The organism is Streptomyces sp. NPDC046866 (assembly GCF_040704625.1).
Taxonomy (GTDB): Bacteria; Actinomycetota; Actinomycetes; order Streptomycetales; family Streptomycetaceae; genus Streptomyces.
In genome coordinates, this window is sequence record NZ_JBEYXN010000002.1 from 167361 (window position 1) to 223129 (window position 55769).

At 74.7% G+C, this 55769-nt stretch carries 51 protein-coding genes and 1 pseudogene (2 of these 52 cut by a window edge); 25 read left to right on the plus strand and 27 right to left on the minus strand.

Translation table 11 applies throughout. The annotated features are described in order from the left end of the window. From AB0953_RS04075 to AB0953_RS04095, 5 genes are all read left to right on the plus strand, one after another. Nucleotides 1-513 carry the 3' portion of a methyltransferase gene (locus tag AB0953_RS04075; RefSeq protein WP_366857819.1) on the plus strand. The gene continues 699 nt to the left of window position 1, outside the view, so only the last 513 of its 1212 coding nucleotides appear in the window; its start codon lies off the left edge, out of view; it ends in the stop codon at nucleotides 511-513. 28 nt (nucleotides 514-541) lie between these two features. Beyond that, complete coding sequence (locus AB0953_RS04080; protein WP_366857820.1) at nucleotides 542-1315, plus strand: MerR family transcriptional regulator; 774 nt, start codon at nucleotides 542-544, stop codon at nucleotides 1313-1315. A gap of 244 nt (nucleotides 1316-1559) precedes the next feature. Beyond that, nucleotides 1560-2117: a DUF6230 family protein gene (locus AB0953_RS04085; protein ID WP_366858165.1), complete on the plus strand. Its 558-nt coding sequence runs from the start codon at nucleotides 1560-1562 to the stop codon at nucleotides 2115-2117. Continuing rightward, entirely contained in the window at nucleotides 2108-2560 is a 453-nt protein-coding gene (locus AB0953_RS04090; RefSeq protein ID WP_366857821.1) for a DUF6114 domain-containing protein, read from the plus strand. Before AB0953_RS04085 ends, AB0953_RS04090 begins: the two co-directional genes overlap by 10 nt. After that, nucleotides 2557-3219 (plus strand): hypothetical protein, encoded by a 663-nt coding sequence (locus AB0953_RS04095; protein WP_366857822.1) that lies wholly within the window; start codon nucleotides 2557-2559, stop codon nucleotides 3217-3219. Before AB0953_RS04090 ends, AB0953_RS04095 begins: the two co-directional genes overlap by 4 nt. Before the next feature lie 79 nt (nucleotides 3220-3298). Here AB0953_RS04095 and AB0953_RS04100 read toward each other — a convergent pair whose 3' ends face one another. The 6 genes from AB0953_RS04100 to AB0953_RS04125 all read right to left on the minus strand — a co-directional run bounded on the left by AB0953_RS04100 (nucleotide 3299) and on the right by AB0953_RS04125 (nucleotide 9954). Next, complete coding sequence (locus AB0953_RS04100) at nucleotides 3299-4732, minus strand: NAD(P)/FAD-dependent oxidoreductase (protein ID WP_366857823.1); 1434 nt, start codon at nucleotides 4730-4732, stop codon at nucleotides 3299-3301. A 79-nt stretch (nucleotides 4733-4811) separates the two neighbouring features. Then, entirely contained in the window at nucleotides 4812-5183 is a 372-nt protein-coding gene (locus tag AB0953_RS04105; protein ID WP_366857824.1) for a thioredoxin domain-containing protein, read from the minus strand. A 155-nt stretch (nucleotides 5184-5338) separates the two neighbouring features. Further along, on the minus strand, nucleotides 5339-6778 hold the full coding sequence (locus AB0953_RS04110; RefSeq protein WP_366857825.1) for an aldehyde dehydrogenase family protein: 1440 nt from the start codon (nucleotides 6776-6778) through the stop codon (nucleotides 5339-5341). Between the two features lie 168 nt (nucleotides 6779-6946). Further along, on the minus strand, nucleotides 6947-8146 hold the full coding sequence (locus AB0953_RS04115) for a thiolase family protein (RefSeq protein WP_366857826.1): 1200 nt from the start codon (nucleotides 8144-8146) through the stop codon (nucleotides 6947-6949). Between the two features lie 153 nt (nucleotides 8147-8299). After that, nucleotides 8300-9349, minus strand: a complete 1050-nt coding sequence (locus AB0953_RS04120) for a LacI family DNA-binding transcriptional regulator (RefSeq protein WP_366857827.1) — start codon at nucleotides 9347-9349, stop codon at nucleotides 8300-8302. Between the two features lie 170 nt (nucleotides 9350-9519). Further along, on the minus strand, nucleotides 9520-9954 hold the full coding sequence (locus AB0953_RS04125) for a VOC family protein (RefSeq protein WP_366857829.1): 435 nt from the start codon (nucleotides 9952-9954) through the stop codon (nucleotides 9520-9522). A 157-nt stretch (nucleotides 9955-10111) separates the two neighbouring features. On the opposite strand from AB0953_RS04125, the gene AB0953_RS04130 reads away from it, so the two are divergent. Both AB0953_RS04130 and AB0953_RS04135 read left to right on the plus strand, forming a co-directional pair. Further along, the gene (locus tag AB0953_RS04130) at nucleotides 10112-10780 is read left to right on the plus strand and encodes an O-methyltransferase (protein ID WP_366857830.1); all 669 of its coding nucleotides are present in this window, start codon (nucleotides 10112-10114) and stop codon (nucleotides 10778-10780) included. A 59-nt stretch (nucleotides 10781-10839) separates the two neighbouring features. Then, the gene (locus tag AB0953_RS04135; RefSeq protein ID WP_366857831.1) at nucleotides 10840-11304 is read left to right on the plus strand and encodes a type II toxin-antitoxin system PemK/MazF family toxin; all 465 of its coding nucleotides are present in this window, start codon (nucleotides 10840-10842) and stop codon (nucleotides 11302-11304) included. Between the two features lie 45 nt (nucleotides 11305-11349). On the opposite strand, the gene AB0953_RS04140 is transcribed toward AB0953_RS04135, so the two are convergent. Together AB0953_RS04140 and AB0953_RS04145 are read right to left on the minus strand one after the other, a co-directional pair. Next, a complete protein-coding gene (locus AB0953_RS04140; protein WP_366857832.1) occupies nucleotides 11350-12210 on the minus strand; it encodes a potassium channel family protein in 861 nt (286 codons plus the stop codon). 252 nt (nucleotides 12211-12462) lie between these two features. Next, on the minus strand, nucleotides 12463-13305 hold the full coding sequence (locus AB0953_RS04145; RefSeq protein ID WP_366857833.1) for a TIGR02452 family protein: 843 nt from the start codon (nucleotides 13303-13305) through the stop codon (nucleotides 12463-12465). 157 nt (nucleotides 13306-13462) lie between these two features. Here AB0953_RS04145 and egtA point away from each other — a divergent pair, with 157 nt between their 5' ends. The 4 genes from egtA to egtD are packed head-to-tail and all read left to right on the plus strand — an operon-like array spanning nucleotide 13463 to nucleotide 17967. Then, a complete protein-coding gene (gene egtA / locus AB0953_RS04150; protein WP_366857835.1) occupies nucleotides 13463-14821 on the plus strand; it encodes an ergothioneine biosynthesis glutamate--cysteine ligase EgtA in 1359 nt (452 codons plus the stop codon). After that, entirely contained in the window at nucleotides 14818-16218 is a 1401-nt protein-coding gene (gene egtB, locus AB0953_RS04155; RefSeq protein WP_366857836.1) for an ergothioneine biosynthesis protein EgtB, read from the plus strand. The genes egtA and egtB overlap by 4 nt, the downstream gene beginning before the upstream one ends. After that, nucleotides 16218-16979: an ergothioneine biosynthesis protein EgtC gene (egtC, locus tag AB0953_RS04160; RefSeq protein WP_366857837.1), complete on the plus strand. Its 762-nt coding sequence runs from the start codon at nucleotides 16218-16220 to the stop codon at nucleotides 16977-16979. The genes egtB and egtC overlap by 1 nt, the downstream gene beginning before the upstream one ends. Then, entirely contained in the window at nucleotides 16972-17967 is a 996-nt protein-coding gene (egtD, locus tag AB0953_RS04165; RefSeq protein ID WP_366857838.1) for an L-histidine N(alpha)-methyltransferase, read from the plus strand. The genes egtC and egtD overlap by 8 nt, the downstream gene beginning before the upstream one ends. 185 nt (nucleotides 17968-18152) lie before the next feature. On the opposite strand, the pseudogene AB0953_RS04170 reads toward egtD, so the two are convergent. From AB0953_RS04170 to AB0953_RS04180, 3 genes and pseudogenes are all read right to left on the minus strand, one after another. Beyond that, nucleotides 18153-18734 (minus strand): annotated as a pseudogene (locus tag AB0953_RS04170) (lysophospholipid acyltransferase family protein); the annotation flags it as partial. Next, nucleotides 18731-19540 carry a GNAT family N-acyltransferase gene (locus tag AB0953_RS04175; protein ID WP_366857839.1) on the minus strand — a complete coding sequence of 270 codons (810 nt, stop codon included), beginning with the start codon at nucleotides 19538-19540 and terminating at the stop codon, nucleotides 18731-18733. The pseudogene AB0953_RS04170 and the gene AB0953_RS04175, both read right to left, overlap by 4 nt. A 157-nt stretch (nucleotides 19541-19697) precedes the next feature. Further along, entirely contained in the window at nucleotides 19698-20954 is a 1257-nt protein-coding gene (locus AB0953_RS04180; RefSeq protein WP_366858166.1) for an extracellular solute-binding protein, read from the minus strand. Nucleotides 20955-21123: 169 nt separating this feature from the next. On the opposite strand from AB0953_RS04180, the gene AB0953_RS04185 reads away from it, so the two are divergent. Continuing rightward, nucleotides 21124-21339, plus strand: coding sequence for a dodecin (locus AB0953_RS04185; protein ID WP_361915025.1), 216 nt, complete (start codon nucleotides 21124-21126; stop codon nucleotides 21337-21339). A gap of 27 nt (nucleotides 21340-21366) precedes the next feature. Here AB0953_RS04185 and AB0953_RS04190 read toward each other — a convergent pair whose 3' ends face one another. Beyond that, nucleotides 21367-21861: a hypothetical protein gene (locus AB0953_RS04190; protein ID WP_366857840.1), complete on the minus strand. Its 495-nt coding sequence runs from the start codon at nucleotides 21859-21861 to the stop codon at nucleotides 21367-21369. 218 nt (nucleotides 21862-22079) lie between these two features. On the opposite strand from AB0953_RS04190, the gene AB0953_RS04195 reads away from it, so the two are divergent. Beyond that, nucleotides 22080-23105, plus strand: coding sequence for an MsnO8 family LLM class oxidoreductase (locus AB0953_RS04195; RefSeq protein ID WP_366857841.1), 1026 nt, complete (start codon nucleotides 22080-22082; stop codon nucleotides 23103-23105). Between the two features lie 27 nt (nucleotides 23106-23132). Further along, nucleotides 23133-25613: an excinuclease ABC subunit UvrA gene (locus tag AB0953_RS04200; RefSeq protein WP_366857842.1), complete on the plus strand. Its 2481-nt coding sequence runs from the start codon at nucleotides 23133-23135 to the stop codon at nucleotides 25611-25613. Nucleotides 25614-25954: 341 nt separating this feature from the next. Here AB0953_RS04200 and AB0953_RS04205 read toward each other — a convergent pair whose 3' ends face one another. The 4 genes from AB0953_RS04205 to AB0953_RS04220 form a co-directional block, all read right to left on the minus strand. Beyond that, on the minus strand, nucleotides 25955-26605 hold the full coding sequence (locus AB0953_RS04205) for a hypothetical protein (protein ID WP_366857843.1): 651 nt from the start codon (nucleotides 26603-26605) through the stop codon (nucleotides 25955-25957). 101 nt (nucleotides 26606-26706) lie between these two features. Continuing rightward, nucleotides 26707-27462: a succinate dehydrogenase/fumarate reductase iron-sulfur subunit gene (locus AB0953_RS04210; RefSeq protein ID WP_366857844.1), complete on the minus strand. Its 756-nt coding sequence runs from the start codon at nucleotides 27460-27462 to the stop codon at nucleotides 26707-26709. After that, the gene (locus AB0953_RS04215; protein ID WP_366857845.1) at nucleotides 27459-29420 is read right to left on the minus strand and encodes a fumarate reductase/succinate dehydrogenase flavoprotein subunit; all 1962 of its coding nucleotides are present in this window, start codon (nucleotides 29418-29420) and stop codon (nucleotides 27459-27461) included. Before AB0953_RS04215 ends, AB0953_RS04210 begins: the two co-directional genes overlap by 4 nt. A 2-nt stretch (nucleotides 29421-29422) precedes the next feature. Then, nucleotides 29423-30127: a succinate dehydrogenase gene (locus tag AB0953_RS04220; protein WP_366857846.1), complete on the minus strand. Its 705-nt coding sequence runs from the start codon at nucleotides 30125-30127 to the stop codon at nucleotides 29423-29425. Between the two features lie 95 nt (nucleotides 30128-30222). Here AB0953_RS04220 and AB0953_RS04225 point away from each other — a divergent pair, with 95 nt between their 5' ends. Then, the gene (locus tag AB0953_RS04225) at nucleotides 30223-31101 is read left to right on the plus strand and encodes a LysR substrate-binding domain-containing protein (protein WP_366857847.1); all 879 of its coding nucleotides are present in this window, start codon (nucleotides 30223-30225) and stop codon (nucleotides 31099-31101) included. A gap of 34 nt (nucleotides 31102-31135) precedes the next feature. On the opposite strand, the gene AB0953_RS04230 is transcribed toward AB0953_RS04225, so the two are convergent. Continuing rightward, a complete protein-coding gene (locus AB0953_RS04230) occupies nucleotides 31136-31780 on the minus strand; it encodes a TetR family transcriptional regulator (protein WP_366857848.1) in 645 nt (214 codons plus the stop codon). Between the two features lie 106 nt (nucleotides 31781-31886). Here AB0953_RS04230 and AB0953_RS04235 point away from each other — a divergent pair, with 106 nt between their 5' ends. After that, nucleotides 31887-33002 carry an FAD-dependent monooxygenase gene (locus AB0953_RS04235; protein WP_366857849.1) on the plus strand — a complete coding sequence of 372 codons (1116 nt, stop codon included), beginning with the start codon at nucleotides 31887-31889 and terminating at the stop codon, nucleotides 33000-33002. 93 nt (nucleotides 33003-33095) lie between these two features. On the opposite strand, the gene AB0953_RS04240 is transcribed toward AB0953_RS04235, so the two are convergent. Further along, nucleotides 33096-35228 carry an EAL domain-containing protein gene (locus tag AB0953_RS04240; RefSeq protein ID WP_366858167.1) on the minus strand — a complete coding sequence of 711 codons (2133 nt, stop codon included), beginning with the start codon at nucleotides 35226-35228 and terminating at the stop codon, nucleotides 33096-33098. A 137-nt stretch (nucleotides 35229-35365) separates the two neighbouring features. Then, complete coding sequence (locus AB0953_RS04245; RefSeq protein ID WP_366858168.1) at nucleotides 35366-36196, minus strand: SAM-dependent methyltransferase; 831 nt, start codon at nucleotides 36194-36196, stop codon at nucleotides 35366-35368. A gap of 921 nt (nucleotides 36197-37117) precedes the next feature. Here AB0953_RS04245 and AB0953_RS04250 point away from each other — a divergent pair. The 3 genes from AB0953_RS04250 to AB0953_RS04260 all read left to right on the plus strand — a co-directional run bounded on the left by AB0953_RS04250 (nucleotide 37118) and on the right by AB0953_RS04260 (nucleotide 38896). After that, nucleotides 37118-37255 carry a hypothetical protein gene (locus tag AB0953_RS04250; protein ID WP_366857850.1) on the plus strand — a complete coding sequence of 46 codons (138 nt, stop codon included), beginning with the start codon at nucleotides 37118-37120 and terminating at the stop codon, nucleotides 37253-37255. 57 nt (nucleotides 37256-37312) lie between these two features. Further along, entirely contained in the window at nucleotides 37313-38083 is a 771-nt protein-coding gene (locus AB0953_RS04255; protein ID WP_366857851.1) for a hypothetical protein, read from the plus strand. 201 nt (nucleotides 38084-38284) lie between these two features. Beyond that, on the plus strand, nucleotides 38285-38896 hold the full coding sequence (locus tag AB0953_RS04260; RefSeq protein WP_366857852.1) for a hypothetical protein: 612 nt from the start codon (nucleotides 38285-38287) through the stop codon (nucleotides 38894-38896). Between the two features lie 136 nt (nucleotides 38897-39032). Here the strand turns inward: AB0953_RS04260 and AB0953_RS04265 are convergent, their stop codons facing one another. Continuing rightward, complete coding sequence (locus tag AB0953_RS04265) at nucleotides 39033-39392, minus strand: hypothetical protein (RefSeq protein ID WP_366857853.1); 360 nt, start codon at nucleotides 39390-39392, stop codon at nucleotides 39033-39035. Between the two features lie 833 nt (nucleotides 39393-40225). Between AB0953_RS04265 and AB0953_RS04270 the strand changes: the two genes are divergently transcribed. After that, nucleotides 40226-40927, plus strand: coding sequence for a class F sortase (locus AB0953_RS04270; RefSeq protein WP_366857854.1), 702 nt, complete (start codon nucleotides 40226-40228; stop codon nucleotides 40925-40927). Nucleotides 40928-41015: 88 nt separating this feature from the next. On the opposite strand, the gene AB0953_RS04275 is transcribed toward AB0953_RS04270, so the two are convergent. Both AB0953_RS04275 and lysX read right to left on the minus strand, forming a co-directional pair. Then, nucleotides 41016-41897: a polysaccharide deacetylase family protein gene (locus tag AB0953_RS04275; protein ID WP_366857855.1), complete on the minus strand. Its 882-nt coding sequence runs from the start codon at nucleotides 41895-41897 to the stop codon at nucleotides 41016-41018. Nucleotides 41898-41975: 78 nt separating this feature from the next. Beyond that, complete coding sequence (lysX, locus tag AB0953_RS04280; protein WP_366857856.1) at nucleotides 41976-45302, minus strand: bifunctional lysylphosphatidylglycerol synthetase/lysine--tRNA ligase LysX; 3327 nt, start codon at nucleotides 45300-45302, stop codon at nucleotides 41976-41978. A gap of 735 nt (nucleotides 45303-46037) precedes the next feature. Between lysX and AB0953_RS04285 the strand changes: the two genes are divergently transcribed. Both AB0953_RS04285 and AB0953_RS04290 read left to right on the plus strand, forming a co-directional pair. Continuing rightward, nucleotides 46038-46577, plus strand: coding sequence for a sigma-70 family RNA polymerase sigma factor (locus tag AB0953_RS04285; protein ID WP_366857857.1), 540 nt, complete (start codon nucleotides 46038-46040; stop codon nucleotides 46575-46577). A gap of 225 nt (nucleotides 46578-46802) precedes the next feature. Continuing rightward, nucleotides 46803-47267: a hypothetical protein gene (locus AB0953_RS04290; protein ID WP_366858169.1), complete on the plus strand. Its 465-nt coding sequence runs from the start codon at nucleotides 46803-46805 to the stop codon at nucleotides 47265-47267. 74 nt (nucleotides 47268-47341) lie between these two features. On the opposite strand, the gene AB0953_RS04295 is transcribed toward AB0953_RS04290, so the two are convergent. The 4 genes from AB0953_RS04295 to AB0953_RS04310 all read right to left on the minus strand — a co-directional run bounded on the left by AB0953_RS04295 (nucleotide 47342) and on the right by AB0953_RS04310 (nucleotide 52289). Further along, nucleotides 47342-47746 (minus strand): hypothetical protein, encoded by a 405-nt coding sequence (locus AB0953_RS04295; protein WP_366857858.1) that lies wholly within the window; start codon nucleotides 47744-47746, stop codon nucleotides 47342-47344. A 26-nt stretch (nucleotides 47747-47772) separates the two neighbouring features. Then, nucleotides 47773-48633, minus strand: coding sequence for a DNA-formamidopyrimidine glycosylase family protein (locus AB0953_RS04300; RefSeq protein WP_366857859.1), 861 nt, complete (start codon nucleotides 48631-48633; stop codon nucleotides 47773-47775). A 214-nt stretch (nucleotides 48634-48847) separates the two neighbouring features. Further along, nucleotides 48848-50911 (minus strand): SpoIIE family protein phosphatase, encoded by a 2064-nt coding sequence (locus AB0953_RS04305; protein ID WP_366857861.1) that lies wholly within the window; start codon nucleotides 50909-50911, stop codon nucleotides 48848-48850. Nucleotides 50912-50918: 7 nt separating this feature from the next. Continuing rightward, nucleotides 50919-52289, minus strand: a complete 1371-nt coding sequence (locus tag AB0953_RS04310) for a DUF6777 domain-containing protein (protein WP_366857862.1) — start codon at nucleotides 52287-52289, stop codon at nucleotides 50919-50921. A gap of 195 nt (nucleotides 52290-52484) precedes the next feature. Between AB0953_RS04310 and AB0953_RS04315 the strand changes: the two genes are divergently transcribed. From AB0953_RS04315 to AB0953_RS04325, 3 genes are all read left to right on the plus strand, one after another. Continuing rightward, the gene (locus AB0953_RS04315; protein WP_366857863.1) at nucleotides 52485-53351 is read left to right on the plus strand and encodes a YndJ family protein; all 867 of its coding nucleotides are present in this window, start codon (nucleotides 52485-52487) and stop codon (nucleotides 53349-53351) included. Further along, complete coding sequence (locus AB0953_RS04320) at nucleotides 53348-53881, plus strand: DUF1990 domain-containing protein (protein ID WP_366857864.1); 534 nt, start codon at nucleotides 53348-53350, stop codon at nucleotides 53879-53881. Before AB0953_RS04315 ends, AB0953_RS04320 begins: the two co-directional genes overlap by 4 nt. Nucleotides 53882-53979: 98 nt before the next feature. Beyond that, nucleotides 53980-55440, plus strand: a complete 1461-nt coding sequence (locus tag AB0953_RS04325) for a lipase maturation factor family protein (protein WP_366857865.1) — start codon at nucleotides 53980-53982, stop codon at nucleotides 55438-55440. Here AB0953_RS04325 and AB0953_RS04330 read toward each other — a convergent pair. Next, on the minus strand, nucleotides 55426-55769 hold the end of the coding sequence (locus AB0953_RS04330) for an NAD-dependent epimerase/dehydratase family protein (RefSeq protein WP_366857866.1). Its footprint extends 643 nt past the window's final position; 344 of the gene's 987 nt are visible here — the last part of the coding sequence; its start codon lies beyond the right edge, outside the window; its stop codon occupies nucleotides 55426-55428. The genes AB0953_RS04325 and AB0953_RS04330 overlap by 15 nt on opposite strands.

The window sequence follows — 55769 nt, forward strand, 5'->3', positions numbered from 1 at the left end:
GACGTCGGCACCCGCTTCTTCCTCCAGAGCATCCCGAACAACACGGCCGGGGCCCGCGTCGTGGACCTCGGCTGCGGCAACGGCATCGTCGGCACGGCGGTCGCCGTGGCGGACCCGGACGCGGAGGTCGTGTTCGCGGACGAGTCCTACCAGGCGGTCGCCTCCGCGCGGGCCACGTACGAGGCGAACGTCCGCGGCGGCCGCCGAGACCGGGCCGAGTTCCTCGTCGGCGACGGGCTCGCGATGCTGCCCGCCGGCTCGGTGGACCTCGTCCTGAGCAACCCGCCCTTCCACTCCCACCATGCGACGACGGACGCGACGGCGCTGCGGATGTTCGCGCAGGCGCGGCGGGCGCTGCGGCCCGGGGGCGAGCTGTGGATCGTCGCCAACCGCCACCTCGGCTACCACACGCACCTGCGCCGCCTCTTCGGCAACAGTGAAGTCGCCGCGAGCGAACCGCGGTTCGTGGTGTTGCGGGCCGTCAAGCGGGAGAAGCGCGCGCGGCCCATGTGACCTGCCGGTACGTCCTACACTCGGCCGCGTGAGCAGCCTGGTGCACGAAGACGCGGCGGACGACGGCACGAGCGGCGGCGCCGGCCGCTACCGCCGCGAGGACCTGGCCCGCGCGGCCGGCGTCAAGGTGCGCAACCTGCGCTACTACCAGGAGCGGGGGCTGCTGCCGCCGCCGCGCCGCGAGGGCCGGATCGCCTGGTACTCCGAGGACCACCTGACCCGGCTGCGCCTGATCAGCGACCTGCTCGGGCGCGGCTACACCGTCAACGGCATCGGCGAGCTGCTGCACGCCTGGGAGGCGGGCGGCGGCCTGTCCCAACTGCTGGGGATGGAGCGGGAGATGACCCGCGACTGGGTCCGGGAGGAGCCGGTCACCATGAGCCTGGCCGAGCTCGGCGAGCTCTTCGGCCCGGCGGCCACGGCCGAGGACACCCGGCGGGCGGAGCGGCTCGGGTACGTACGCATCGAGGGCGACCGCGTCACGCACCGCAGCCGGCGGCTGCTGGAGGCGACGCTGACCCTGGTGCGCCAGGGCGTGCCGCTCGCGGAGATCCTGGACGCGGGGGACTTCCTCCAGGTCCAGGCGGGCGCGCTCGCCGACCGGTTCGTCGGGCTGTTCCGGCGGCATGTGATCGGGGCGGACGGGCTGGGGCGGCTTTCGGCCACGCAACTGGATCACATCGGCGCGGCCGCGGCGGCGCTGCGGCCCGTGGCGCGCGAGGTCGTGGCCGCGGAATTCGCCAAGGCGATGGCCCTGCGCATGGAGGCGGAGGTCGCCGAACTGCTGCGGTCACAGCAGTGACCGACCGGTAGGAGTCGACCGAAAGGGCACGCTCGAACAACCTTGCCAACCGTCATTGGCACTCTTACATTCAACTCGTCGGTAACAACGGTGCACAGCCGAAATAAGGGACGATCTCATGACGGACTCCCCTTACTCCCACTTATCGGATGTATCCGGCCCACCCGGCAGAGACGCCGCCCCCGCTGCCGACGGCACCGACGCCGCCGGCAGCGGCCGGGTCCGCTGGCGTCGCTTCGCCGTCCTGACCCTCCCCGCCGTGGCCGTGACCGCAGGCCTCGGCATCGCCCTCGCACAGGGCGCGCTCGCCGCCTCCTTCGCCGTGTCGGGGCAGCAGTTCAAGGTGTCGGCCGACAGCCTGGAGGGCGAGGGCTTCGCCCAGTACGGCAGCGTCGACGTCAACGCCCGCCAGGAGCTGATCCCGGTGGCGGTCACCGCCATCAGGGAGGCCAAGCTCCACCACCTGTGCCAGTCGGTGGTGACCTCGCTGCCGGTGGTCGGTGACATCTCGCTCAACCTCACCGCCGGCAGGAACGCCCCCGTCGAGGCGAGCAACCTCTTCGTCGACGCCACCCAGCTCTCCGGCAACGCCGTCTTCACCAACATCGAGATCGGCCGCGACGCCTCCACCCTCGACAAGGGCCCGGCCGAAGCCGTCGGCATGCAGGACCTGTTCGCCCAGCAGGCCGACACCGTCAGCATCACCGATCTCCAGCAGACGGCCTGGGCCACCAACGCGGGCACCTTCAAGCTCTCCGGCCTCAGCATGAACATCAGCAAGGGCAAGAAGGAATGCTTCTGAGGCGCTGGCGGCGGTGGCGGCGCAGCAGGCCGTTCTGGGGCGGGCTCTTCGCCGTCCTCGCCGGGGCGGAGATCTGCGCCCTGCCCCTGGCACCGCTGAAGGTCATGCTCCAGCAGGGCGTGGCGGGCATCCCGTCCGTCCTCATGGGGCTGGTCATGATCGTGCTCGGCCTCACCGCCTGGTTCGCCCCCGCACAGCGCGGCCTCGCCGGTGTGCTGACCACGCTGATCGCGACCGCCGCCCTGGTGCTGTCCAACCTCGGCGGCTTCCTGATCGGCACCCTGCTCGGGATCCTCGGCGGCGGCCTGGTGTTCGCCTGGCAGCCGGATGCCGCCCGGTCCCCGTCCCCGTCTCCGTCCGGCTCCCCCGCCCCGACCTCCACCCCCACGCCCGCGCCGTCCCCCTCTCCCCCGCACCCCGATCCCCAAGGAGCACAGCCATGAGCAGAAGGCGCACCGCGCTCGCCCTCGGGTTGGCAGCCGCCGGAGTGCTGTCCGCGGCCTCGGCCACTGCGACCGCCTCCCCCGCGGCCGCACCCGCACCGCTGGCCGGGTCGACCACCGTCACCCCGGCCGGGCACGCCTTCAAGGCCGCCCTCAGCGGCAAGGCCACGCTGAAGGCCGGTTCGGTGACGGTGACCTGCACGGTTTCGGTCTCCACCGGCGCCGTCCCGGCGGCTCCCGGCAACCAGAACGCCGCCGGTCCCGTCTCCTCGCCGATCACCCCGCCGACGTACACCTCGTGCACGTCCAGCATGCCGGGCGTCACCCCGACGGTCACCACCAGCGGTTCCTGGTCGGTCTCCATGCAGGACGGCTCCCCGGTCACCGCCACCATGACGGTGCCGACCGGCGGGCTCGTCGTGCACACCACCGGCCTGGCCACCTGTACGGTCACCGCCGCGCCCGCAGGCCCGGCGAACGTCACCGCCGGCTGGGTCAACGGCGCCCCGCCGAGCCTGACCTTCACCAACGCCTCCGTGCCGGTGACGGTCACGGGCGGCTTCGGCTGCCCGACGAGCGCGACCTCGTCCGTCTTCAACGCCGTCTACAAGGTCACCGACACGACCGACCCGGCGCAGCAGATCACCGTCGGCCCCTGACGCCGGCCCCCGCCGACCGGCCCGCGCGATCGCGCGCCGGTCGGGCCCGCCGCGCCCGGGCCACGCCGGGCCCGGCGGGCTACCCCCGGTACGCCTCCAGCAGCCGCAGCCAGATCTCGCTGATCGTCGGGAACGCGGGGACCGCGTGCCACAGCCGGCCGATCGGGACCTCCCCGGCGACGGCGATCGTGGCCGCGTGCACCAGCTCGGCCGCGCCCGGTCCGACGAAGGTGGCGCCGAGCAGCACCTCCCGGTCCAGGTCGACGACCATCCGGGCCCGCCCCCGGTAGCCGTCGGCGTACAGGCCCGCGCCGGAGACCTTGCCCAGGTCGAAGTCGACCGCGCGGACCCGGTGCCCGGCCCGCTCCGCCTCGGCCAGGGTCGGGCCCACCGCCGCCGCCTCGGGGTCGGTGAACACGGCCTGCGGAAGGGCCCGTACGTCGGCGGTCGCCGCGTGCGCACCCCACGGGCCGGTGTCCGCCGCCGCCGCGGTGCCGGCCGCACGGGCGGCGATGGCGGCGCCCGCGATCCGGGCCTGGTACTTGCCCTGGTGGGTCAGCAGGGCCCGGTGGTTGACGTCGCCGACCGCGTACAGCCACTCGTGCGCCTCGCTGCGGCAGCTGTCGTCCACCTCGATCCAGTCGCCCGGCATCAGCCCGACCGTGTCCAGTCCGAGGTCCTCGGTGCGCGGCGCCCGGCCGGTCGCCATCAGCAGTTCGTCGCCCTCGACGATCTCGCCGCCCTCCAGCACCACCCGTACCGGGCCGCTGCCCCCGTCCCGTACGACCGCCTCGGCCGAGACGCCCGTACGCACCACCGCCCCGGCCTCCCGCAGCGCCTCGGCGACCAGCTCCCCCGCGAACGGCTCCATCCGCGGCAGCAGCCGGGGGCCGCGGGCCAGCACGGTGACCCGGGAGCCGAGGGCCTGCCAGGCCGTGGCCATCTCGGCGGCCACCACGGAGCCGCCCACGATCAGCAGCCGGCCCGGCGCCTGCCGTGCGGAGGTTGCCTCCCGGCTGGTCCAGGGCCGGGCCCCGGCGATCCCGGGCAGCGGGGGGATCACGGCGCGCGAGCCGGTGGCGACGACGACCGCGTGCCGGGCGGCCAGGACGTGGTGCTCGCCCTCGGGGCCGGTGACGACGACCCGGCGCGGCCCGTCGAGCCGGCCGTGGCCGCGGAGGAGGTGGGCGCCGACGGACTCCAGCCAGTCGGCCTGGCCGTCGTCCTTCCAGTGGCCCGTCCAGTAGTCGCGGTGCGTGAAGACCGCCGCGGTGTCCAGCGGGCCGCCGACGGCCCCCGCGAGCCCGGGCACCCGGCGGCCGTCCGCCCGCGCCAGCGCCGGGCGCAGCAGGGCCTTGCTGGGGATGCAGGCCCAGTACGAGCACTCCCCGCCGACGAGCTCGCTCTCGACGAGGGCCGTGCTGAGCCCGGCGGCGCAGGTGCGGTCCACGACGTTCTCGCCGGCCGGGCCGCCGCCGAGGACCACGACGTCGTACTCCACCGCTTCCGACATGCGCGCCCTCCAGGGCCAGGGGTAGACCGGGCGAGGCCCGGCTGCTCAGGGGCTCCCCGGGGCTCGTGTCCCCGTCACCTTAGCCACGGTCCTGCTGCGCCGCATCGATCTTCGCGCGGACCTCGTCCATGTCGAGCGCGCGCGCCTGGCCGATGAGGTCGGTCAGGGCCGCCTCGGGCAGCGCGCCGGGCTGGGCGAAGATCGCCACCTGGTCCCGGACGATCATCAGCGTCGGGATCGACGTGATCTGGAAGGCGGCGGCGAGCTCCTGCTGGGCCTCCGTGTCGACCTTGGCGAAGAGCAGGTCGGGGTGGGCCTCGGAGGCCTTCTCGTACACCGGGGCGAACTGCAGGCACGGTCGGCACCAGCCCGCCCAGAAGTCGATCAGCACGAACGGGTTCTCGCTGACCGTCTGGTCGAAGTTCTCTTTGGTGAGCTCGACAGTAGCCACGGTTCGGACCTCCTGGTTGCCTGCCTCGTATGGTCTCTGAACGATCGACCGGCCGCCGGCATTCCGCCACCGGGGCCGGCGGGGCGGTCGGGCAGGGCACCCGGGGCCGGCCTGGCCGGGCTGGGGCTGCCTTCGGGCAGCCCGGGCGGCGTCGGCTAGAACGGGTGTCCGGGGGGTGCGGACCGCAGCGTGGTCCAGCGCAGCTCCGTGAAGGCGTCCAGGTTCGCCTCCCCGCCGAACCGCGCCCCGGTACCGGACGCGCCGACTCCGCCGAAGGGGGCCACCGGCTCGTCGTTCACCGTCTGGTCGTTGACGTGCACGATCCCGGTCGGTATCCGCTCGGCCAGCTCCAGTGCGCGCGCGGCGTCCCGGGTCACGATCCCGAGGGAGAGGCCGTACGGGCCGGCCGCGGCCAGCGCCACCGCCTCCTCCTCCGTCGCGAAGGACCGTACGGGCGCCACGGGGCCGAACACCTCCTCCGTGTAGGCCGGCGTGTCGTCGTCGACGCCGGCGAGGACGGTCGGCCGGTAGAACAGCCCGTCGTGGGTGCCGCCGGCGACGAGCTTGGCCCCCTGCGCGGTGCTGGCCGCGACCAGCTCATGGACCCGGTCGCGCTGCGCGGCGTCGATCAGCGGGCCCAGGTGGACCCGGTCGCGGTACGGGTCCCCCACCGCCAGCGACTCGGCGCGGGCGGCCAGCCGCTCCACGTACTCGTCGTACAGCGAGGCGTGCACCAGGTGCCGGCCGGCGGTCATGCAGATCTGCCCCTGGTGGAAGAAGGAGCCCCACGAGGCCTGTGCGACGGCGGCCTCGACGTCGGCGTCGCGCAGGACGACGAGGGCGGAGTTCCCGCCCAACTCCAGGTGCAGCCGCTTGAGGTGGCGCCCGCCCAGCTCGGCGACGGCCCGGCCGGCGGCCGTGGACCCGGTGAACGACACGACGCGCACCAGCGGATCGGCGACCACCGCCGCCCCCGTGCCGGCCGCGCCGGGCAGCACGTGCAGCAGCCCGTCCGGCAGGCCGGCCGCCGCGAACACCGCGGCCGGCGCCAGCCCGCCGCACACCGCGGTCCGCGGGTCCGGCTTGAGCAGCACCGCGTTGCCGAGGGCCAGGGCCGGTGCGACCGAGCGGATCGCCAGGATGAGCGGGGCGTTGAACGGGGCCACGACGCCGACGACCCCGGCCGGAACCCGGCGGGTGAAGGAGAGCCGGGGCGCCTCGCTCGGCAGCACCTGGCCGGCGGGACGGGAGGCCAGCGCGGCGGCCTCGTAGCACTCCTGGGCGGCGACGTGCAGTTCGAAGTCGGCCTTGCCGGGGATCGAGCCGGACTCCCGCACCAGCCATGCGCGCAGCTCCGCGGCGTGGGCGGCGAACAGGTCGCCGGCGCGGCGCAGCACGGCGGCGCGCTCCGTGTGGCCGGCCCGCGCCCAGTCCTGCTGGGCGGCGCGGGCGCGTGCGGCGGCCTCGGCCACATCGGCGGGTGCGGCGAGGTCGAGGGTGGCGAGGGTGCGGCCGGTGGCGGGTTCGACGACGGGCGCGGTACCGCCGGTGAGGGTCGGTCCGTCCTGCCGGAGCGTCGGGTCGAGGAGCGGCATGGCGCGGGGCCTCCGGGAGGGGGATGGGCGGGCAGGGGGGCGGCAGCACGCGCCATCGTGCCAGACCGGAGGCACCAACTCTGTCGTGTTATTGGGCAGTTGGCGGGCCATACTGACCGGAAACGATCGCCGCGACGGCCTGGGCCGTCGCGGCGGAGGGTGCGGCCGTCAGCGCTCCAGCACCAGCGCGATCCCCTGCCCGACGCCGATGCACAGCGCGGCCATGCCGGTGCCCGAGCCCGCGGCGGCGAGCTGGTGCGCGACCGCGCCGGCGAGCCGGGCGCCGGAGGCGCCGAGCGGGTGCCCGATCGCGATGGCCCCGCCGCGCGGGTTGACGACCGCCGGGTCCAGCTCCGGCCAGGCGGCCAGGCAGCCCAGCGCCTGCGCCGCGAAGGCCTCGTTCAACTCCATGACGTCCAGGCCGGCCAGGGTCGTGCCCGCCTTGGCGAGCGCCCGCTGCACGGCCTCGACCGGACCCAGCCCGAACAGCTGCGGTTCGATGCCGGTGACCGCGGAGGCGCTGATCCGCGCCAGCGGCTCCCGCCCGGTGGCCGCCAGCCCCGCCTCGTCGGTCAGCAGCAGGGCCGCCGCGCCGTCGTTGAGGGGCGAGGCGTTGGCGGCGGTGACCGTACCGGTGCCGTCCGTCCGGAACGCCGGCTTCAGGCGGGCCAGCGCCTCGGGGGTGGAGCCCTCCCGGATGGACTCGTCGCGTGCCAGCTCGACGCCCGGGTAGGACACGACCTCGTCGTCGTACAGGCCGGCCGCCCAGGCGGCCGCCGCCTTGCGGTGGCTGTCCAGGGCGAAGAGGTCCTGCGCCTCGCGGGTGATGCCGTGCTTCTCGGCGATGAGCTCGGCGCCCTCGCCGAGCGAGACGGTCCAGTCGCCGGGCATGCGCGGGTTCGTCATCCGCCAGCCCAGCGCGGTGGACCACATCTGCTGGTGCGTGGCGGGGAAGGGGCGCTCCGGCTTCTGCACGACCCAGGGGGCCCTGGTCATGGACTCCACGCCACCCGCGATGGCGATGGAGGAATCGCCGAGCGCGATGGACCGGGCGGCCTGGATGACCGCCTCCAGGCCGGAGCCGCACAGCCGGTTGACGGTCACACCGGGGACGGTCACGGGCAGGCCGGCGAGCAGCACGGCCATGCGGGCCACGTCGCGGTTGTCCTCGCCGGCCCCGTTGGCGTCGCCGAAGACGACGTCGTCGATGCGGGCGGGGTCGAGGGAAGGCGTACGGTCCACGAGCGAGCGCACCACGTGCGCGGCGAGGTCGTCGGGGCGGACCCCGGCGAAGGCTCCGCCGAACTTGCCGATCGGGGTGCGGACGGCGTCGACGACGTACACGTCGCGGACGGTGCGGATGCTCATCGCGTCTCTCCTGGGCGGATCCGTACGGGCGGCGCCGCGGCCGGTGCCGCCGTCGGCACCGGGTACGACGCCGGGCGCGCCCGGTGGGGCGCGCCCGCAGTCTCCGCCCGCCGGTCACCGCCTGTCAACGCCCGCCCGGCGGGGGCGGGGAGATCAGGTGGACTCGCGCCGGACGGCGGCGGCGGCCACCGGCCCGCGGCTCTCGGTGATCTCGGACGGCTCCCGCACCGCCCGGTCCACCAGCTCCGCCAGGTGCTCGCCGGTCGGCAGCTCGGTCCGCACGGTGCTCAGCCGGGGCCGCAGCAGCCTTCCGACCAGCAGGTCGTCCGCGCCGATGACGGCGACGTCCTCGGGGATCCGCAGGCCCTCGTCCAGGAGGGCGCGCATGAGCAGCATCGCGTACTCGTCGTTGTACGCGAACACCGCTCCCAGGCCGAGGGAGCGCCACCGGGCGGCGAGCGCCGCGGCGGACTCCTCGGTGTAGGCCATCGGGAGCGGCTCGGTGCGGGCCCCGGGGACGGAGCGGGCGCCCTCCAGACGCGGCCCGGCGAACAGCCCGAGCCCCTCCTCCTGCGGGACGACGACACCGATCCGCCGGTGGCCCCGCTCGACCAGGTGCTGCGCCGCCCGGACGCCGACCTCGGCCTGGTCCATCACCAGGGCGTGGGCCCCGGGGACGCGGGTCGGCCCGACCGTGACCACCGCGCGGGCTCCGGCCCGTCTGAGGGTGTCGACGTCGCGCTCGGCGAGGGCGGTCTCCCCGAAGGAGATCACGGCGACGGGCCGCAGCTCGGCCCAGGCCCGGGCGGCCTCGTCGCCGCTGAGGCCGAGGCTGGCGTACTGCACGACGGTGTAGTCGAGGCGGCGCAGCGCCCGCTGGAGCTCGTCGAGGAAGCCGCTGTGCAGCGGCCCGATCGGCACGTGCGCGGTGGGCAGGAGCACGATCCGGGTGTGGCCGGCCCGCAGGCTCCGGGCGGCGGCGTGCGGGACGTACCCCAGCTCCTCGGCGGCCCGACGGACCTTGCGGCGGGTCGGCTCGCTGATGCGGACGGCTTCCGCGTTGTTCAGCACGTACGACACGGTCGCCCGCGAGACCCCGGCCAGGCGGGCCACGTCGGCGCTGGTCGGCGGGGCGGGGGGCTTCGGCGGCGCGGAGGAGGAGGCGGCGGCCGGAGTCGGAGGGGAAGCCGGAGACTGAGACATCGCCGTGGCATCCTTCCAGACCACGGCCCCCCGGAGGCGGGCGGTTGGCCGGAACCCGATGCCGGTGATCACCCCGGTCCCCGGAGCCCCGTGGGGCTCGGCGGCGCCCCGGCAACCGCCGCACGGGGCGGTCCCTTTCGGCGTGATCGCGGCGGCGCAGGCCGCAAGGGTCAGTCGAGGCAGAACTCGTTGCCCTCGACGTCCTGCATCACGAGGCACGACTCGTCGAAGCCGTCGGCACGCAGCAGCCGCACGCGCACGGCACCGAGCCCGGCCAGCCGTGCGCCCTCGGCCTCGAGTGCGGCGAGGCGCTCCTCCCCCTCGAGCCCGGTGGCGACCCGCACGTCGAGGTGCACCCGGTTCTTGACGGTCTTGCCCTCGGGGACCCGGAGGAAGAGCAGTCGGGGGCCCACACCCGAGGGATCGACGCAGGCGAAGGACGCACCCTGCCGCTCGGGGGGCAGCGAGCGGTCGTAATCACCCCACGTGGCGAACCCCTTGGGCGGCGGCGGTACGACGTACCCCAGCACCTCACACCAGAAACGGGCGACGCGCTCGGGTTCTGCACAGTCGAAGGTGACCTGGAATTCCTTGATCGATGCCATCGGCCCACCGTAGCAGGGGGTCACGGCCGCCCATCTGGCCTTTTTCCCGCGGGGGTTGGCCGAGCGGCGGGCGACTGTTGCGGACCCCTCGCCTCATGTACGTTCCTTCAGGGAACCGGTAAGCAGGTACGCCGCCGACACCCCGAAGGGCCCCGCCATGACCGATCCGCAGGACACCTGGACCGCCGTGGACGGCTACTTCGACGGGCTGCTCGTCCGGGAGGACGACGCGCTCGTGCGCGCCGCCGCCGATTCCGAAGCCGCGGGGCTCCCTCCGCACCAGGTGGCCCCGAACCAGGGGAAGCTGCTGCACCTGCTCGCCCGGATCCGCAGAGCCCGGCGCATCCTGGAGATCGGCACCCTCGGCGGGTACAGCACCATCTGGCTTGGCCGGGCCCTTCCGGCGGACGGGCGGCTGGTCACGCTGGAGGCCGACCCGCACTGCGCCGGCGTGGCCGCGGCGAACGTCGCCCGGGCCGGCCTGGAGCAGCTCGTCGACATCCGGTGCGGCAAGGCGCTCGACCTCCTCCCGCAGCTCGCCGGCGAGGAGCCGTTCGACCTGGTCTTCATCGACGCCGACAAGCCGTCCAACCCGGACTACCTCCGCTGGGCCCTCGAGCTCACCCGGCCCGGCAGCGTCATCATCGGCGACAACGTGGTCCGCGAGGGGGCGGTCACCGACGCGGCGAGCAGCGACCCGCGCGTGCAGGGCGTCCGCCGCTTCACCGAACTCATCGCCGAGCACCCGCGATTGACGGCCACCGCCCTCCAGACCGTCGGCGGCAAGGGGTACGACGGCCTCGTCCTGGCCCTGGTCACGGGCTGAGCGCCGCCCCGCCGCACGCTCGCGCCGACCGGCGAGCGGCGCCCGCTAACCTCTCCCGGATGACGGCACCTTCACCGCACGGCTCCCCGTACCTCGAGCAGCCTGGCCGCGCCGGGGCCACCGCCACGGCCGAGGCCGACCCGCGGGCCATCGGCCCGGTCCGCACGTCCTACTCCCCCGACCCCGACGGGGATCCCGACCCCGGCGAGATCGTGTGGACCTGGGTCCCGTACGAGGAGAACGACGGCCGCGGCAAGGACCGCCCCGTGCTGGTCGTCGCCCGGGAGCCGGGCCGGCCGACGCTTCTGGCCGTACAGCTGTCCAGCAAGCGGCACGACGACGACCGGGAGTGGGTGCCGATCGGCACCGGAGCGTGGGACGGCGCCGGACGCGAGTCCTGGGTGGATCTGGACCGGGTGCTGCGGGTCCACGAGGGCGGGATGCGGCGCGAGGCGTGCGCGCTGGACCGCGGACGCTTCGACCTGGTCGTCGACCGCCTCCGGCAGCGCTACGGCTGGCGGTAGCCGGTCACCTGACCCCGACCCGCACCACCTCCGGCCTCAGTGCACTCAGCGCGGCCGGTCGTCGCCGGGGCGGTCCCGGCGCGGCGGATCCGGACCGGATCCGGCAAGCCGCTGGGTGAGGGCCTCCACCTGCCCGCGGAGGGCCGCGATCTCGGCGGTCAGGGAGTCGAGTGAGGCTTCGGCGGGGCGGGCGGCGGGCTTCCGTGCCTGCTCGTCGGGAGCGGCGGCCGGCCCACCGTCCTCATCGGACCCGAAGAAGCTGGCCAGGATGCCGGCGAGGATGCCCAGGACGCCGATTCCGGTGACCATGATGCCGAAGCCCGCCCACCGCCCGGCGGAGGTCTGCGGGGCGATGTCGCCGTAGCCGACCGTGGTCAGTGTCACCACGCCCCACCACAGGGCGTCACCGAACGTCGCGAACTCCGGATTGACCGGCCGTTCGGCGTGGTAGGCGACCACCGCGGCGGCCAGCACCACGCCGGCCGCGACCACGGAAACCCGTTGCAGCCGTGCCAGCAGGCGCCGCGCCCCCCTGGTCACCAGGAGCAGCCGGGCCAGTCGTGCCACGCGCAGGACGACGACGAACCCTCCCGCCTGCGCGCCGGGCAGCAGGAACCAGGGGGCCGTGGCGATGACGACGAAGAGGTCGAAACGGCCGAGCGCCGAGCTCGTGTACCGGTCGAGGTGGCGTACGTGCACCACGTAGTCGGCGAGGAACACCAACCAGGCGGCGACATTGACGGCGGTGCTGAACCATGCGCCGGGCTGGGGAACGACAACGAGCGGAAGGACCGCCGCCGCGATCACCGGCAGCCGCATCCGCGCCTCGAACCGCTCGAGCCGGCCGCTGTCATCCCCGGCCCCCGGCCCACCCGGGCCGGACCGACCATCAGGAGCGACGCGCATGCTCCGATCCTGGCCACCCGTCCCGCTCCCGGCCAGTCGGCAGCGTGCATCCGGGGCGCACCGGCGCGGGCACCCGGCCCGAGCCGCTGCGTGGCTGAGGAGGGTCGCGCCGCTGTCGCAGGGATGGCGCGCCGTTCAGGCAGTGGTCGAGGAGTGCGTGCGGTGATGATGTCGGAGTACGGCGCGTTCGGGCCGGTCCGGCCCGCGACTGCCTTCGCGCCGCCGCGTCCCCAACCTCCCAGGGCAATACAGCTAGCCCTCGCCGTCGCCCTTCCCCGACAACACCCGCTCGAACACCCCCCGCATCCGCGGATCCCGGTCCAGCACCGCGAACACCACCTGTTCGAAGACCCCGGCGAAGCGCCCGGCCAGGAGCCCGCGGAAGGCCTCCGCCACCTGCGCCGGGTCGTTGCGGAACACCCCGCACCCCCACGCCCCCAGGACCAGCCGGGGGTAGGCGTGCAGCGCGGCCGTTTCCAGGACGCGTTCCGCGCGCCGGGCGAGGGCGGCCGGGATCTCGGCGGTGCGCTCGGGCTCCCGGCTGCGGATCGTCCCGGCGTTCGGGGCCGGGGAGGTGAGGAAGCCGACGCGGAACGGGGTGTCCAGCAGCTCGCCGCGGTCGTCTCGGAACACGGGCACGCCGGGCGAGTGAATCACCCGGTCGGTGTAGAACGTGCTGCGTTGCGCGCGGTGGGCCGCGTAGTACTCCGGAGCCAGCAGCAGCGTCTCGTACAGGGCCGACGCGCGGCACAGCGCCTCCTCCTGGGCCTTGGCCCCGCGGAGGTAGCCGCCGCCGGGATTCCGGGCCGAGGCGAAGTTGAGCACCGCCACGCCGCCCGGTTCCGGGGCCCCGGCGGCGAGCCTACGCGCTGCCACCGTGCTGCTCTCGGCCGTGACCTGGATGGACGTACGGCCCCGTCCGGCCACCGGCTGATCGTCTGGAATGACCGGGTCTGGCCCATATATCCTGGTGCCGGCCTTGGCCTCCGCCAGGGCGGCGGCGAGGGAGACATGCCGCCCCGAGCGTGTCCGGTATTCACCGGTCGCCACGATGTTCGCGTTCTCCCGCGCGATCTCACGCAATCTGCTGCTCACGGCCCCATCGTCGGCAGCCCCGGGCGCAGGGGTCCACGCGTTTTCCGGTGCGGCCAGCGGAACGACGCGAAAGAAATGCGGCTCGATTCGACTCTTCGGTACCCGAGGGGGACGGGTAGGCATGGTCAAGTCACCGCCCAGGACAGGAGATCCGGCCATGCTGCCTCAGGATTCATCCGCCCCACGCTCATCCCGTTCCCCAGGCGACTCGTCCACGATCACCGAAGCGACCGCCGAGGAGCTCGTCCACGGCATCTGTTTCAAGACAGGGCCGCCCCGCGTGCTCGGCGCCGAGCTCGAATGGCTCGTGCTGGATGCCGAGCGGCCCGGCGAGCCCCTGCCGCCCGAACGGCTCACCGCCGCCCACGACGCGGCCCGCACCCTCCGCCTGAACTCCCGCTTCAGCATCGAACCCGGCGGGCAGCTGGAACTCAGCTCGGCCCCCGCCGCCTCCCTCTCCGCCTGCGTCGAGGGCCTGCGCGCCGATCTGGCCGCCGTGCGGGCCGTACTGCGCTCCCGGGGCCTGGTCCTCCACGGCGCCGGCCTGGACCGGCGCCGCCCCGCGCGCCGGCTGCTGTCCAGCCCGCGCTACGAGGCGATGGAGACCTACCTCGACCGCTTCGGCCCGGCCGGCCGCGCCATGATGTGCTCCACCGCCTCCGTGCAGGTCTGCGTGGACGCGGGCGGCGAGGAGCCGGGCCCGCTGGGCTACGGCCGGCGCTGGCGGCTGACCCACCTGCTGGGCGCCGTCCTCGTGGCGGCGTTCGCCAACTCCCCCGCCCGCGAGGGCCGGTACGCGGGATGGCGGTGCGCGCGCCAGGGGATCTGGAGCGACCTCGACGCCCGGCGTGCGCTCGCCCCGGCGCTGGACGCCGAGCCGCGCACCGCGTGGACCCGGCACGCGCTCGACACCGAGGTGATGTGCGTGCGGTCGCCCGCCGCAGGTCCCGCCGCCCCCTGGGCGGTTCCCCGCGGCCTGACGTTCCGCGACTGGCTGCGCGCCGCCGGCCCGGACGGCCGGCCGGTGCCCGCCCACGGCCACGGGGCCCTGCGCCCGCCCACCGCCGAGGACCTGGAGTACCACCTCACCACCCTCTTCCCCCCGGTACGCCCGCGCGGGCACCTGGAGCTGCGGATGATCGACGCACAGCCCGGTGACGACGGCTGGCTGGTACCGGTGGCCGTCGTGCACGCGCTGTTCGACGACCCGGAGGCCGCCGAGACCGGGTACCGGGTGTCCGAGGCGCTCGCCGGGGCCTACGGGGCCCGCCACGCCCCGCGCAACCCCCTCTGGCAGTCCGCGGCCCGCCACGGCCTGGCCGATCCGGTGTTGCGCGCAGCGGCGGAGACCTGCTTCCGGGCCGCGGCCGAGGCGCTGCCCCGGCTCGGCGCGAGCCCGCCCGTACAGGACGCGGTGGGCGCCTTCACGGAGCGGTTCGTGCTGCGCGGACGATGTCCGGCCGACGAGAGCGGTGCGAGCGAGGACCAGCTGACCGGGACGGGGGGCCGGCGATGACCACGGGAACAGGACCGGCGGGAACAGGACCGGCGGCAGCAGGAGGCACCGGGGCCGCACCCGCAGGAGCGGAGCCCGCGGAAAGCGTCCTGCACCGCTCCCCGGCCACCGTCCGCGACCGGGCCCTGACCGCCCTGGCGGCCGCCCGCGCCCGCACGGCCGGGCTGACCGACGCGGTCGGCGACCACGACCTGACCGCCCAGCACTCCCCGCTGATGTCGCCGCTGGTGTGGGACCTCGCGCACATCGGCAACATGGAGGAGCTCTGGCTCCTGCGCCGCGTCGGGGGCCGCGAGGCCATGCACCCCGAGATCGACCCCCTGTACGACGCCTTCGAGCATCCGCGGGCCGAGCGCCCCAAGCTGCCCCTGCTGGGACCCGCCGAGGCGCGCCGCTACGCGGCGGAGGTCCGCGGGCGCGTCTTCGACCTCCTGGAGCGCACGCCGCTGGAGGGCACGGCCCTGCTCGACTCGGGCTACGTGTTCGGGATGATCGCCCAGCACGAACAGCAGCACGACGAGACGATGCTGATCACACACCAGCTGCGGAAGGGCGAGGCGGTACTGACCGCCCCCGACCCCGACCCGCCGGCGGGGCCGCCGCCCGAGGCGGCCGAAGTGCTGGTTCCCGGCGGCCCGTTCACGATGGGCACGTCCGCCGAGCCGTGGTCGCTGGACAACGAGCGGCCTGCGCACGTCCGCGAGACCGGCCCGTTCTGGATCGACACGGTGCCCGTGACGAACGCCGCGTACGAGGCGTTCATCGCGGACGGCGGCTACCGCGACGCGCGCTGGTGGGCGCCCGAGGGCTGGGAGCAGGTCCGCCGGCACGACATCGGCGCGCCGCTGTTCTGGCGCCGGGAGGGCGGCCGGTGGCTGCGCCGCAGGTTCGGGGTGACCGAGCCGGTGCCGGGCGAGGAGCCGGTGCTGCACGTGAGCTGGTACGAGGCGGACGCGTACGCCCGCTGGGCGGGCCGGCGGCTGCCCACGGAGGCGGAGTGGGAGAAGGCGGCTCGGCACGACCCGGCGGCCGGCCGCTCCCGGCGCTATCCGTGGGGCGACGCCGACCCGACCCCGGCCCACGCCAACCTGGGGCAGCGGCACCTGCGTCCGGCCCCGGCGGGGAGCTATCCGGCCGGTGCGTCCGCGCTCGGGGTGCGCCAGCTGATCGGTGACGTGTGGGAGTGGACGTCCTCGGACTTCCTGCCGTATCCGGGGTTCCGGGCGTTCCCGTACCGGGAGTACTCGGAGGTGTTCTTCGGCCCGGAGTACAAGGTGCTGCGGGGCGGTTCGTTCGCGGTGGACCCGGTGGCCTGCCGGGGCACGTTCCGCAACTGGGACCTGCCGGTGCGCCGGCAGATCTTCTCCGGGTTCCGCACGGCGCGGGACGGTGCCTGATGTGCCGCCACATCGCTTATGTGGGGCCGGAGGTGCCTCTCGGCCGACTGCTGAGCGATCCGGAGCACTCGCTCGTACGGCAGTCGTGGGATCCGCGCCGGCAGGTCAGCGGCACGGTGAACGCCGACGGGTTCGGCGTCGGCTGGTACGCGGAGGGCGATCCGGTGCCGGCCCGCTACCGGCGCTACGGGCCGATCTGGGGCGACCTGACCTTCGCCGACCTGGCCCGGGTCGTGCGCGCGGGGGCGGCGCTGGCCGCCGTACGGGACGCGACGCTGGCCGGGGCGGAGGGCGAGGCCGCGGCCGCCCCGTTCGCAGCCGGGCCGTGGCTGTTCAGCCACAACGGCGCGGTGCGGGGCTGGCCGGACTCGGCGGCGCCGCTGGCGGCCGCCCTGCCGCCCGCGGAGCTGCTGTCGCTGGCCGCCACCACGGATTCGGCGCTGGTCTGGGCGCTGGTGCTGCACCGGCTGCGCGCGGGCGACGACCTCGGCACCGCGCTCGCGGAGGCCGTGCGCGAGCTGGCCGAGGCGGCTCCCGGGTCCCGGCTGAACCTGCTGCTGACCGACGGCGCGGCCATCGCCGCGACGGCCTGGGGGGATTCGCTGTGGTACCTCGCCGATGTGCCGGCGCAGCGCGTCGTGGTGGCCTCCGAGCCGTACGACGCGGACCCGCGCTGGTGCGAGGTGCCCGACCGGACCCTGCTGACCGCCCACCGCACCCGGGTCGTGCTGACCCCGCTCAAGGAGACGCCCAGTGAATGACTTCCGGTTGACCCGCACCCTCGACGAGGACGCCGCGGAGACGGCGCTGCGCGAGGACGTGCTGCTGGGGCTGACGCGGGCCCCGAAGGTGCTGCCGCCCAAGTGGTTCTACGACGCGCGGGGCAGCGAACTGTTCGAGGAGATCACCCGGTTGCCGGAGTACTACCCGACGCGGGCCGAGCGGGAGATCCTGCGGGAGCGGGCCGATGAGATCGCCGCGGCGAGCGGGGCCCGCACCCTGGTGGAGCTGGGCTCGGGGTCGTCGGAGAAGACCCGGCACCTGATCGAGGCGATGCCCGGGCTGGACACCTACGTACCGGTGGACGTGAGCGGGAGTGCGCTGGAGGGCGCGGCCCGCACGCTGCTGGCGGAGCATCCCGGGCTGCGGGTGCGGGCGCTGCTGGCCGACTTCACGAAGCCGCTGCGGCTGCCGCAGGCGCCGGGGCCGCGGCTGGTGGTGTTCCTCGGCGGCACGATCGGCAACCTGCTGCCGGCGGAGCGGGCCCGGTTCCTGGCCTCGGTACGGGCGATGCTCTCGCCGGGGGACGCGCTGCTGCTGGGGACGGACCTGGTCAAGGAGGAGTCCGTGCTGGTGGCGGCGTACGACGATGCGCAGGGGGTGACGGCCGAGTTCAACCGGAACGTGCTGGCGGTGGTCAACCGGGAGCTGGACGCGGACTTCCCGGTCGAGGACTTCGAGCACGTCGCGGTGTGGAACAGGGAGCAGGAGTGGATCGAGATGCGGCTGCGGGCCCGGTCGGAGCTGGTGGTGAAGGTCCGGGCCCTGGATCTGCTGGTGCCGTTCGAGGAGGGTGAGGAGATCCTGACGGAGGTGTCCGCGAAGTTCCGTCAGGAGGGCGTACGCAGGGAACTGGCGTCGGCCGGGCTGGACATGACCCGGTGGTGGACGGATGCCGGGGGCCGCTTCGCCCTGTCGCTGTCGGTGGCCGGCGGGGAGGCGGGCCGGGCGCCGCAGACGGCGGCCTGAGCGGCGGCCGCAAGCTCCCGCCGGGTCGGGTGCCGGCCCGGCGGGATCTGCGGCAGCAGCCGCAGCTCGGCGCGGATCCCCCGGGCACGGGCGATCCGCCAGAGGGAGGCGGCCAGCGGGTCCTCCCCGACGAAGGCGGCCGCCCCGGCGGGGCTGCCGTCGGGGAGCAGGTAGGAGATGCGGACGGGCTGGACGGGGGCGTCCGCGTCGAGGGCGGCCTGGAAGGCGGCCCGCCGGAAGGGCCCGTGGGCGCGCCCGCACCAGGTGCTGCCCTCGGGGAAGACGGTGATCCGCTCCCCGGCGCGCAGGGCCCGGGCGAGGGTGGCGACGGTGTCGGGCAGGGCGCGGATCCGGTCGCGCCGGATGAAGAGGGTGCCGGCCTGTGCGGCGAGCCGGCCGAGGACGGGCCACTCGCCGATCTCGCTCTTGGCCAGCATCCGGGAGGGCAGGGCGGCGGCGACGAGCGGGACGTCCAGCCAGGAGACGTGGTGGGAGACGATGAGGCGGCCGCCCGGCGGTCCCTGGCCGCCGTGGACGGCGGTGCGCAGGCCGAAGGCCCGCAGCAGTGCGGCCGACCAGGCCCGGACGACGGCGTGCCGGGGCCGCACCGGCAGCAGCCGGACCGGCGGGGCGCCCAGGATCCCGAGCAGCAGCAGGACGGCCGCGCCGATGAGCCGCAGGACCGCGCGCGGCGCACCCACGGTGTGGCCCGCGTGGTCGGCGCAGGCCGTGGGGGTGCAGGGCGAGGTGGGCAGCCAGACGCTCATGCCGTGGGGGCGAGCGAGAGGAAGTGCTTGAGGTAGCGGGGGTTGGTGCGCTTGAGCGAGAGCAGCACGTACAGGTCGGCGCAGCCGAACGCGGCGTCGAGGGCGGGCTCGCCGCAGACCCAGGCGCCCAGGCGCAGGTAGCCGCGCAGCAGCGGGGGCAGCGGCGTGCGGTCGGGGAAGGCGGTGCCCTCGGGCTTCCAGGGCAGGTGCGGGGTGACGCGGTAGGCCTCGGGGGCGAGGTTGCGCGGCAGGACGTTCTCGCGGGTCGCGGCGGCGAGGACGCCTCCGTCGGCGAGCGGTATCGAGCAGCAGCCGGCGAGCCAGTTGTGCCCGGAGCGGTCCATGTAGCGGGCGAGGCCGGCCCAGATGAGGGCGATGGCGGCGCCGTTGCGGTGGTCGCGGTGGACGCAGGAGCGGCCGACCTCCACGAGGTCGGGGCGGATGGGGGCGAGGGCGGAGAGGTCGAACTCGCCCTCGGAGTAGAGGCGCCCGGCGACGGCGGCGCGCTCGGGGGGCAGCAGCCGGTAGGTGGCGACGACCTGTTCGGTCTCCTCCTCGACGACGAGGAGGTGGTCGCAGTACGCGTCGAAGGCGTCGGAGTCCAGGCCGGGCTCGGGTCCGTCCAGGCGGGCGCCGAGCTCTCCGGCGAAGACCAGGTGGCGCAGCCGCTGGGCGGCGCGGACCTCCTCCTCGGTGCGGGCGAGCCGGACGGCGTACCGGGTGGCGGCGCCGGCCGGGGCGAGCGGGGAACCGGCAGGGGAGGGGGCGGGGGGAAGGGCGGAGGGGGACAGGGGTGCGATGGTCATGGCGGCTCCTGGTCCGGGCACGGGCCGGGCCGCGGGTGTGGCGGACCGGCTCCTCTACTTCTTCCGTGACCGGCTGGACTCGACGTGACCGCTCCGCGGCCCCCGGGTGTGCGGACGCTGAACTCGGCGGAGCACACGGGGAAGGGGGGCGTGGGCGTCAGCGGGCGGAGTTCAGCACCCTGCCGATCGCCTCGGAGGCGGTCCTCGCGGCCCGCCGGGGATCCTGGCCGGTGAGGACGGCCGTCATGTACGGCTTGATCGGGTTCTTGGCCTCGACCTCGGCCCAGCGGGCGGACTTGGGGGTGGCCCGGCCCTGTGCGGCGCCGGCGGCCATGGCGGCGGCGCCCTCGTTGCCCTCGACGACGTGCGCGAGGGTGGTCTTGTTCGGCACGTAGCTCATGGTGCGGGCGAGTTCGGTCTGCCACTTCTCGCCGACCAGGGCGGTGATCACGTCGATGGCGTGGTCGCGCTGCGTGGTCTTGGCGGGGACGATCAGGACGGAGCCGCCGGTGAAGACGGCGCCGGGCTTGTCGGAGGTCTTGCCGGGTACGGGGAAGAAGCCGAGCCTGCCCTTCAGGGCGGGGTTGGCGGCCTCGATGGCGGCGGCCTGGCCGGGCGGGGCGATGATCTGCGCGACCTTGCCGCGGGCGAACACCTCGGCCTGCGGGGGCGTCTCCTCGTCGGCGTCCTTGGGGCCGTCGCCGAGGGCCTGGAGCTGCTTGTAGAACTCCATGCCGGCCAGGGCCTTCTCGTCGTCGAGTGCGCCGCTCCACGTGCCGGCGTTCTCGACGGCGAGGTCGCCGCCCTCGTCCCAGACGAACCCCGACAGGACGTACCAGTTCTGGCCGGGGAGGTAGATGCCCTGCTGGTCGCCCTTGTCGAGCTTCTGGGTGGCCTGGATCCACTCCTGGCGGTTCCTGGGCGGGTTCTTGATGCCGGCGGATGCGAAGAGGTCCTTGTTGTAGATCACCACGCGGTTGGCGGCGTACCAGGGGACGCCGTACTGGGCGCCGTTGATGCTGCCGGGGTCGGCGAGGCCCTCGAGCCAGTCCTGGTTGCCCCACGTGCGCAGGCCTTCGAGGGTGAGCTCCGAGAGGCCCCCCGTCTCGATGTACCGCGCCACCTGGGTGTTGCCGACCTCGATGACGTCGGCGCGGTCGGCGCCCTTGCCGGTGAGGACGGCGTCGACCTTCTCGCCGATGCCGGTCCACTCCTGGACGCGGACGTCGAGGTCGACGCCGGGGTGCTCCTTTTCGAAGTCGGCGGTGAAGTGCGTGACGAATCCTTCGGACGCGCTGCCCTTCATCAGCCAGAGCGTCACCTTCTGCGGGGCGCCGGCCGACCCGGCCGGTCCGCTGCAGCCGGTGAGGGCGGCGGCGGCCGCGAGGGCGGTGCACACGGCGGGCAAGCGCATCTTCACGGAAGGTCACCTTCTGGGGAGCGATCTGAGATGGCTTGAAATTGGCATAGACCAATGGGCCGGTCAAGGTCCTTTCCCAGGGGATTCTCCGGTCATAGCTCGCGGAGCGGGGCGTACTGGGGCACCGTAGAACAGACGAAGCCCCCACACGCGGGAGACCTCCATGTCCAACCACACGTACCGGGTGACCGAAATCGTCGGCACGTCCACCGAAGGCATCGACCAGGCCGTCCGCAACGGCATCGCGCGGGCGGCCCAAACGCTGCGCAAGCTGGACTGGTTCGAGGTCACCCAAGTGCGCGGCCACATCGAGAACGGGGCGATCGCGCACTACCAGGTGGGGCTGAAGGTCGGGTTCCGCCTCGACGACGAGGACTGACGCCCGCCGCAGGCGCGCCGACCGGGCTCAGGTGCGCCCCTCCCCCTCCTGGGCCGCCTTGAGCTCGGGCGCGTCCGCCGCCCAGTTCGCCAGGACCACCGGGAAGCCCGCGGCGCGCGCGGCCTGGCAGACCAGCTCGTCGTCGTCCACCAGCACCCGCACCTCCCGGCCCCGGGCGATCCGCCGGAGCACCTCCAGCTTGGTCGTCCGGGCCGGGCGCCGGTCCTGGTTGCCGCGCATCCACACCCGGCCCTCGGGCAGGCCGTGCCGGGTCAGCCACTCCTCCGTGTCGGCCCGGCACCGCTCCGGGCGCCCGGTCAGGTACACGATCTCGCTGTCGGCCGCGCGCTCCACCGCCAGCGCCACCCCGCGGGCGAGCGGCGGGTCGGCCGGGGCCGCACCGAAGAAGCCGTCCCAGTCGCGGGGGCGGCGCTCCAGGAAGTGCTGGCGGTGGTCGGTGTCGGCCAGCGTGTTGTCGATGTCGAAGACGGCCAGGGGGCGGCGGTCGGCGCGTTCACTCATGCGGGCCAGCCTAGGTCGTCTCTTTCGGATCTTGCCGGTCAAGCCCGCGTCGTCCGGTGCCGTGCATCGGCGTGTTGGCGGGGGGCCCTTGTACTGGACGTATCCAGGTGCACCGCCAACGCGGCGAGGTGCGGTGCCGGGCGGCGCGGGTCAGGCAGGATCCGGAAGAGACGGCCTGGGTCGGGGAATGCCGGCGGGCGGCGGACGTTGAGACGTGTGTGATCCGCAGACTCTCCGTCCTCGACCGGTCCCGCGTCCGCGAGGGGCATCCCGCCCCGCAGGCCCTGCGCGACACCGTCGAACTCGCCCGCGAGGCCGAACGGCTCGGCTACCACCGGTTCTGGGTGTCGGAGCACCACAGCGTGCCCGGGGTGGCGGGCTCGGCCCCGGCCGTGCTGGCCGCCGCCGTCGCCGGCGCGACCCGGCGGATCCGGGTCGGCACCGGCGGCGTGATGCTGCCCAACCACCGGCCGCTGGTCGTCGCCGAACAGTTCGGGGTACTGGAGTCGCTCTTCCCCGGCCGGATCGACATGGGCCTCGGCCGCTCCGTCGGCTTCACCGGCGGCATCCGCCGGGCGCTGGGCCGCGGCACCGACGACGCCGACCGGTTCGAGGAACAGCTCGCCGAGCTGCTGGGCTGGCTCGACGGGACGCAGCGGGCCCACCCCGAGGTGCACGCCCGCCCGGCGGAGGGGCTGCGGATCCCGGCGTACGTGCTGGCCACCGGCGACGGGGCGGGCATCGCGGCCCGCGCGGGGCTGCCCCTGGTGGTGGGCGATCTGCGGAACCGCGGGCGGGTCGCCGGGATCGTGGAGCGCTACCGCGAGGAGTTCCGGCCCTCCGACCGGCGGGCGGAGCCGTACGTGGTGGTCTCCGGGTCGGTGGCCGTCGCCGCCACCGAGGAGGAGGCCCGGCGGATCCTCGTACCGGAGGCCTGGTCGGTGGCGTACGCGCGGACCCGGGGCAGCTTCCCGCCGCTGCGCCCGGCCGAGGAGGTCGAGGCGCTGGAGATGAGCCCGAAGGAGCGGGAGCTGTACGAGGGCGCGCTCGGCGGGCACGTCCACGGCACCGAGGAGCAGGTGGCGGCGCAGCTGGCCGAGGTGGCGACGCTCACCGGGGCGGACGAGCTGCTGGTCACCACGTCCACGTACGACCGGGCGGCCCTGCTGGATTCCTTCGGGAGGCTGGCCCGGCTGGCGGGGCTGCCCGGAGCCGCCGGCCAGGCCGTCCTGACGGGTCCCTGACCGGCCGGTCCCCGTAAACTGGGGCGAATGCACCACTCCACCGAGTTTCCGGGCCCCGCGGGCGCCCCGGCCGCGGCTCCCTCCCCCTCCCCCTCTCCGCCGCAGTCACAGCCGCAGCCGCAGCCGCTCGATCCGTTCGTACGGGTGCGGGGCGCCCGGGAGCACAATCTGCGCGGGGTGGACGTGGACATTCCGCGCGACGTCCTGACCGTGTTCACGGGGGTCTCCGGCTCGGGGAAGAGCTCCCTCGCCTTCGGCACGCTCTACGCCGAGGCCCAGCGGCGCTACTTCGAGTCGGTGGCCCCGTACGCCCGGCGGCTGATCCACCAGATCGGCGCCCCCAAGGTGGACTCGGTCACCGGGCTGCCTCCGGCGGTCTCCCTGGAGCAGCGCCGCTCCTCCCCCGGTTCGCGGTCCTCCGTGGGGACGGTGACCCTGCTGTCGAACTCCCTGCGCATGCTGTTCTCCCGCGCCGGGACCTATCCGCCGGGCGCGCCGCGCCTGGACTCCGACGCGTTCTCCCCCAACACGGCGGCCGGGGCCTGCCCTTCGTGCCAGGGACTCGGCAGCATCCACCGCACCAGGGAGGACCTGCTCGTCCCCGATCCCGGGCTGTCGATCCGTCAGGGCGCCATCGCCGCCTGGCCGGGGGCCTGGCAGGGCAAGAACCTGCGGGACATCCTGGAGGCCTTGGGCCACGACGTGGACGCGCCCTGGCGGGAGCTGCCGGCGGCGGAACGCGAGTGGATCCTGTTCACCGAGGAGCAGCCGGTCGTCACGGTGCACCCGGTGCGGGACGCGGACCGCATCCAACGGCCCTACCAGGGCACGTACATGAGCGCCCACCGCTATGTGATGAAGACCTTCTCGGACAGCAAGAGCGCGACCCTGCGGGCCCGCGCCGAGCGCTTCCTGACCGATTCGCCCTGCCCGGTCTGCGAGGGGCGGCGGCTGCGGCCCGAGGCCCTGGCCGTCACCTTCGCGGGCCGGACCATCGCGGAACTGGCAGCGCTGCCGCTGACCGGCCTGGACCGGCTGCTCGCGCAGGCGCAGGCGCAGGGGGACCCGGCCGGGGAGGCGGCGCGGGTGCTCGCCGAGGACCTGCGGTCGCGGATCGGGCCCGTCGTGGAGCTCGGGCTCGGCTACCTCAGCCTGGACCGCACCGCGCCGTCGCTGTCGGCGGGCGAGCTGCAGCGGCTGCGGCTGGCGACCCAGCTGCGGTCGGGGCTGTTCGGGGTGGTGTACGTACTGGACGAGCCGTCGGCAGGGCTGCACCCGGCCGACACCGAGGCGCTGCTCGGCGTGCTGGACCGGCTCAAGGCTGCGGGGAACACGGTGTTCGTGGTGGAGCACCACCTCGATGTGGTGCGGCACGCGGACTGGCTGGTGGACGTCGGCCCGCTGGCCGGGGAGCACGGCGGACAGGTGCTGCACAGCGGGCCGCCGCGGGAGCTGGCCGGTGTCGCGGGGTCGGCGACGGCCCGGCACCTGTTTCCCGCGCCCGCGCCGGAGCCCGGTCCAGTGCGGGAGGTACGGGAGGCGCGGGGGGCGGTCCGGCTGGCCGGGGCCCGGCGGCACAACCTGCGCGGTGTGGACGTGGAGTTCCCGCTCGGGGTGTTCACGGCCGTTACCGGGGTGTCGGGGTCGGGCAAGTCCACGCTGGTCGGGCAGGTGCTCGCCGCGGAGGTGGGCGAGCGGCTCGCCGATCCGGGGTTCCCCGTGCGCAGGCTGGTCGAGGTGGACCAGAAGCCGATCGGCCGGACCCCGCGGTCCAACCTGGCCACGTACACCGGGCTGTTCGACGTGGTGCGCCGGCTCTTCACGGCGGCGCCGGGGGCGCGCGAGCGCGGCTGGAAGGCGGGCCGGTTCTCCTTCAACGTGCCGGGCGGGCGGTGCGAGACCTGCCAGGGCGAGGGCTTCGTCTCGGTGGAGCTGCTGTTCCTGCCCAGTACGTACGCCCCGTGCCCGGAGTGCGGCGGGGCCCGGTACAACGCCGAGACGCTCCGGGTCCGCCACGACGGGCTGAACATCGCGGAGGTGCTGGCGCTGACGGTGGAGTCCGCGGCCGCCTTCTTCGCGGAGGTCCCGGCGGCGGCGCGGAGCCTGCGGGCGCTGGAGGAGATCGGGCTCGGCTACCTGCGGCTGGGGCAGCCGGCCACGGAGCTGTCGGGCGGCGAGGCGCAGCGGATCAAGCTGGCGGCGGAGCTCCAGCGGCTGCGCCGCGACCACACCCTGTACCTGCTGGACGAGCCGACGACGGGGCTGCACCCGGCGGACGTGCGGGTGCTGATGCGGCAGTTGCACGGGCTGGTGGACGCGGGCCACTCGGTGGTGGTCGTGGAGCACGACATGGACGTGGTGGCGGGTGCGGACTGGGTCGTCGACCTGGGGCCGGGCGGTGGCGCCGAGGGCGGCCGGGTCGTGGCGGCGGGCACGCCGGAGCAGGTGGCGCGCTCCGGCCGGGGCCGCACGGCGGACCACCTGGCGCGTGCGCTGGCCCGGCGCTGAGGCCGCCTCCCGGAGCCCCGGGCCGGCCGCCCGCAGCCGAGCCGACCCGCGGAAGACGCGGACCCGGCCCCTCCAGCCCCGCCCGCGTCGGAGACGCGGATCCGGCCCCCTCCAGCCGCGTCCCCGTCGGAGACGCGGACCCGGAACCATCCAGCCCCGCCCGCGCCCGAGCCGCAGGTCCGGCCCGTCCAGCCCCGCCCGCGCCCGAGCCGCAGGTCCGGCCCGTCCAGCCCCGCCGGCGTTTGAGGCGCGGGGTCCGGGGCGGAGCCCCGAAAAGCCCGGCACGCTCCGCCTCCACCTGAACCGGGGAGCCCGGCACGTCCGGCCCCGCCGCGCTGCGGCTACGCGTCTCCGGGCAGCAGGTGCTGCGCGACCTCGCGGAAGCTCCAGGTGCCGCGCCGGCGGGTGAACATCCACACCAGGTCGTAGCGGTCCGGCCAGGCGGCGGGCACCCCGAGCACCCGGTGCGCGCCGAGGGCCCGGACCAGCCGCGGCACGCCCGCATGCTCCCAGCAGACCAGGACCGGCATCGGCGCGGCCAGCACGGCGCGCGCCAGGGCCGGTTCGGCGCCGACGGCGAAGTCCGTCCGGACGGGCGTACGCAGGGCGGCGGCCACGGCCCCGACGGTCTGCCGGCAGCGGGCGGGAGCGGCCGCGCCGCCGGCGGCGAAGACGGCGGCGGGCCGGGGCAGCACCGAGCCGCGGGCCGACGCGAACAGGCGCGGCAGCGCCTCGGCCCGGCGCCACCCGCGTGCGGCGAGGTAGCCGGGGCTCTCGTTGCCGTCGGCGTCCTCGCCGACGTCGCCCGCGTACGGCTTCTCCGCGTGCCGGATGACCATGACCAGGGTGTCCCGGGGCGCGGCGGCAGGGCCCTGGGCCGGCCTGACGCCGGTCCCCTTCCCGGCGCAGCCGGCCGCGGCGAACGGGGCGAGCGCGGCGGCCAGCACCGCTCGGCGGCGCGGTCCGGCGGACCCGGCGGGCGCATCTGGCATGGGCCCCACTGTCCCCCACCACCGGACCGGGCCGGCCGACGGCACGGCGTGGCGCCGCCCGCGAGCCCCCGGTCGGCGGATCCGCTGGGCCGATCGGGGCGTCAGCCGCGCTGCACGCCGCCCTTGCGGACGGCCCGCAGCCACTCGCGGTTCATCGCGGCGATCGACGGCAGCGGGATGCCCTTGGGGCAGGCGGTGGCGCATTCGCCGGTCAGGGTGCAGCCGCCGAAGCCCTCGGCGTCCATGGTGGCCACCATGTCCAGGACGCGGGTCTCGCGTTCGGGCGAGCCCTGCGGCAGCACGTTGAGGTGGTTGACCTTGGCGGAGGTGAACAGCATGGCGGAGCCGTTGGGGCAGGCCGCGACGCAGGCGCCGCAGCCGATGCACTCGGCGTGCTCGAAGGCCCGGTCGGCGTCGGCCTTGGGCACGGCGGTGGCGTGCGCCTCGGGCGCCGAGCCGGTCGGGGCGGTGATGTAGCCGCCGGCCTGGATGATCCGGTCGAAGGCGCTGCGGTCCACGACCAGGTCCTTGACGACCGGGAAGGCCGCGGCCCGCCAGGGCTCGACGTCGATGGTGTCGCCGTCGGCGAAGGACCGCATGTGCAGCTGGCAGGTGGTGGTGCGCTCGGGGCCGTGGGCCTCGCCGTTGATCACGAGGCTGCACGCGCCGCAGATGCCCTCGCGGCAGTCGTGGTCGAAGGCGACGGGCTCCTCGCCCCGCAGGATGAGGTCCTCGTTGAGGGTGTCGAGCATCTCCAGGAAGGACATGTCACGGGAGATGCCGTCGACCTCGTACGTGACCATGGCGCCGGGGGCGTCGGGGTTCTGCTGGCGCCAGACGCGCAGGTTGAGCTTCATGCGTAGCTCCGCTGGGTGGGGTGGACGTACTCGAAGACGAGGTCTTCCTTGTGCAGGACGGGTGCGGCGCCGGTGCCGCGGAACTCCCAGGCCGCCGCGTAGGCGAACTCCTCGTCGCGGCGGGCGGCCTCGCCGTCGGCGGTCTGGGACTCCTCGCGGAAGTGGCCGCCGCAGGACTCGGTGCGGTGCAGGGCGTCGAGGCACATCAGCTCGGCGAGCTCGAGGTAGTCGACGATGCGGTTGGCCTTCTCCAGGGACTGGTTGAGCTCGGCGCCGCTGCCGGGGACCTTGATGCGCCTCCAGAACTCCTCGCGGATCTGCGGGATCCGGGCGAGCGCCTTGCGCAGTCCCGCGTCGGTGCGGGCCATGCCGCAGTACTCCCACATGAGCTCGCCGATCTCGCGGTGGAAGGAGTCCGGCGTGCGGTCCCCGTCGACGGCGAGCAGCCGTTCGATGCGCTCGCGGGTCGCGCGTACGGCGGCCGCGGCCTCGGGGTGGCCCGCGTCGACGGGATCCAGGCGGGGGTGGCGGGCCAGGTAGTCGTTGATGGTGGAGGGGAGGACGAAGTAGCCGTCGCCGAGGCCCTGCATGAGGGCGGAGGCGCCGAGGCGGTTGGCGCCGTGGTCGGAGAAATTGGCCTCGCCGATCGCGAACAGGCCGGGGACGGTGGTCTGGAGGTCGTAGTCGACCCAGAGGCCGCCCATCGTGTAGTGCACGGCCGGGTAGATCCGCATCGGGACCTCGTACGGGTTCTCGGCGGTGATCCGCTCGTACATCTCGAAGAGGTTGCCGTACTTCTCGGCGACCCCGCCCTTGCCCATGCGGCGGATGGCGTCGGCGAAGTCCAGGTAGACGCCCTGGCCGCCGGGGCCGACGCCGCGGCCCTCGTCGCAGACGTTCTTCGCGGCGCGCGAGGCGATGTCGCGGGGCACGAGGTTGCCGAAGGAGGGGTAGATCCGCTCCAGGTAGTAGTCGCGCTCCTCCTTGGGTATGTCGGCGGCGGGACGGGTGTCGCCCTGGGCCTTGGGGACCCAGATGCGGCCGTCGTTGCGCAGGGACTCGCTCATCAGGGTCAGCTTGGACTGGTGGTCGCCGGTGCGCGGGATGCAGGTGGGGTGGATCTGGGTGAAGCAGGGGTTGGCGAAGTACGCGCCGCGGCGGTGCGCCCGCCAGATGGCGGTCGCGTTGGAGTTCATGGCGTTGGTGGAGAGGTAGAAGACGTTGCCGTATCCGCCGGTGGCGAGGACCACGGCGTCGGCGAAGTACGTGGAGACGGCGCCGGTGACCAGGTCTCGGGCGACGATGCCGCGGGCGCGGCCGTCGACGGTGATCAGATCGAGCATCTCGGTGCGGGCGTGCATCTCGACGTTGCCGGCGGCGATCTGCCGGGACAGGGCCTGGTAGGCGCCGAGCAGGAGCTGCTGGCCGGTCTGGCCGCGGGCGTAGAAGGTGCGGGAGACCTGGACGCCGCCGAAGGAGCGGGTGTCGAGCAGGCCCCCGTACTCGCGGGCGAAGGGGACGCCCTGGGCCACGCACTGGTCGATGATCTCGACGGAGATCTGGGCGAGGCGGTGCACGTTGGACTCGCGGGCGCGGAAGTCGCCGCCCTTGACGGTGTCGTAGAAGAGGCGGTGGATGGAGTCGCCGTCGTTGCGGTAGTTCTTGGCGGCGTTGATGCCGCCCTGGGCCGCGATGGAGTGCGCGCGGCGCGGCGAGTCGGAGTAGCAGAACTGGACGACGCGGTAGCCCTGTTCTGCGAGGGTGGCGCCCGCCGCGCCGCCGGCGAGGCCGGTGCCGACGACGATGACGGTGTGCTTGCGGCGGTTGGCCGGGTTGACGAGCTTGGCCTCGAAGCGGCGGCGGTCCCAGCGCTGCGCGATCGGTCCGGCCGGTGCCTTGGTGTCGGCGACGGGCTCGCCGGTGGTGTAGCGGGTGTAGTCGTTGACGTGGTCGTTCACGGTCAGTTCACCACTCCGGTCATGACGGCGACGGGGACGGAGACGAAGCCGGCGAAGAGGACGAGGGCCAGGGCGTCGGCGAGGAGCTTCAGGGCGCGGTCGCGGCGGGCGCTCCCCGCGCCGAGGGTCTGGGCGGCGCTCCAGAAGCCGTGGCGGACGTGGAGGCCGAGGGCGGCCATCGCGGTGAGGTAGAGGGCGTTGCCGTACCAGGTGGAGAAGGTGGCGAGGACGTTTTCGTACGGGTGGCCGGCCCAGGCCCGCTCGTTGACGGTGAGCGTGGTGAGGTCGAGCAGGTGCCAGACGATGAACAGGGCGAGGATGACGCCGCCCCAGCGCATGGTGCGGGTGGCGTAGCTCGCGCGGCGGCGCTTGTGGGCGTACTTCACCGGGCGCGCCTTGATGTCGCGCCGGCTGAGCTGGTAGGCGGAGACCGCATGGGCGACGACGGCGGCGAGCAGCACCACGCGCGCGGCCCACAGGCCCCAGTGGCTGTGCAGGAAGGGCTCGCCCATGTGGCGCAGCCAGTGCGCGTAGCCGTTGAACTCCTGCGGGCCGAAGAAGATCTTGAGGTTGCCCAGCATGTGGACGACCAGGTAGCCGAGCATGATCAGGCCGGATACCGCCATGACGGACTTCTTGCCGACGGTGGAGTCCCAGAGCGTGCGCGTGGTGGACGGTCGTCGGCCCGTCCGGGTTGCCAGAGCCATGCCACCGACGGTAGGGACGGGCACCCTGAGAGGTCCAAGACATGATGTCGCTGATCTCCATAGCTGCTGACTATGGGTGGGGGTAGCCTGGGGCGATGCAGTTCCAGCAGCTCCTGTATTTCGTGGCCGTGGCCGAGACGCGGCACTTCACGCGGGCGGCCGAGCGGGTGCACGTCGCCCAGCCGTCGCTGTCGCAGCAGATCAAGGCGCTGGAGCGGGAGCTGGGCGCCGAGCTGTTCAGCCGGGCGCGCGGGAACATCGCGCTGACCGACGCGGGCGAGGCGCTGCTGCCGCTGGCCCGGCGGATCCTGGCGGACGCGGACACCGCGCGGCTGGAGGTGCAGGAGCTGGCGCAGCTGCGGCGCGGCCGGGTACGGCTGGGGGCCACGCCCAGCGTGTGCACGGGCCTGCTGCCGGGGGTGCTGCGGGCCTTCCACGCCGCGCATCCGGGGATCGAGCTGCTGATCGAGGAGAGCGGTTCGCTGGACCTCGTACGGGAGCTGGCGCGCGGAGCGCTGGACCTGGCCCTGATCGCGCTGCCGCTGCCGCCGTCGGCGCCGGCGCTGGACACGGTGGAGCTGCTCACTGAGGACCTGGTGGTCGTCTCGTCGGCGCGGCTGCCGCCGCCGGGCGGGGGCGGCCCGCTGACGGTGTCGGCCCTGCGGGACGAACCGATGGTGATGTTCCGGCACGGGTACGACCTGCGGGACCTGACCGTGGCCGCCTGCCGGGCGGAGGGCTTCGAGCCGGTGTTCACGGTGGAGGGCGGGGAGATGGACGCGGTCCTGGGCTTCGTCCGGGCGGGGCTCGGCGTGGCCGTGGTCCCGGCGATGGTGGTCGGCCACGCCGGGTCGGGGCTGCGCAGCACGCCGCTGGTCGGCGCCCCGCTGCGCCGCACGATCGCGCTGGCCCACCGCACGGACGTGGCCCCGCCGCGAGCGGCCCGCGAGCTCAAGCGGATGCTGCTGGGCTGATGCTGCCGGGCTGAGGAGGAGGGCCGACCGGCTTTCAGGGTCTTCGGGCCGGGAGCGTTCTGTCGAGGCCGTCGGCCAGCATGGCGAAGGCCTGCTCGGCGTCGGCCACGGCCTCGGGGAGGGCCTCGTCGGCGCTCCGACCCCCCTCGATGCGCCCCCAGTTCTCACGGCCCAGCTCCTGGCGGACCGCCACCAGGTGCCGGGCGGCCAGGCGTGCGGGGAGCGGCGGGACCGATTCCGCCTCCAGCGCCCCGGCGAGGAGTGCGACCTCGCGGTCCGTGTAGTGGGCCAGGCGGGTCTCGAGGCTGGCGGTGGTGTACAGCAGGCGCTGGAAGGCGACCACGTCCGGGTGGTCGCACAGGCCGGTGATCGGGTCCCGCTCCGCGAGGGCGGCCAGGAAGTGCGCCCGCAGCGCGGCCACCGGGCTCTGGCCGGCGGCCCGTTCGCCGACGACGCGCGCGGCCTCGTCCTGGTGGTCCGCGAAGCGGTCCAGGACCAGGTCCTCCTTGGTCGGGAAGTACCGGAACAGCGTGGGTTTGGAGACCTCCGCCGCCGCGGCGACGTCCGCCACCGACACTGCGTCGAAGCCCCGCTCCAGGAAGAGTTCGAGGGCGGTGGCCGCCAGGTGGTGTCGCATGCGGAGCTTCTTGCTCTCGCGCAGGCCGGTCGTGTTCTCCATGGGCCCAGCGTACCACGAATGAGTGACCGGGTAATTTTTGTGACTCGGTTGCTTTTTTCGGCGGGAGGCGCTTTCCTGGAGACCACGACGAGGAAAGGGACATCCGATGACGGACGTACTCATCGCTGGCTCCGGCCCGACGGGGCTCACGCTGGCCTGCGACCTGGCGCGCCGGGGCATCCCGGTCCGGGTGGTGGAGCAGCGCGAGGCCCCCCACCGCGAATCCCGGGGCAAGGGGCTGCGCCCCGGCAGCCTCCAGGTGTTCGAGGAACTCGGCGTCGCCGAGCGGGTGCGGGCTGCGGGCCGGGCGGGGCTCGTGCTGCGCAAGTACTTCGACGGGGAGCACGTCACCGACACCCCGGCCGACGACGGCCTGTTGATCGGCCAGTGGCAGATCGAGGAGGCGCTGCGCGACCGGCTGGCCGAGCTCGGCGTCCGCGTGGAGTACGGAGCCCGGCTCGCGGCGATCCGCCAGGACGAGGCCGGCGTGGAGGCGGAGCTCGCCGACGGGAGCGTGATCCGCGCCCGGTACCTCGCCGGTTGCGACGGCGGCGGCAGCACGACCCGCAAGCTCCTGGGAATCCCCTTCGAGGGGCATACGGCCCAGGAGGAGGCCATGGTGCTCGGGGACGTGCGGGCGCCCGGCCTCAGCCGGGAGTTCTGGCACCAGTGGTTCACGGCGGAGGGCGGCGGCATCCTGCTCTGCCCGATGCCGGGGACGGACAGCTTCCAGCTCCAGGCCATGCCCGAGGTGGACGAGCGGGGCGCGACGCGGCCGCCGTCGCTGGAGGGCTTCCAGCGGCTCTTCGACCGGTATGCACGGATGCCGGGGATCGAACTGGCGGATCCGACGTGGCTCTCGTCCTGGCGCATCAACGTCCGCGTGGCGGCGCGGATACGCCAGGGCCGGGTCCTCCTCGCCGGCGACGCGGCGCACGTCCACCCGATCGCGGGCGGACTCGGGATGAACACCGGCATCGAGGACGCCGCCGCGCTCGGGCGGGCCCTGGCCGCGGTCCTGACCGGCGGTGCGGGGGAGGAGGTGCTCGATGCGTACGAGACGGAGCGGCTGGCGGTGGCCGCCGCGGTCGTGGCCGACACGACGCAGCGGTACGAGCGGGTCGTCGAGGCGGTCCGGACGCCCGGCCGCGGCACGGAGGCGGGCCGCGACCGGGATCCGTACGACCTCCCCGCGAAGCCGGAGCCGGAGCAGGAGCCGTAGGCCGATGCGGCCGCGGGCCCGGGGCGGCCGCGCCCGGCAGGGGCCCGCGGGCGTACGGCCCCGGACGGTCGGGAGGGGGGCGGGAAGAGGCCGTCAGGAGGGGGTGGGCACCGCGTCGCAGAGGGAGAGGGCGTGGATGCGGTCCGGGGCGCCGGGGCGGGCGTAGTACCAGCCCTGGGCGGTGTCGCAGCCGAGCGCGCGCAGCTGGGCCGCCTGGGCCCCGGTCTCCACGCCCTCGACGGTGACGGCGAGTTCGAGGCTGTGGGCCAGGGCGACGATGCCCTCCACGATCTTGACGTCGACCGGATTGGCGGGCTGCTGCTGCATGCCCTTGGTGAAGGAGCGGTCCAGCTTCAGCACGCTGACCGGCAGGCGGCGCAGGTTCGCCAGGTTGGAGTAGCCGGTGCCGAAGTCGTCGAGGGCGATGTCCACGCCGAGGTCGGCCAGCCGGCGCAGCGGTTCCAGGAGTTCGTCGTCGGCGCCGATCAGGGCCGACTCGGTGACTTCCAGGCACAGTGCGCCCGGGGCGAGGCCCGCGTTCTCCAGGACCGCGACGGTGTCGGCGACGAGGCCGGGGTGGTGCAGCTGGGTGGGCGAGAGGTTGACGTTGATCCGCAGGGTGGAGCCGCCGTGCTGGCGCTGCCAGTTGCGGGCCTGGCGGACGGACTCCTCCAGCACCCACCGGCCCAGCGGCACGATCAGCCCGGTGCGCTCGGCTAGCGGGATGAAGCGGTCCGGGCCGAGCACCCCGTACTGCGGGTGCTCCCAGCGCACCAGCGCCTCGGCTCCGTGGACGCTGCCGTCGTGCATGTGGACCAGCGGCTGGTACTCGATGAAGAACTCGCCGCGCTCCAGAGCGGCGGGCAGGGCGTTGGTCAGGCCGTGGCGGGTGATGGCGCGGGCGTCGGCCTCCGCGTCGGCGAACTCGAAGCGGCTGCCGCCGGCCGCCTTGGCCCGGTACATGGTGATGTCGGCGCTGCGCAGCACCTCCGCCGGGGTCCGCTCCCCCGCCGGGCCCTCGACGATGCCGATGCTGCCGCGCACGGACAGCTCCCGGCCCTCGATCCGGATCGGGGTCGAGAGCGCGGACAGGATGCGGACCGCGAGCTCGGTCACCTTCTCCTCGGTGTCCGGGCCCGTGGTCAGGGCCACGAACTCGTCGCCGCCGAGCCGGGCGACGACCTCGCCCGGCCCGGTCGCGCAGCTCTGCAGCCGGTCGGCGACCTCGACCAGGAGCCGGTCGCCCGCGGAGTGGCCGAGGCTGTCGTTGACCGCCTTGAAGCCGTCGAGGTCCAGGTAGCACAGGCCGAAGCGGCTTCCGCCGGCCCCGCTCAGGGCCTTCTCCAGGCGTTCGAAGAACAGGGTCCGGTTGGGCAGTCCGGTCAGGGCGTCGTGGGTGGCCTCGTAGCGCAGCCGCAGGTTCAGCAGGCGCCGCTCGGTGGTGTCCTCCATCAGGGCCAGCTGGTACTGCGGCACCCCTTCGGCGTCCCGCAGCAGCGACACCGTGAGGTTGGTCCACAGCACGGTGCCGTCGTGCCGGTAGTACGGCTTCTCCACGCGGTAGCTCTCGCGTTCGCCACGGACCAGCTCCCCGTACATGCGCCACACGTGCGGGGCGTCGTCGGGGTGGCCCCACTCGCTGACGTTGCGGCCGCGCACGTGGCCGCCCATGCCGCCGAACATCTGCAGGAGGGCGTCGTTGACCTCGATGACGTTGCCCTCCAGGTCGGCGATGCCGATGCCGATGGCCGCGCCCTCGAAGACCGCCCGGAAGCGCTCCTCACTCGCGTGCAGGGCCTGTTGGGCGTCGATGCGGGCGGTCAGCGCGGAGCGGGCGATGGCCTCCTGCTCCTTGAGGGTGCGCTCGCGCAGGGCCCGCGCGAAGCCCGCCGCGATGCCGTGCTGGAGCCGGGCGCAGCGCGAGCGGTACTCCTCGGCCCCTTCCATGCCGACCCCGTCGGGGCCGCAGTAGAGCACGAGGTAGGACTCGACGACGCCGAGCGTGCCGGCCAGCGCCTCCGGGTCGGTGCAGTGCACGGCGACGAGCTCGGAGCCGACCTGCTGGGCGACGGCCGCGTCGAACGGCCGGGCGTGCAGGGCCTCGGCGAGGGTCCGGGTGAGCGGCACGAGGTGCTGCTCGAACTCGACGCGGGTCAGCGAGGTCGCGGTGAAGGGGAAGATGGCGCGTCCCCAGATGGTGGCGAAGCGCCGGATCCGGTCCTCCAGGCCGGTGCGCAGCGCGGCGGGGCCCGCCGGGGGCGCCGGCGGGCCGGGTGGCGGGGCCTGGGCGGAAGCGCCCGGTGCGGGTGCGGGGTCCGCGCCGCCGGGGGTCGGTGTGCCGGGGGGCACCGCGGCCGGGGATCTCACGCCTTGCGTCCCACTCCGCCGAAGCCGGAGAACGCGTACGGGTCCTCCGGCATCTCGCCGTCCTGCGGGTCGGCGAGGCCGTCGGGCTGCCAGTTCGGCATCGACACGAGCCCGGGGTCGACCAGCTCGAACCCGTCGAAGAAGCGGGTGACCTGCTCACGGCTGCGCATGACCAGCGGGTTGCGGATGTCGCGGTAGACGCCGACCATGCCGCCGGCGACCTCCTCGGAGAGCGGGAGGCCCTCGTACGAGGCGTGGGTGAGGACCAGCAGGCTGCCGGCGGGCAGGGCGTCGCGCAGCTCGGCGACGGCGGAGTACGGGTCGTCGGCGTCCTCCAGGAAGTGCAGGACGGCGACCAGGAGCAGGGCGACCGGCCGGTCGAGGTCCAGCAGCCGGAGGGTCTCGGGCGCGGACAGGATGTCGCGGGGCTTGCGCAGGTCGGCGGCGATGACGGCCGTGCGGTCGTCGCCGGCCAGGACGGCGCGGCTGTGCGCGACGGCCACCGGGTCGTGGTCGACGTAGACGACGCGGGCCTCGGGGCTGGCGGCCTGCGCGACCTCGTGGACGTTGCCGAAGGTGGGGATGCCGGAGCCGATGTCGAGGAACTGGGTGATGCCCCGGGAGACGGCGTAGCGGACGGCGCGGCGCATGAAGGCCCGGTTGGCCTGCATGATCTTGGGCAGGCCCGGCATGAACTCCATGGCACGGCGGGCGGCCTGGCGGTCGACTTCGAAGTTGTGCGATCCGCCCAGGTAGTAGTCGTAGATGCGGGACACGCTCGGCACCGATATGTCGATCCCTGGCGGGGCCCAGGCGGGGCGCTCCATCGCGGTCTCCAAGTCGTGGTCCAGTGCGGTCGAGGCAGGGTCGGACAGCTGTCCGAGCCGAATGTACTGATCATTGCCCAAGGGGGCGAGCCAAAGCGGAAATTGGTGATCCGTTCTTCATCACACACCAAAGGCCCCTGCGGCCCCCGCCGCACCGGATGACCGAAACCGACAAGTCGCTTATGAGATTGAACGACTCTGCGATCGGATGCCTTCGATGCGTGGCTCAAACCTCTACGGTCCGCGCTCCACCCCTTCAGGCGAACCGCGACCGGCTCCCGCGTGCGCGGGCGCGCGCGAGCCCATGCTGCCGGGGTGAACAGAGCCTCTACCCGGCGCTTGCTGGTGGTCCCCGCCCTGCTGTGGGTGGCCTTGTCCGCCACACCGGCCGTGGCCGATAGCTGCGCCCACGCGACGATCTGCGCCGGAGGCGGCGCGACCGCCGTCGGGCTGGTCGCAGCCGCCCGCGGCGGCCCCGCGGACGGGCCCGGGGGTGGCGCACATCACGGCGTCGGCCCCTCGGCCGGCCGCGGAAACGGTCATGCCGGCCCCCACCGCAACGGTCACGGCAACGGCAACGGCAACGGCAACGGCAACGGCAACGGATGGCACCACGGCGGCGGCCGCGGCCACGACCACCACGGGCACGACTGCCCTCCGCCGCCGCCCCCGCCGTGCCCGCCGAAGCCCACCCCGAAGCCGACGCCCACCGCGCCGCCCGAGCCGACCCCGCCGGCCCCGCCCCCGCCCCCGCCCGCCCCGAAGCCCACCCCGCCACCGCCGCCCAGGCCCGCGCCGCCCCCGCCGCCGGAGCCGGCCCCGACGCCTCCCCGGCCGGCCGCGCCCCGGCCCGTACCGGCCCCGCACCGCGAGGACGCCGCGCCGGCCCCTGCAGTGACGCCTCCGCCACCGCCGCCGCCCGTGAAGAAGGCCGTGGCCCGGCCCGCCTACCACGCGGCGGCCGCCAAGCGGGTCGGGCACCACATCTCGCCGGTGACCTTCACCCTCATGACCGCGGCGCCCGCGGTGCTCGCGATCGTCGCGCTGCGCCCGCGCTAGCCGCCGGCCCCCACCCGTCCGTGGGGACCCACCCGTCCGTGACCCATGGGAGTCATCTTGTCGGAATGGCTCGTCCTGACCTTCGCGATGGCCGCGGCCTGCGCCGTGGTGCTGGCCATCGCCTTCTTCAACCACCGCCGGATCGGCGACGACGACGATCCGAACGAGACCCCGGACGTCATCGAGTACATGACGATGATGATCGGGGTGATCTACGCGATCGTGCTCGGCCTGGCCATCGCCGGCGTCTGGGAGGGCCGCGGAGCCGCCCAGGAGTACGTGCGCCAGGAGGCGCAGGCCCTCCACGAGATCAGCGCCCGCGCGCAGGTCTACCCCGCCGAGGTGCGGGGCAGGATCCGCTCAGACGTCGACGCGTACGTGACGTACGTGGTGGACACGGAGTGGAAGGAGATGGCCGAGCACGAGGCCGTCACCGACCGCAGCGCCGAGTTGTTGGAGCGCATCCGGCGCGATGTGACCGACTATGTCCCGCAGAGCGACCACGAGGGCCAGGCCTACCAGCCGCTCGTGGACCAGGTGGCCCTGGTGGACGACGCCCGCAGTGCGCGCGCCGAGAGCGCGGGGGCGACCATGCCGGGGGTGGTCTGGTTCGGGTTGATCACCGGGGCGCTGGTGACCGTGGGGATGATCTTCACCCTCCAGATCCGCCGCTCCTTCCGCGAGTTGCTGCTGGCGGGCCTGTTCAGCGCGCTGATCGCCTTCCTGCTGTTCCTGATCTGGGACTTCGACGCCCCCTTCGGGCGGGGCATCGCCGCCACCGCCGAGCCGTTCTTCGCGCAGTTCCCCCACCTGGGCCTGGAGGACTGACCGCACGGGCGCACGGGTGGGCCGGGCAAACGCGCGCGGGGCTCCGCGTCCCCGGTTCGGCCCACTCCCGTGACCCGTTCGCCCGTTCCTGATCGCGGCCCACCGCACCGGCCCCTAGCGTGGCGGACACCGAGGTGCACGACCTCCACCGGCGGAAAAACCCTTCCGCGGGTGCTCCTCGCCAGATCCGGAGAACCCACGATGAGTGCGATACGTACCTCCGCCACAGCCCTGCTGAGCGCCGGCGCCGCGGGCGCCGTACTCGCGCTCGGTGTCTGCGGCGCGTCCGCTGCCGGCGCGGCCGAGGCGCAGCCCGTGCCGTCCTTCCGTTTCGCCATCACCCCCGCCACGGTCGCCCCCGGCGGGCAGGCGGTGCTCTCCGTCACCGGCTGCAACGCCGCCTATGCCACCGTCTCCTCCGGCGTCTTCGACACCGTGAGCATCCCGCGCGGCCAGACCGCCCGCGTCCGGATCGACAGCGACGTCCGGCGGGGGGCCGTCTACTCGGTCACCTTCACGTGCAACGGCGAGAACGGCTCGGCCGACCTCACCATCGCCGGCGGCGCCGGCCTTCCCACGACCAGTTCCACCTTCACCACGAGGGCCCTGCCGGCCCTGCCCCGGCCCGTCGGTACGGCGAGCACGGCGACGGTGGCCGCGCGGGGCGCCTCACTCGGCGTCCGCGGCGGGCTGGGCGGCAGCGCGGTGGGCATGGACCCCTGGGAACTGGCCGCGGGCGGCGGCCTCTTCCTCGTCGCGGCGGGCGCGACCGCGTACGCACTCCACCGCCGCCGCGCCACCCGCGCGCACTGACCCGTGCCCGCCGGCGTCCTTCTCCCGACCGCCGATCGCCGACCGCCGGCCGCCGATCGCCGACCGCCCCGAGTCCTGGCGGGAGTCGGGGCGGCCGGCGGTCCACCGGGCCGGGACCGGGGAGGCCGGCCGACCCTCACGCCCGGCTGCGGGCCGGGCGGCGGACCGGGCGGCGCCGGCGCAGCACGTGGACGCCCGCACCGAGCGCCCCTGCTCCCACCAGGCTCGCGCCCATGGCCGTCTCGGCGGCGGACGGGCCGAACGAGCCGCCGAGACCGCCCTCCGCGCCCCTGCCCTCGAGGATCGTGAAGCGGTGCGTGGCGACCAGGCTGTTGTCGTTGCACTTGACGGACAGGGTGTGGTTGCCGGGCGTGGCGTGGTTGAAGATGCGGACGGTCGCGAAGCCGATCGACCCGGCCGACAGGTTGGCCTGCGGAAAGTTGTTGGGCGACCAGACGGTGCCGCCGCGGGTGCATCCGGCGGCGCTGACCTGCATCGTCGATCCCTGGTGCACGGAGTACGGGTTGACCGTGACGTTGCTGGGCCCCCTGCCTCCGTCTCCGCCCCGGCCGGCATCGCCGCCCCGGGCCAACTCTCCGCTCCGGGGCAATTCTCCGCTCCGGGGCAGCTCTCCGCTGCGGGCCAGGTCGCCGCTCCTGGGCGCCTCGGCACCCCTGCCCGCCTCGGCGCCCCGGTCGCCGAGCGGGTCGCCCGCCAGGGCGCCGGGGGCGGCCGCGCCCCCCGGGGCGGCAGCCGCGGCAGGGGCGCCCGGGGCAGCAGGGCCATCAGGGGCACCAGGAGCAACAGGGGCCTCAGGGACGGCTGCGGCGGCAGGAGCACCAGGCGCGGCAGGGGCGGCGGGGGCACCGGCGGCCCCGGACTGTTCGCCCGCCGGATCCGCCGACGCGAGCGGAGTACTGAGACCGACTGCGACGCAGGCCGCCGCGGTCACGGTGAGAGCGCGCAGAACACGCATGGTGGAACCTCCAGCGGAAAGCGCCCCGGAGCGGTCGCCCGGGATGATCGACGAGAACGCCTCCCACCTGGAACCCTGGGCGCGCCCCGCGACCAGCGCACGTCCGGCTTTGGGCCGCACGGTTGAGCGACACGCCGGAGGGTCCGTGCCGCAGCTGACGGATCTGCAGGTCACAACCCGTCAGTTGATTATGTGATGAATACCTGGATGGGCGCATCCGTTCCCGGACCGGCCACCCGTTCGCCCTTCACCGATCGCCGTCTTGCGGAACCGGCCTTAGCGTGCGTGGAGAAGGGCGTACCGGGGTGGGACGAGAGCGCGGGTCGGGACCCCCGCGTCGGGAAGGGAGAGCCATGACCGAGGACGAGAGCGAGCAGCCGCCGAGAAGACGATCGCCCTGGGGCGTGCTCGCACTGGTCATGCTCAGCGGCCTCGCCATCATGCGCAACGGAGTGGACCTCGAGGACGGTCCTCCGCAGCCGACCGCCGCCTCCGCAGTGGCTCCCGCCGCCCCGCTGCCCTCGGGCGCGGCGGCCGTGCCGCAGGCGCCCGCGCGGGTACCGGCCCCCCAGGCGTCGGCGATGCCGCCGGAGCCGCTGGACCACTCCTCGGTGCAGCGCATCCGCATTCCGGACATCAAGGTGGATGCGCCCGTGATGACGGTCGGCGTGGACGCCCAGGGCTGGATCGACGCCCCGCCGCCGCAGGACCCGAACCTGGCGGGCTGGTACCTGAACGGGATCTCCCCGGGCCAGCGGGGCTCGGCGGTGATCGTGGGGCACGTCGACAACGCGCAGGGACCTGCCGTCTTCTACGGCCTGGGCTCCCTGCGCAAGGGCAACCACATCGAGGTCGACCGCTACGACGGCCGCACGGCGGTCTTCGAGGTGTACGGGGTGGAGGTGTTCTCCAAGGACACCTTCCCCGGCGCCCGGGTCTACGGGGACACCGGCCTGCCCGAGCTCCGGGTGATCACCTGCGGCGGCAGCTACACCAAGGCCCGGGGGTACGACGGGAACGTGGTGGTCTTCGCCCGGATGGTCGGGGCCCGCTGACGGGTGCGCGCCGCCGTGCGCGACCGGCCCCGGACGGGGGCGCCGAACGGGGCGGTTGCCCGCCCCGTTCGGCGTCCGCCCCGGGGCCTCAGCGCGGCGGCAGCGGCGGGAGGGTCATGCGGTACCCGCGGGCGAGGAGCTGGGGGAGGTAGGCGGCGACTGCCCGGACGGTCTGGTCCCGGTCGCCGCCCGCGTCGTGGTTCAGGACGATCGCGCCGGGTCCGGCGCCCTGCAGGACGCGCGAGACGATCCTGGTCGTGCCCGGGTCCGTCCAGTCCAGGCTGTCGAGGGTCCAGGCCAGCGGCTCCATGCCCAGCTCGGCCCCGATCTCGAACGCGGCGCGGTTCCACTCCCCGTACGGCGCGCGGAACCACACGGGCGCCTGCCCCACCGTCTCCTCGACGAGCTCGCTGGTACGGGCGATCTCGGCGGCGAGGTCGGGCCGGCTGAGCGTGGGGATGTGGGGGTGGGACCAGGTGTGGTTGCCGATGACGTGGCCTTCGGCGGTCATCCGGCGCAACAGGTCCTTGTTCTCGGCGGCCATCCCGCCGCAGACGAGGAACACCGCGCGGACGCCGTACCGGGCGAGGGTGTCGAGGATGGCCGGGGTGTGCCGGGAGTCGGGACCGTCGTCGAAGGTGAGGGCCATGGCCGCCGCCTTGCCGGGCTCGGGCGGCAGCTCGAGGATGGGGCGGGTGCGGACGGCGGGTCTGGCCGGGGGAGGGCGCAGGGGCGCCTCCGCGGTCATGGGGCTCAGGCGGTACGGGGTGCGCACGCCGGCCTGGGGCCGCCCGGCACGGAGGCCGCCCGGTCCGGCAGCGCCGGGGGCCGCTCCCGGCCCGCCGCCGGCGGGCTGTCCCGGGGTTCCCGTCCCGCCGTCGGCGAGCAGTCCCGAGGCCGCGGCGATTCCGAGGAAGGCGGCGGTCCGAAGGACCACACGCCGCCCTACTGTCGGCTCATCATCTTTCATGATTAATGCGTACCTCCGACTTCGCCGCAGACACCGGGAGGCGCGGACGCACCCGGCTCCCCTCACCCGGCCGGCGGATCAGCCGCGCCGCACCAGCGGGAAGGGCAGCGTCTCGCGGATCGTCAGGCCCGTGAGGAACATGACGAGCCGGTCCACCCCGATGCCGAGCCCGCCGGTCGGCGGCATCGCGTACTCCAGCGCGTCCAGGAAGTCCTCGTCCAGCTCCATCGCCTCCGGATCGCCGCCCGCCGCCAGCAGCGACTGGGCGGTCAGCCGGCGCCGCTGCTCGACGGGGTCGGTGAGCTCCGAGTAGGCGGTGCCCAGCTCGGTCCCGAAGGCCACCAGGTCCCAGCGCTCGGCCAGGCGCGGGTCCCTGCGGTGCTGCCGGGTCAGCGGGGAGACGTCGGTGGGGAAGTCCTTGTAGAAGGTGGGCAGGGTGGTCTTCTCCTCCACCAGGCGCTCGTACATCTCCAGGACCACGTCTCCGCGGGTGTCCTCCGGCGCGTGCGGCACCCCGGCCCGGTCGCACAGCGCGCGCAGCACGCGCTCCTCGGTGTCGGCGTCGACCGGTTCGCCGAGGGCCTCGCTGATCGCCCCGTACACCGTCCTGACCGGCCAGGGTCCCGAGATGTCGTGGACGGCGAGCTTGCCGTCCCGGTCCGCCTTGTGGGCGATCTGCTCGCCGAACGCGGCGCTCGCCGCGCCCTGGATCAGCTCGCGCGTGAGGTCGAGCATCACGTCGTAGTCGGCGAAGGCCTGGTAGGCCTCCAGCATCGTGAACTCGGGGTTGTGCTTGTAGGAGACGCCCTCGTTGCGGAAGGTGCGGCCCATCTCGAAGACCTTCTCCAGGCCTCCCACGCACAGCCGCTTGAGGTACAGCTCGGGTGCGATGCGCAGGTACAGGTCGAGGTCGTAGGCGTTGATGTGGGTGCGGAAGGGCCGGGCGTTGGCGCCGCCGTGGATCTGCTGGAGCATCGGGGTCTCGACCTCCAGGTAGCCGCGGTCCAGCAGCCCCTGGCGCAGGGCCTGGACGGCGGCCGAACGCGCCCGTACGACGTCCCGGGCCTCGGGGCTGGCGACCAGGTCGAGGTAGCGGCGCCGGACGCGGGCCTCCGGGTCGGCGAGCCCCTTGCGCTTGTCCGGCAGGGGGCGCAGGCACTTGCCGGTGAGCTGCCAGGAGGCGACGACGAGGGAGAGCTCGCCGGACCTGCTGGTGCCGATCTCGCCGGTGGCGAGGACGTGGTCGCCGAAGTCGACCCGGGAGGTGAAGGCGTCCAGTACGTCCGCCCCCGACTCGCCGCGGGTGAGCAGCAGCTGTATGTCCCCCGACCAGTCCCGCAGGACGGCGAAGACCACGCCGCCGAGGTCGCGCACGACCATGACGCGCCCGGCGAGGGTGGCCCGTTCGCCGGTGCGGGTGCCGGGCGGGTGGCCGGGGTGGGCGGCCCGGAGGGCGGCCGCGGTGTGGGTGCGCGGGGGGATGCCGACCGGGTACGGGTCCACGCCGGCCGCGCGGAGGCGCTCCAGCTTGTCGTGGCGGACCCGGACCTGGTCGGGGAGCCGCTCGGCCGGGACGGTTCGCCCGTCCTGCTGCGCGGCGGTCTCCAGGCCGAGGGCGTCGAGGGAGGGCAGGCCCTCGGTCGTGGCGGGGGCGGCGGCGCCGCCCTTGGGGTGGCCCTTGCCCCAGAGCTTGCGCAGGCTGGGTACGGAGACGAAGCCCTCGGCGATCCCGGAGGCGAGGCTGACCCGGGCGAGCGAGCCGGCGTCCTGGTAGCACAGGAACCGCGGGTACCACTCGGGCCCGTACTTGACGTTGGAGCGGTACAGGGCCTCCAGCTGCCACCAGCGGGAGAAGAACAGCAGCAGCCGCCGCCACAGCTTGAGGACCGGGCCGGCGCCGATGCGGCCGCCCTCCTCGAACGCGGAGCGGAAGACGGCGAAGTTGAGGGAGATCCGGCGCACGCCGAGGCCGGGGGCGGCGGCGCACAGCTCGGCGACCATGAACTCCATGACCCCGTTGGGGGCGGTGCGGTCGCGGCGCATCAGGTCCAGGGAGATGCCGTCGGCGCCCCAGGGGACGAAGGACAGCAGGGCGATCAGCTCGCCGTCCCGGTCGAAGGCCTCGACGAGCAGGCAGTCCCCGTCGGCGGGGTCGCCGAGCCGGTCCAGGGCCATGGAGAACCCGCGCTCGGTCTCGGTGTCGCGCCAGGTGTCGGCGCGGTCGATGATCCGCTGCATCTCCTCCTCGGTGAGGGCGGAGTGGCGGCGGATGAGACTGGTGGCCCCGGCCCGTTTCACGCGGTTGACGGCCTGGCGGGTGACGCGCATGTCGCGGCCGTCGAGGTCGAAGTGGGCGACGTGGAGGATCGCCTCGTCGCCGAGCTGGAGGGCGCTGAGCCCGGAGCGGGCGTACGCGGTGGCGCCGTCCTCGGAGGCGCCCATCACCGCGGGCTGCCAGCCGTGGCGGCGGGCGACGCCGAGCCAGGCGTCGATGGCGGCGGTCCAGGCGCCCGGGTCGCCGACCGGGTCGCCGCTGGCCAGGCAGACGCCGGCCTCGACGCGGTAGGTCACGCAGGCCTTGCCGTTCGGCGCGAAGACCACGGCCTTGTCGCGGCGGGTCGCGAAGTAGCCGAGGGAGTCGTTGCGGCCGTACACGCGGAGCAGGGCGCGGATGCGGGGCTCCTCGTCGCCGTGCAGGGCGGCGGTCAGCCGCTGGGAGCGGAAGAGGGTGGCGGCGGCGTTCAGCAGGGCGAGGGCGCCGAAGAGCCCGAGCAGGAAGTTCAGGGGGCGCGGCGGGCGGCCGGCGAACTGGCGGGCGGAGAACAGGCCGCCGAAGACCTGGGTGGCGGCCCAGTCCAGCCACTGGTCACGGGGCAGGGTGCCGGGGAACAGGGCGACGAGCCCCCAGCCGAGCAGCACGGCGGCGAGCAGGCCGAGGCCCAGGACGAGCAGGGCGCGCCAGAAGGCGCCGGGCCGGGAGGCGGCGTAGAACTCGCCCCGGCCGGCGACCAGGACCGCGAGGGCGGCGACGGCGATGGCCATGGACGGGCCGCCGACCCAGTAGTCCCCGTCGGCCATGAGCAGCAGGTCGACCAGGACCAGCAGGGCCAGATAGGTGACGACGATCCACCAGGCGACCTTCTTGCGGGTGCCGAGGGCGGCGGCGAGCAGGAACAGGAAGACGGCGTAGGCCAGGTTCTCGCTGACGGGCACCACGAACGCGTCGAGGAAGCGGACGACGTGCCGCAGGAGGTGGCGCAGCGTCGGCGAGAGCGCGAGGAGGGCGCAGAACAGCCCGAGGGTGCCGAAGAACGCGGCGAATCCGTCCGGCACCCGGTGCAGGAAGCGCTTGCGGGTGCCGCGGGCGCCGCGGCTGCCGCGGGTCTCCTCCGGGGTGGCACTCATGGTTCGCACTGTAGGGAGGGCGGCGGGGCTCCGCTCGGCGAAGCGCCCGGGGGCCCGGGGGCCCGGGGTCGGGGGCGTGCCGGACAGGGTGAGGCCGTCCTTGGCCGCTCCGCGGCTGAGGACGGCCTCGGTTGTGGCCTCCAGGGCGCGGCGGCGGTCGCCGTCGCCCGGTTCCGCGGCCAGGGCGGCCGGGAGGTTGACGACCTTGCCGGCGGACAGGCCAGGCCCACCGCCCAGGGCCGGCCCCCGGGCACCGGGTAGCCGTTGGTGCCGTAGGTGTACGCCAGGTGGGCGGCCTTCGCGGACCCGGCCGTGTACCGGGCCGGGGGGCCGCCTCGGCTGCCGTCCGGGCCGATCCGGCGTACCCCAGTCCGACCGGTCGAAGGTGTCGAGGGTGCGTCCCAGCCCCTCGGCCCCCGCGTCGAGGGTGTGGTTCGAGGCCGTGGAGCACCCGTCGTGGCCGGCGCCGGGCGGTGGGTCCTGGGGGTTGCCGAGGCGGGCCGAGGCGGTTTCCCCGTCCGAGGTGGTCCCGCGCGCCGGGCAGCGCAGCGGCGGGGCACCGGATCCTCCGGCGGCCCGTTCGGCGCGCCGTTCGACCGTTCGTCGCCGGGCGCGGCCGCCCACCGGACCACTCGGGTGCTTGGGCGCACCGCGCGGGCCGGACCGTTCCCGCCCGGCCCGGCGCAGGTCAGGGTGGGCTCATCAGCCTCGAACGGACCCAGGAAGGAGCCGCTCGTGCCCCTCTCCCCCACCCTCGCGCGCACCGACCCCGAGGCGCTGGCCGAACTCCAGCACGACCACGGACGGGCCCTGTTCGGTTTCCTGCTCGGCCTCACCGGCGGCGACTCCCAGCGCGCCGAGGACCTCGTCCAGGAGACGCTCGTACGGGCCTGGCAGCACCCGGAGGTCCTCTCCAGCGGCCACGAGTCGATGCGGCCCTGGCTGTTCACCGTCGCCCGCCGGCTCGCGATCGACGCCCGGCGTGCGCGGCTGTCCCGCCCGCAGGAGGTGGACGCGGAGGGGCTGGAGCAGGCGGCGGCGGCCGAGGACCCGGTCGCCGGCTCGGTCACGGCGATCGACGTCCGCCGGGCCGTGGGCTCCCTCGGCCCGGAGCACCGGGAGGTGCTGATGCAGGTCTACTTCCGGGACCGCTCGGTGGCCGAGGCGGCGGCGGAGCTGGGCATCCCCGCGGGTACCGTCAAGTCCCGGACGCACTACGCCCTGCGCGCCCTGCGCAAGGGCCTCCAGGGATACGGGTACGGCCTCGGCGCCTGATCATCCCGGAAATCCACTCACGGAACGACGCCAATGCGCGCGGATCGGACAGAAACCGCACGGAAATCGGCCGCAGACCGTTCAAGTTGAGTAAACATCCCCCGTCGTGCGAGGAGCTCGGTGAAGGCTCGAGGCCGAAGACGGCAAGCTCGACACGCGGGAGAAGGTGGAACGGTGCAGCCCGAGGGTACGAACGGCACCAGTGACGGCGGGCTCGCGGTGCCCATGGCATGGCTCTACGCGGAGTACATCGCCGACGAACTGCTGCGCACGGGCCGGCTGATCCCGGCCAGTACCCTGGAGTTTCGCGCCGGGCGCGACACGCTCGCCCTGACCATCTACCTCTCGGACGCCGCGGGGGAGCTCTCCGGCATCAGGGTCGTCTCGCAGCTCGACGAGTGGCTGTCGCTGACGGCGTACGGCCACCCCTGGCGCGACTGGGTGCACACCCGCTTCCTCGCCCTGGGCGAGGAGGCCCGCGAGAGCGGCCGCGGCGAGGACCCGGACCTGGAGCTGGCCCGCGCCGCCTGGGGCTGGCTGGACCGCACCGAGCTGTTCGCCACCAACCTCGACCCGGGCCGCCCCGGCCACACCGACCTCCCGCAGGGCCTCGACGAGAACGCGCGCGTGTGGACGCCCGCGTGGCAGCTGGGGCTGCCGCTGGGCCACTTGGCCATGCACCTGTTCTGATCCGAGCTCGGCCTCTCGGCCGCTCCGCCTGCCGGCCGCTCCGACCTGCCGCGGTACCGGTCGCCGCCGCGCGCCTACGGGCGCCGCTGCGGGCCGGGCGCCTCGGCGGGATCCATCACCAGCCCGGTGAAGTCCGCCTCGTTGCGCTCGGCCCGGTGCACGTACCAGCGGGCGGTCAGCCACAGCAGCGGGTACACCGCCGGTCCGAGCGCCAGCCACACCAGCGGCCCCGAGGCCGCGCCCGGCAGCGCCAGCAGGGCGGGCAGGACCGCCGCCGGCAGCCCGACCGCGGCGAGCACCCGCAGCCCGGCCCGCAGCTGGCTGCGCATCAGGGCCCGCACGTAGGTGGCGCCCAGGGTGGTCTGCTCGGAGATCTCGGAGCGGGCCGGGGTGTGCGCGGGCGGACGGCGGCGGCCGCCGCGCGGCACGCCCGTGACGGTCTCCCGCCGGGGCGGCGGGGACGGCTGCTCCAGGGACATGGAGCGCGAGTCTACAAACGCGGCGCTCATTTGAGGAGACGCGAGAGCCTGCGGTCGGCGAGCGGCTTTCCGCCGGTCTGGCAGGTCGGGCAGTACTGGAGCGAGGAGTCCGCGAACGACACCGACCGGATGGTGTCCCCGCACACCGGGCACGGCTCGCCGTCGCGCCCGTGCACCCGCAGCCCGCTCTTCTTCTCGGCCTTCAGCTGCCCGGCGGCCGTGCCGTGCGCACGCTCCACCGCCTCGCGCAGGGTGCCCCGTACGGCCTCGTACAGGCGGGTGACCTGCTCCTCGTCGAAGGCGGAGGCCAGCTTGAACGGCGAGACCTTCGCCGCGTGGAGGATCTCGTCGCTGTAGGCGTTCCCGATCCCGGCGATCACGCCCTGGTCGCGCAGGACCCCCTTGATCTGCCGCCGCTCCCCCGCCAGCAGCCCGGCGAACGCATCCCGGTCGAAGCCCTCGGCCAGCGGGTCGGGGCCGAGCCGCGCGATGCCCGGCACCTCCTGGGGGTCGCGGACCACGTACACGGCGAGGCGTTTCTGCGTGCCCGCCTCGGTGAGGTCGAAACCGCCCCCGCCCTCCAGGGCCACGCGCAGCGCGAGCGGGCCCTTGCCCGGCCGCGGCGGCCGGTCCGGGAGGGTGTCGTACCAGCGCAGCCAGCCGGCCCGGGCCAGGTGGGTGACGAGGTGGAGCACGCCGATGCGCAGCGCGAGGAACTTGCCGTACCGGGCCGTGGGGCCCGCGGTCTGCCCTTCGAGGGCGGCGAGCGGCGGGTCGTAGGTCTTGAGCACGCTGACGGCGAGCGGGAGGACGCGTGCGATCCCCCGCCCGGTGAGGTGTTCGTCGAGGAACTCCCTCAGGGCCTCGACCTCCGGGAGCTCGGGCATGTCCCCAGCCTGACCGCCGCGGCGCCGATCCGCGAGCGGGGCGGCCCGCAGGGCCCCGGGCGCTCGCGGTGCCCGCCGCGCGGTGGGGATCCGTGCGGTCATCGGCCGCGCCGTCCGCAGCGGGGCGGTCCGCAGCACGCGGTCGACAGCACGCGGTCGACAGCACGTGGTCCGCAGCAGCGCGGTCCGCTGCCGTGCGGCCGGCAGCGCGCGGTCAGGTCACCACGAACTCGCACCACACGCATTTGCCGCTGCCGCGCGATTCCACGCCCCACGCGTCGGCCAGCCGGTCCACCAGCATCAGCCCGCGTCCCGAGACCCCCGAGTCGCCGGCCTCCCGGCGGCGCGGCAGCGCGCTGGAGCGGTCCTCCACCTCGACGCGCAGCCTGCGGTCCCGGCCGGTCAGGACGCGCAGGGTCACGATCGCGGGGCCGTCGGTGTGCATCAGGGCGTTGACGATCAGCTCGTCCGCGACGAGCTCGATCTCGTCGGCCCGCTCCCGCGCGCCCCAGGCCCGTACGGCCGCCCCGATCATGTGGCGGGCCGCGACGAGCGCCTCGGGGTCGCCGGGCGCCACGTGCTGCTGGAGGCGGCCGCCGCCCTGGGGGCTCTCCTCGACGTGGCGGCGCAGCAGGAGCAGGGCCATGTCGTCGTCGCCGCCCCGCTCGTCGATCGCCCCGCACAGCCGGTCGGCCAGCCGCTGGAGGTCGCCGGGGCCGTCGCGGACCAGCCTGGTGAGCAGCCGCATCCCGTCGTCGAGGTCGGCGCCGGGGTGTTCGACGAGGCCGTCGGTGCACAGCAGGAGCGTTTCGCCCGGGTCCAGCTCCACGGTCGTCACCGGGTACTCCAGCCGGCCGAACTCCGCCGAGAGCCCGAGCGGCATGCCGCCCTCCACGACGATCCGGTGGCAGTCCCCGTCCCGGGTGCGCAGCAGCGGGTCGATGTGCCCGGCCCGGACGGCCTGGAGGACGCCCGTCGAGAGGTCGGCCTCCACATAGGTGCAGGTCGCGAAGCGGTCGGTGTCCAGCTCGTGCAGGAACACCGAGGCGCGGGCCATCACGGTGCCCGGGGCGTGCCCCTCGGCCGCGTACGCGCGCAGGACGATGCGCAGCTGGCCCATGACCGCGGCCGCGTGCGTGTCGTGGCCCTGGACGTCGCCGATGACGGCGCCGACCCGGCCGCCCGGCAGGGGGATGACGTCGTACCAGTCCCCGCCGATGTCCTGGCCCATCCGCGCGGAGCGGTAGCGCACCGCGATCTCGCCGCCCTCCACCGGGGGCAGGCGGCGCGGCAGCATCGCCTGCTGGAGGCCCTCCGCCAGGTCGTGCTCCTGCTCCAGCAGCATGGCGCGCTGGAGGCTCTGGGCGATGCTGCTGCCGAGGGCGACGAGGAGGTTGCGCTCGTCCTGGGTGAAACCGTCCTTGTCCTTGTAGAGCAGGCCGATCGCGCCGATGGGGCGGGCCTGGGCGATCAGCGGCAGGTAGGCGGCCGCCGAGATGTCCATGTACGAGATCTTCGCCCAGAGCTCCGGGTAGCCCTCGGCGAACTCCTGGGCGCTGTTGAGGAAGCGGGGCTCGAGCGAGCGGACGACCTCGCTCATCGGGTAGCCCTCCTCGATGCGGGTGTAGCGGGTGCCGGGGAGGAAGCTGCCCTCGGGGCCCTCGGCGACGAGGTGGATCCGGCCGGCCTCGACCAGGCCCATCACCATGCCCATCGAGCCGAGCCGTTCCAGGCCGTGGGCGTCGCCGATGACGTCGATGACGTCCCGTACGGTGCGGGCGTGGGCGAGGGCGGCGGTGGTGCTCTCGACGACCGAGGTCTGGCGGCGGCGCTCCTCGTCCAGGCCGAGGCGCTCGGCCGAGTGGCTGAGCTCCTCGGTGGCGTCGCGGACGATGCCGATGATCCGGTAGGGGCGGCCGGTGCCGTCGCGCAGGACGCGGCCCTGGGTGTGGGTCCAGCGCAGCCGGCCGTCGCGGCAGCGGATGCGGAAGTAGGCGCCGTAGTTGTCCTCGCGGCTCTTCAGGGCGCTGGAGACGAGGGCGTCGAGCCGGGTGGACTCGGCGGGCGGGACCCGGCGGGCGAGGGATTCGGGGCGCCCGTCGTACTCCTCGGGCAGTGTGTCGAACACGTCGAGGGCCGCTGCGTCCATGTGCATGAGACCGGTGACCAGGTCCCAGTCGAAACTTCCCATGCGGTTGAGCAAGAGCGACCGGTCCGGGTGTGCGGGCCAGTCGTCCGGCAGCGATACGGTGGTCGGCACCGATCCACCATGACACACGGCGGGGTCAGGCGCTCTCCATGTCGGGGGCGGAGTCCCAGGGCTCGAACGCCTCCCCCGCACCCGAGCCGAACGGCTCGCGCGGCTCGAACCGGTCGTAGGGCTCCTGGAGCGCGAAGGGCTCGTCCACCCCGTACCGTTCGTACGGCCCGTACGAGTCGAACGAGTCGAACGAGTCGAACGAGTCGAACTGCTCGTACGGCGCGGCCGGGTCCGCGGCGCCGTCCGGCCAGGCCAGCGGGCCGTCGGGGCCGGGCGGGTCCGGGGGGACGGCCGGGTCGGCGGGGAACTGCTGCCGCGGCGGCGCGGCGGGTACGTCGGGGGCGATCGTGGGCGGGTTCGGGAGGGTGTCCGCGCGCGGGGGCACGGGCTGGGGCTGCACGCGCTGGGGCTGCGGCGGCCGCGCGGCGGGCTTCTCCGGGACCAGCGGCCTGTCCGGCACCGGCCGGCGCGGCGCGGTGCCGCCCGGGGGCGGGGCGGGGGGCGCGGGCGGGGCCGAGCCGGAGCCGGTGCCCGGGGGGCCGGGCGGCCGGTCCGGGGCCGGGGCGGCGGGGGAAGGGGAGCCGGTGGGGATGCCGTCGGCGGGGTCGTGGGCGGGCAGCGCCTGCGGGACGCGGTCCTGGGCGCCGTCGTCGCCGACGGTGCGCTCGAGCCAGGTGTTGTCGGCGATGTTGGCGATGACCAGGCTGCCGAGCGGGTGCGGGGTCGGTTCGATGACGATGACCTGGTTGGCCTGGTAGCCGCTCCACGGCTCGCCCTTGAGCACCGGGGTGCCCTTGGGGGCCCGCGGCGCGAGCAGCGGATTGCCGCAGGCGCACCGGACGCGGGGCATCCCGTACCCGTCGACGAGGACGGCGGTGCCGGCCTGGAGGACGGCCTGGAAGGCGCGGGCGCGCCCGTCGCGGAAGCCGTGGCTGGTGACCCGGGTGTCGGCGCGGAGCACGACGGGGGTCAGGCCGCGCAGGAACTCCGGCAGCTTGGCCTGCTCCACACCGGCGGCTCCGGCGAAGGCGCGGGCCTTGGCGTCCTCGGCGGTCAGGGCGCGCAGCTGCTGTTCGACGTCGCAGCTGCCGAGCCGTCGGGTGCCGCCGTACAGGCCGGGCGTGGCCGCCCCGACGGTGCGGATGCCGCGGCCGGTGGCGTTCGGCAGGGGCGCCTGGGCCGGGGCGGACTCGGCGGTGGCGCTGGAGGTGGTGAAGGGGTCCGGGCCCGCCGTGGCCACGGGCTGGAGGTGGACGTCCTGGCCTTCGGGGCCGGCCGTGCCGGGCGGCTCCTCGGTGCCCCCGCAGGCGGCGGCGAGCAGGCCGAGCAGCGTGAAGAGGGCGGTGCGGACCGCCGTGTGACGGCGCGGCGGCTGACGACGTGTCGGTGCGGGCACGTGGTTCTCCCTGTTCGCCCCGGTTGCTCCCTCCTGTCTGCCGTATCGGGGCGGGGGCCGCAACCGGAGCGGCGGTCGGGGCGGGCCGTGCGGGCGGGCAGGCAGGGCGCCAGAGCCCTTGAACATGTTCAAGGAACCCCGTAAGGTCGCGATCGCGAGTTGAACGCGTTCAAGGCGCTCGGAGGGGAGTCCGCGGTGACGGTACTGGTGAACCTGATCGTCACCCTGGGCATGCTCGGCATCGTCCCCGCCGGCCTCCGCCTGATCGACCCGGCCGGGCTGCGCACCTGGGCCCGGCTCTGGCCGCTCGCGGCGCTTCCCGGGGCCGCGTGCCTCTGGCTGCCGCGCGGCGGCCCCGCCACGGCGCTCGCCGCCCTCTACGCGGCGGCCTCGCTGGCCCTGGCCGCGACCCAGGTCCCGGCCCGGCTGCTGCGAAGGCCGGAGCGGAGCCCGTCCGCGCCGGCCCGCGGGCCCTTCCCCGCCGAGATCGCCGTGGCCACCGCGCTGGCCTCCCCCGTGGTCGCCGGAACCGCCCTGGTCGCCGAGCGCGCCGGGTGCCGGCTCTTCGGCTTCGACCTCGACGTCCTGGCACTGACCGTCCCGCACTTCCATTTCGCGGGGTTCACGGCCGCCCTGGTCGCCGGCCTGGTGTGCCGGGCCGCGCCGGGGCCCTGGGCGCGGCGGGCGGCGTACAGCGTGCCCGGCGGGACGCTGCTGGTCCTCCTCGGCTACTTCGTGGACGACTGGGCCGAGCTGGCGGGGGCGCTGGTGCTGACCGCCGGGATGTGGGCGGTGGCGCTGGTGACCTGGCGGGAGATCCGGCCCGCGGGCGGCGGCCGCGGCGTCCGGGCGCTGCTCGGGGTGTCCTCGGCCGTGCTGGCGGCCACCATGGCCCTGGCCCTGTGGTGGGCGCTGGGCGAGGCCGCCGGACTCGTGCACCCCACCTTGACTTGGATGGCCGCGACCCACGGTCTCGGCAACGCGCTCGGCTTCGCCCTGTGCGCCGTACTGGCCTGGCGCCGGCTCGCCGCCGGCGCGTCCCCGGAGGGAGCCGCCCCATGACCCGACTGCTCAACGCCGAGCGGGCGACGTTCAACTACCCGGAGCAGGGCGCGACGGCCCGGCTGCCCCTGCCCGCCGGCTACAACCACCTGCGCCACCGCACCCGGATCGGCTCCGGCCGGGCCGTGTTCGAGGCCGCCGGGGCCGCGGTGACCACCCTGCGCGCGCACCGGGCGGCGGGGATGCGGGTCCGCTGCAGCCACGGCGCGGTGCGGCCCGGGAGCCGGGTGGCGGTGGGGATCGGCTTCGGGCCGCTGCGGATCGACGCGCCGTGCCGGGTGGTGTGGACGGCGTACGAGCCCACCCGGACGGGGTTCGCGTACGGGACGGTGTCGGGGCACCCGGAGTGCGGGGAGGAGTCCTTCCTCGTGCACCGGGACCCCGACGGCACGGTGTGGTTCGAGGTGACCGCCTTCAGCCGGCCCGCCCGCTGGTACACCCGCCTGGCCGGGCCGGTCGTCCCCTTCCTCCAGCGGTGCTACGCGGCCCACCTGGGGAGGACCCTGCGCAGGCTGGCCGCGGCCGCCTGAGCCGGGGCCGTCCGGGCCGCCCCGCGCCGCCGCGACCGTCCGGGCCCTGCGCGCCGTCCGATGGCCGCAGCCGCCCGGAGCGCCGGATACTGGAGGCGATGGACTGGTTCACGGCGCCCGGCTACTGGCTGGCCCGGCTGGTCTTCCAGCGGGCCCTCGCCGGCGTCTACCTCTTCGCCTTCCTCGGGGCCGCCCTGCAGTTCCGGGCCCTGATCGGGGAGCACGGGATGCTGCCCGTGCCGCGGTACGTGCGGTACGTGCCGTTCAAACACGCCCCGAGCCTGTTCCAAGTGCGCTACTCGGATCGCCTCTTCGCCTGCTGCGCCTGGGCGGGTACGGCCCTCGCGGCGGCGCTCGCGGCGGGCGCGGGGGACCTCATGCCGCTGGCCGCGGCCATGGGGATGTGGGCGGTGCTGTGGCTGCTGTACCTGTCCATCGTGAACGTGGGGCAGACCTGGTACTCCTTCGGTTGGGAGTCGCTGCTGCTGGAGATCGGCTTCCTCGCGGTCTTCCTCGGCAACGCGCGGACCGGGCCGCCGGTGCTGGTGCTGTGGCTGCTGCGGTGGGTGGTCTTCCGGGTCGAGTTCGGCGCGGGGCTGATCAAGATGCGCGGGGACGCCTGCTGGCGCGAGCTCACCTGCCTGTACTACCACCACGAGACGCAGCCGATGCCGGGGCCGCTGAGCTGGTTCTTCCACCATCTGCCCAAACCGCTGCACCGGGTGGAGTGCGCGGCCAACCACGTGACGCAACTGGCGGTGCCGGTGCTGCTGTTCACTCCGCAGCCGGTGGCCTCGTACGCGGCCGGGGTCATCATCGCCACCCAGCTGTGGCTGGTGCTGTCGGGCAACTTCGCCTGGCTGAACTGGCTGACGATCACGCCGGCGCTGGCGGCGGTGGACTTCACCGGGCTCGCCGGTCCGCCGCCGGCCGCCGCGCACCGCGGTGCACCCGTGTGGTTCGCGGTACTGGTCTGCGCGGTGACGGCGCTGGTGCTGTGGCTGAGCCGGCACCCGGTGCGCAACATGGTCTCGCGCCGCCAGGTGATGAACCGCTCCTTCGACGCGCTGCACCTGGTCAACACCTACGGGGCCTTCGGCACGGTCGGCCGGATCCGCGACGAGGTGGTCGTCGAGGGCACCGCCGATCCCGTGCCCCGCGAGGACGGCGCCTGGCGGGAGTACGGGTTCAAGGGCAAACCGGGAGACCCGCGCCGCCTCCCGCGCCAGTTCGCCCCGTACCATCTGCGCCTGGACTGGCTGATGTGGTTCGCCGCCCTCTCCCCCGGCTATGCCCGCGACTGGTTCGGGCCGTTCGTGGAGCGGCTGCTGGCCGGCGACCGGGACACGCTGCGGCTGATCCGCCACAACCCCTTCCCCGACGCGCCGCCCGTCTACGTCCGGGCGAGGCTGTACCGCTACCGGTTCACCACCTGGCGGGAGCTGCACGAGACGGGGGCGTGGTGGCACCGGCGGCTGCTGCGCGAGTACCTGCCGCCGACCCGCCTCGCGCGGGCCGCGGACTCCGGGCGGGCCGGGGCCCGGTCAGAGGCCGAGTAGCGCGGCCTCCCGCTCGGCGTCGATGCCCTTCATCGGCCGGTCCGGGCGGTGCGGGGCCGCGCCGCCGAGCGAGCGGAGCCAGGCCCAGGTGTCGGCCGCGGTCTCCTCGACCGGGCGGCACGTCAGTCCGGCCGCGACCGCCTTGGAGACGTCGGCGGTCATCATGAAGTCGTACAGCTCGCCCGGGGGGAGCCACATCGGCAGCTCGATCCAGGGCTCAAGGCCCGCGGCCTCGACGGCAGCCGGGTCCAGCCAGCGCAGCTCGGCGGTGCCGCCGGTGACGGCCGCGCAGGCTTCCAGGAGGCTGCCGGTGGTGGCGTGGCCGAGCG

Bases quoted from the DNA above. Each gene is read 5' to 3' on its own strand.
- AB0953_RS04090 (WP_366857821.1), top strand. From the start codon at position 2,108: ATGCTTCTGAGGCGCTGGCGGCGGTGGCGGCGCAGCAGGCCGTTCTGG.
- AB0953_RS04095 (WP_366857822.1), top strand. From the start codon at position 2,557: ATGAGCAGAAGGCGCACCGCGCTCGCCCTCGGGTTGGCAGCCGCCGGA.
- AB0953_RS04100 (WP_366857823.1), bottom strand. From the start codon at position 4,732: ATGTCGGAAGCGGTGGAGTACGACGTCGTGGTCCTCGGCGGCGGCCCG.
- AB0953_RS04110 (WP_366857825.1), bottom strand. From the start codon at position 6,778: ATGCCGCTCCTCGACCCGACGCTCCGGCAGGACGGACCGACCCTCACC.
- AB0953_RS04115 (WP_366857826.1), bottom strand. From the start codon at position 8,146: ATGAGCATCCGCACCGTCCGCGACGTGTACGTCGTCGACGCCGTCCGC.
- AB0953_RS04120 (WP_366857827.1), bottom strand. From the start codon at position 9,349: ATGTCTCAGTCTCCGGCTTCCCCTCCGACTCCGGCCGCCGCCTCCTCC.
- AB0953_RS04125 (WP_366857829.1), bottom strand. From the start codon at position 9,954: ATGGCATCGATCAAGGAATTCCAGGTCACCTTCGACTGTGCAGAACCC.
- AB0953_RS04130 (WP_366857830.1), top strand. From the start codon at position 10,112: ATGACCGATCCGCAGGACACCTGGACCGCCGTGGACGGCTACTTCGAC.
- AB0953_RS04135 (WP_366857831.1), top strand. From the start codon at position 10,840: ATGACGGCACCTTCACCGCACGGCTCCCCGTACCTCGAGCAGCCTGGC.
- AB0953_RS04140 (WP_366857832.1), bottom strand. From the start codon at position 12,210: ATGCGCGTCGCTCCTGATGGTCGGTCCGGCCCGGGTGGGCCGGGGGCC.
- egtA (WP_366857835.1), top strand. From the start codon at position 13,463: ATGCTGCCTCAGGATTCATCCGCCCCACGCTCATCCCGTTCCCCAGGC.
- egtB (WP_366857836.1), top strand. From the start codon at position 14,818: ATGACCACGGGAACAGGACCGGCGGGAACAGGACCGGCGGCAGCAGGA.
- egtC (WP_366857837.1), top strand. From the start codon at position 16,218: ATGTGCCGCCACATCGCTTATGTGGGGCCGGAGGTGCCTCTCGGCCGA.
- AB0953_RS04175 (WP_366857839.1), bottom strand. From the start codon at position 19,540: ATGACCATCGCACCCCTGTCCCCCTCCGCCCTTCCCCCCGCCCCCTCC.
- AB0953_RS04180 (WP_366858166.1), bottom strand. From the start codon at position 20,954: ATGCGCTTGCCCGCCGTGTGCACCGCCCTCGCGGCCGCCGCCGCCCTC.
- AB0953_RS04185 (WP_361915025.1), top strand. From the start codon at position 21,124: ATGTCCAACCACACGTACCGGGTGACCGAAATCGTCGGCACGTCCACC.
- AB0953_RS04190 (WP_366857840.1), bottom strand. From the start codon at position 21,861: ATGAGTGAACGCGCCGACCGCCGCCCCCTGGCCGTCTTCGACATCGAC.
- AB0953_RS04200 (WP_366857842.1), top strand. From the start codon at position 23,133: ATGCACCACTCCACCGAGTTTCCGGGCCCCGCGGGCGCCCCGGCCGCG.
- AB0953_RS04205 (WP_366857843.1), bottom strand. From the start codon at position 26,605: ATGCCAGATGCGCCCGCCGGGTCCGCCGGACCGCGCCGCCGAGCGGTG.
- AB0953_RS04210 (WP_366857844.1), bottom strand. From the start codon at position 27,462: ATGAAGCTCAACCTGCGCGTCTGGCGCCAGCAGAACCCCGACGCCCCC.
- AB0953_RS04220 (WP_366857846.1), bottom strand. From the start codon at position 30,127: ATGGCTCTGGCAACCCGGACGGGCCGACGACCGTCCACCACGCGCACG.
- AB0953_RS04225 (WP_366857847.1), top strand. From the start codon at position 30,223: ATGCAGTTCCAGCAGCTCCTGTATTTCGTGGCCGTGGCCGAGACGCGG.
- AB0953_RS04230 (WP_366857848.1), bottom strand. From the start codon at position 31,780: ATGGAGAACACGACCGGCCTGCGCGAGAGCAAGAAGCTCCGCATGCGA.
- AB0953_RS04235 (WP_366857849.1), top strand. From the start codon at position 31,887: ATGACGGACGTACTCATCGCTGGCTCCGGCCCGACGGGGCTCACGCTG.
- AB0953_RS04245 (WP_366858168.1), bottom strand. From the start codon at position 36,196: ATGGAGCGCCCCGCCTGGGCCCCGCCAGGGATCGACATATCGGTGCCG.
- AB0953_RS04260 (WP_366857852.1), top strand. From the start codon at position 38,285: ATGAGTGCGATACGTACCTCCGCCACAGCCCTGCTGAGCGCCGGCGCC.
- AB0953_RS04265 (WP_366857853.1), bottom strand. From the start codon at position 39,392: ATGCAGGTCAGCGCCGCCGGATGCACCCGCGGCGGCACCGTCTGGTCG.
- AB0953_RS04270 (WP_366857854.1), top strand. From the start codon at position 40,226: ATGACCGAGGACGAGAGCGAGCAGCCGCCGAGAAGACGATCGCCCTGG.
- AB0953_RS04275 (WP_366857855.1), bottom strand. From the start codon at position 41,897: ATGAAAGATGATGAGCCGACAGTAGGGCGGCGTGTGGTCCTTCGGACC.
- lysX (WP_366857856.1), bottom strand. From the start codon at position 45,302: ATGAGTGCCACCCCGGAGGAGACCCGCGGCAGCCGCGGCGCCCGCGGC.
- AB0953_RS04290 (WP_366858169.1), top strand. From the start codon at position 46,803: ATGGCATGGCTCTACGCGGAGTACATCGCCGACGAACTGCTGCGCACG.
- AB0953_RS04295 (WP_366857858.1), bottom strand. From the start codon at position 47,746: ATGTCCCTGGAGCAGCCGTCCCCGCCGCCCCGGCGGGAGACCGTCACG.
- AB0953_RS04300 (WP_366857859.1), bottom strand. From the start codon at position 48,633: ATGCCCGAGCTCCCGGAGGTCGAGGCCCTGAGGGAGTTCCTCGACGAA.
- AB0953_RS04320 (WP_366857864.1), top strand. From the start codon at position 53,348: ATGACCCGACTGCTCAACGCCGAGCGGGCGACGTTCAACTACCCGGAG.
- AB0953_RS04325 (WP_366857865.1), top strand. From the start codon at position 53,980: ATGGACTGGTTCACGGCGCCCGGCTACTGGCTGGCCCGGCTGGTCTTC.